The organism is Candidatus Vagococcus giribetii (assembly GCF_017316185.1).
Taxonomy (GTDB): Bacteria; Bacillota; Bacilli; order Lactobacillales; family Vagococcaceae; genus Vagococcus; species Vagococcus giribetii.
The window spans coordinates 1-56,765 of sequence record NZ_JAFLVX010000015.1 but is presented as its reverse complement, the minus strand read 5'-3'; the positions used below and the strand labels follow the sequence as shown (position 1 = coordinate 56,765).

Genomic DNA, 56,765 nt, shown 5'->3' with positions numbered 1-56,765 from the left:
TTAGCCTCTTTTCTTTAATTTCTCCAGTTGCTTAGAGTAAAACGACTTTTGACCTCCCTTTTTTAGTGGAAAGGATTGCCAAATCGTTCAACGTATTCGTAAAACCCGATACGTTGCAACTCGATTTCTCTATGTCTAATTTCAGGTGTTTCAAAATCAAGCTTTTCTAAAATAGCTTGGGTAAAATCAATAGCAGCAGTTCCATTTGCTGTGACTAAATTACGGTCAGAAACACACTGAACTTCGTGGAAGTTCTCAGGTGTTGTGTAGCGTTCAAAATCATTCCAGAAGAATTGAGCATTTCCTGTGTGCTGATACGGTGTTAATAATCCATGTCTAGCTAGGTAATCCACAGCACCACAGACAGCACCGACAAGAAGTCCCTCATCTAAAAAAGAAGTAATTTGTTTGAGTAAAGTATCATTTGTGATTTGCCAGTCGTTACCACCAATTAATACAAATAAATCAATATCTTGAGGTAAGTCTTCAATTAAATAATCAACAGTTGTTTTAAACCCACCAATCGAAGTTGTTTCTTTAGTGATTCCAACGGTTTTGACTTGCCACTCTGGATTTGTATTTAAAATACTAGAAAGATAAGCACCTTCCCAATCGGCATAATCATTAGGTAAAAATAATGCAGCTATTTTCATAACATCACTCCTTGATTTTTATTAGTTAATGTTAGTGTAACATGCCTAGAACAAGGGACCTATCAAAAAAGTCTCAACTAATTCATTTTAATTAGTTGAGACTTTTTTTGATTAGAATGAACGCACAATATAAGTAATACCAGCCACTAAAAAGTAAGTTCCTACTAACCAGGATAATGTAAAGGCTGCTACTAAAGGTTTAAATAGTAAGAAAATACCTAGCACAATATTAATGATACAAGCAATTAAGACTAACCAAAAATGACTGTTAGAAACTTTTTTGATACTAGGCAGAAGGGAGGCTTCTCCAATGGATTCAAGAATGAACCAAAAAGCAAAAACAAAAGGTAAAGCGATAATACTTGCTGACATATTAACAAGGAGAATAAAGCCAACAAGAAGATTAATAACGCCTAAAAAAATCAATCTACTGGAGCTATAATCAATGTATTTTTTTATGCGATTTCGCCAAATTAATTGCAAAATTCCTTTAGTAATAGCAGAAAAAGCGAAGACAAGTACAATGGCTGTTAGGTTGGTGATGGGGGATTTAAAGGAGTAAAGAGCAACAAAAAATAATAAAACACCAATGATAAATGAACCCCAGTCGAAACCACGTTGTTGATAGTCGTTCATATAAATCAAATCCTTTCATTGTAGTTACTTTAAGTTTAACATTCATTTTTTGAAAATACTAATGGTTTATCAAAAAAAACGTCCTAAATAAGACTAAATGTTATTTTATGTAAAGAAAGAACGAAGAAGTTTACTCATTCATTAAAAGGCTAACTAGTGATATTGTTTATAAATTCACTTGAAAGATTAAAAATATATGATAGAATGATTAGAAAATGAAGAAAGAGGAGGAGTATCATGAAACGTAAAAAAATGATTGGGTTATTGTTAGTTGGTAGTTTACTTCTTGTGGGTTGTTCTTCTAAAAAGCCAGAAGACAAGACATCTGGTAAGAAAGAGGATAAGCAAACGATTAGTGTTGCGAGTGCTTCAGAATTATCCACAGGAGATGTTTCTTTGGCAATGGATAATACGGCTGTGCAAGCAGTGAGTCAGTTTGGAGAAGGGTTATACGCTTTTGATGGAAACGGAAAAGCAGTGCCAGCATTAGCAAAAGAGGTTGTTGAGCCGACTAATAATGGTTTGACCTACGAGTTTGAGTTAAGAGAGGCTAATTGGAGTAATGGCAAGAAAATCACAGCACAAGATTTTGAGTATTCTTGGAAAAGAACTGTGGATAAAAAGACCGCTTCTCCACAAGCTTATTATTTTTCAGGAATTAAAAATTATCAAAAAATCGCTGATGGTGATTTAGAAGCTGATAAGTTAGGAATTAAGGCAGTGGATGACAAAACGATCGAGGTAACATTAGAGTACCCCATGTCATACTTCTTAGAGCTTTTAGCTGTACCCGCATTCTATCCTCTTAATCAAGAGTATGTAGAGGAAAAAGGAGCCAAATTCGGGACTGACTCAGAAAATATTTTATACAACGGACCCTATACTATGGTTGGTTGGTCAGGAACGAATAATGAGTGGAGTTATGAAAAGAACAAAGAGTATTGGGATAAAGAACAGGTGAATTTTGATAAGATTAATGTAACCGTTATTAAAGAAGGTAGTACGGCTCAAAATATGTTTGATAGTGGTCAATTAGATGAAGTGAGTATCAGTGGTGATTTAGTAGCTCAGTATAAAGACAGTCCAAACTTAGCTATTAGAAGTGTGCCAGGAACTTACTATATCGAATTAAACACAAAAAATGGTCTGTTTGATAATGTAAAAGCAAGACAGGCAGTGGCTCTTTCTTTAGATTCAAAAACTTTAGCTGAGGATGTCTTAAGAGATGGCTCATTAGAGTCACCTGGTTTTGTACCAAAAGGCTTTATCAGCAACACCACTAAAAAAGACTTTGCTGAAGAAGTTGGACAAATCGCCAAGAGTGATAAGAAACAAGGGCAATCTTTATGGGCAGAAGCCAAAAAAGAACTTGGAAAAGATAAGCTAACTATTTCTATTTTGTGTTCAGACACAGACAACGCTAAAAAAATTAGTGAGTATGTCCAAGGAGCTTTAAATGATAACTTAGATGGCTTAACAGTAGACGTTAAAGCTGTGCCATTTAATAACCGATTAGAAATGAGTCGCCAAGGTGAATTTGATATTGTGCTAGGTGGTTGGACACCAGTTTTTGCGGATCCAGTGGATTTCTTAAATCTCTTAACAGCCAAAAATTCAAATAACTTTGGGCAATGGGATCACCCTAAGTTTAACCAATTAATTGATCAAGTTAACGGAGAATTTGCGAATGATTATGACAAACGTTGGGAGCTGATGATGGAAGCAGATAAAATTGTTTCAGAAGAAGCACCTTTAGTACCTTTGTTCCAAATATCTGAATCTTACCTCATTAGTGACAAAATTTCTAACTTTAAACCAGGTCCATTAGGTCCAGTTTATTACAAAGATTTGAAATAAAAGGAGGCTTGATGTGATGAAAAAAATTTATATTTCCTGTGACATTGAAGGGTTAGCAGGAATAGCTGATTTTGATATGGAATCAGATGATACAGCTGACTTTAGAGAACTGTATCATTGGCATCTGAAGTGGGTATTACAAGGGATTAAAGAGAGTCAATACAATGAAAGTATTGAAGAAATAACCATTTCAGATTCTCATAGTAAAGGAGTTAATCTTTCTTATTTAAGATTGTCAGAGATGGACGACCGAGTAGCCTTGATAAATGGTTTCCCTCGTTATAATTATATGATGACAGGTTTAACTAAAGAGCATGATCTAGTTATTTTCTTAGGGTATCATGGTGGGATTGGGACGATTCACAGTAGTATGGATCATGGCTACAGTGCTAGAGTTGCTTATGACTTGAAAATAAATGGTGAGTACGTTAATGAAACTACCATTAACGCTTCATATGCTTCAGAAGTCGGTGTCCCGGTAGGATTGATTATTGGTGATGAAGCTTTGAAAAAACAATTACACGAAGATGGGTTATTTTCAAGTGTTCCTGTTGTGACGACTAAAGAAGCTTATGGTAGATACAGCATTAAAAGTAAACCCATGAATGTACTAAAACAAGAAATCATAGCAGGTGTTAAACAGGCAATTGAAAGGCCTCAACCCGTAGAGCAAATCAACTTTAGTTTACCAGCAACAGTAGATTTGCAATGCACCACAACAGCTCAAGCAGATCGAATAGAGATGTTAAGTCATGTCAAACGACTAGACGGACGTATGGTGTCATTTACAGGAGACTCCATGGAGCAAATTATGAATGATATTGTTGGGATTGTTGGCCTGGGAGGTACAACTTATTAATATAAAAGCACCCTTTCTTAAGAGTTTTATTCTTAAATAAGGGTGCTTTGTTTATTTAGTATCTAGTATAATATTATTAAAAAGAAGAAGCCGTTTTAGAAATTATGATGCACGAAATAGTTTAAAGTTATCAGTACAATTGAGAAGATGAATCGAATAAAAACATGTGAAAAAGTAATTCCTTTTAAGATGAAACGGCCATTTAATAGGGCGGATATAAACAATAACACAATGCCAAGGTATAAAAAGCGATAGTCAATTAAATAAAGAAAAACAAGTAACGCACCGAACAGATTACATAAAAAAATGATTGGATATGTTGAAAGTGAGATAGATTTAATTGATGCTAGTACCATTAAACTAGCATATAGAAAAGCTAAAGTTATTAATATGATTGTCATAATGAGAACACTCCTTCTTGATATATTCTCATTAAACAATGTGTGGTACACCACACGTCAAGCTTTTTGGAGGTGAAACATGCAGATAGGTCAATTTATTACTGAAATGAAAACGACTAAAGAAACTGTTAGATATTACATAGATGAACAGTTACTAGCACCAGAGAAGATGAATGGTAGATATGAATTTACAAAAATCGAACAAAATGAGTTTGAAAATATTAGAGAATTGAGAGACATGGGATTGCCTATTAGGATTATTAAACAAATTAAAACGAATAAAGATTTCTGTGGGACTAAAAGACAGTGGGAGTCTAATTTAACGATTATTGATACTGAATTATCAAGAGTTGAATTAGAGTTAGAAAAGTTGAATAATGAGAAGTTAGCTTTAATCTTTGTTAGAGAGGCGTTAAAAAGTAGACTTTAGTTTAGTAAGGTGAAAAAATAAGAGGTGTAGCAAATTGATAGAGGTATTCCAATTGAACTATTTAGATGAGTTGATAGTATTAGTTCGAACTATTTATGATACTAGTAGTTATAGTGTGATTTGTATGACAATTAATGTAATAAATAAAAACCACTTGAAAATCAATCAAGTGGTTTATTTGTTATCTTCTTGTTGTAGTGGTGGACAAGGTATTGTTCCGTATGAACAAAAGACACAACAATCTCCTTCAAGAGATTTTAGTCGTGTTTGACAATGTGGGCATTCGTAAAAATACATACAAGAATCAGTTGGCATCGTCTCAGTTGTTTGTTTATGACAAACAGGACAAGTAATAGTTGATTCTAGGATTATCATAATAGTCACCTCTTTCAGACGTTACTATTGTATCATACAAAGAATATATAAATGTTTAATTGATAGATTTATCAGGGGCTACTTTTGAAGAAACGAGAGATTTCAAATAAATAGACAAATCATCGATGGAAGAAGAAATGCTATTTACTAGTAGTTATTATTATGATGAGCAAATTGTAGGATTGCTTATAAAAATAAATGACAAGAAACCCCACATGAGGAATTTAATCTCATGTGGGGTTGTTTTATATCGATGTAAATTTAAAACTAAAAATTACATCATACCGCCCATCATTGATGGGTCCATACCTGGCATCATAGGAGCATCTTGACTTGGTTTGTCAGCGATAACACCTTCAGTTGTTAATAATAAAGCAGAGACGCTTGCTGCGTTTTGTAAAGCAGAGCGAGTTACTTTAGTTGGATCAACAATACCAGCATCAATCATGTTTACCCATTCATCTGTTTTAGCATTGTAGCCAATACCTGGTTCTGCTTGTTTTAGTTTATCCACAATAACAGAGCCTTCTAATCCAGCATTTTCAGCGATTTGACGAACTGGTTCTTCTAAAGCACGTAATACAATTTTAACACCAGTTGCTTCGTCGCCAGTTGCTTCAATTTCAGCTAATTTAGGTAAGACGTTAACAAAGGCAGTACCACCACCAGAGACGATACCTTCTTCAACAGCGGCACGAGTTGCGTTTAAAGCATCTTCAATGCGTAGTTTTAATTCTTTTAATTCTGTTTCAGTTGCAGCTCCAACTTTAACAACAGCTACACCACCAGCTAATTTAGCTAGACGTTCTTGTAGTTTTTCACGGTCAAAATCAGAAGTTGTTTCAGCGATTTGAGCACGGATAAGACCAATACGGTTGTCGATAGCGTCTTTATTACCGCCACCTTCAACAATAACAGTGTTGTCTTTATCGATAACAACTTTGCTTGCTGTTCCTAAAGCTTCGATAGTTGTGTCTTTAAGATCTAAACCAAGGTCTTCAGTAATCACTGTAGCCCCTGTTAAAATAGCGATATCTTGTAACATTTCTTTACGACGGTCACCAAAGCCAGGAGCTTTAACAGCCGCTACGTTGAATGTTCCACGGATTTTGTTTAAGACAAGTGTTGGTAAAGCTTCTCCGTCAACATCATCAGCAATAATCACTAATGGTTTACCTTCTTGTAAGATTTGTTCTAGTAAAGGTAAGATGTCTTGGATGTTTGAGATTTTTTTATCTGTGATTAATAGATAAGGGTTATCTAAAACAGCTTCCATTTTATCGTTATCAGTTACCATGTATTGTGATAAGTAGCCACGGTCAAATTGCATACCTTCAACTACGTCTAATTCAGTTTCGATTCCTTTTGATTCTTCAATGGTAATAACACCGTCATTACCAACTTTAGCCATTGCTTCAGAAATTAACTCACCAATAGTGTCGCTTCCTGATGAAACAGCTGCTACTTGAGCAATTGCTTCTTTTGAATCAACTTGTTTTGATAAAGCATGTAATTCTTCAACAGCTTTTTTAGTTGCTAATTCAATCCCACGACGAATACCGATTGGGTTAGCACCAGCTGTTACGTTTTTAAGACCTTCACGAACGATTGCTTGTGTTAAAACAGTTGCAGTTGTTGTTCCGTCACCAGCGATGTCATTTGTTTTAGATGCTACTTCAGCAACTAATTGAGCACCCATATTTTCAAAACGATCTTCTAATTCAACTTCTTTAGCGATAGTGACACCGTCATTTGTAATCAGTGGAGAACCAAATGATTTGTCTAAAACAACATTACGTCCTTTAGGTCCTAATGTTACTTTTACAATATCAGCTAATGTATCCACACCACGCATCATAGAACTACGTGCGTCTTCAGAAAATTTAATATCTTTTGCCATGTCATTTCACCTCATAATTTTTTTATTCAACGATTGCAATAATGTCTTTTTCATGAACGATTAGTAATTCTTTACCATCGTACTTCACTTCTTGACCTGCATATTTTTCAAACATAACTGTTTGGTTAACGGCTACTTCAACAGGTAATTTTGTGCCGTTTTCTAAGACACGTCCTTCGCCAACAGCGATGACAACGCCTGTTTGAGATTTTTCCTTAGAAGCTGACGTTAGTAGGAAACTTCCTGCTGTTTGCTCAACTTCCTCTTTGATTTCAATAATAACGCGATCTCCTAATGGTTTTAACAATTGATATCCCTCCATAAAATAAAGAATAATGTTAATTGTTAGCACTCGTTAATATTGAGTGCTAACTTACTTAATCATCATACCTATTTTTTTGTTGTTTTGCAAGAATTATGCTAATGAATTCTGCTATGTGTGTTATCATAAATAAAGACAAATGCTTAGGAGGTTTACTATGTCTATTAATAAGAATACAATCTGGACTATTTTCGGTTTTTTGTGTGCCTTACAAAGTCCATTGCTATTTAGTATCTTGCCCTTTATTCCAAAAACAGCTATCCCGAATTTAACTGCAATCATGTATGTGTTAGGGGCTGTTGTTTTATCTATGATTAATTTAAAAACAAACAAAGAAGCCACTTTATCTAGAGAAAAAGATGACTATGGACTGATTATTAGTTTGGGTCTTGTTTTGATTATTGGTAGTTTTTTCTTGCAAAGCATACTTGCTATGATTGAAATTGTTGTCTTTAATCAACCTATGGGTTCACAAAATACAGCTGATATTACAGCGATTATCAAAAGTTCACCTTTCTTTATTATCGCAGTAACGATTGCTGGACCTATTATGGAAGAATTTGTTTTCCGTTTTAGTTTGATTAATTGGTTAAATCAAAAGTTAAATATCTGGTTATCAGCAATTATTAGCTCTGCTTTGTTTGCAGTGATGCATGTCGATGGTCATTACTTAGTTTATGGTGGGTTAGGCTTCTTGTTTTTCTTAATCTATAGAAAAACAGGTTCGATTTTAACTTCTATCATTGCCCATGCAGGTATGAATACCTTGGTCATTGTGCTGCAACTACTCTTTGTTAAGTAAAATAAGAGGCCGACTCAAATGTCGGCCTCTTATTTTTTATTCGTTATCGTCTTCTTTGTAATGAGATAAGAAGTAGATTAGTGTTTGCATTTCATTTGTTAAATCCACATTTTGGATTTGAACATGTTCTGGTACATTTAATCTAACAGGGGTAAAGTTCATAATCCCCTTCACACCTGCTTCAACTAATAAATCAGCATTTTCTTGAGCGTAGTCAGTTGGTACGGTTAAGATAGCTACTTCAATATGTTGTTCTTTGATTTGTTGAACCATTTCATCTGATGCGTAGACAGGCACACCATCAATAATACGACCAACAATATCTTCTTTCACATCAAAAGCAGCGCTAATGCGAATGCTATCACTTTGATGGAAACGGTAGTTAACAAGGGCACGTCCCATGTTACCAACACCGATTAGTGCAACGTTTGTTAATTCATCTTCGTTTAATGTTTTGGCAAAGAAATTCATTAAACTTTCCACATCATAGCCATAACCACGTTTACCAAGCTCACCAAAGTAAGAAAAGTCACGACGGATAGTAGCACTATCCACTTTCACAGCTTCGCTTAGTTCAGTAGAAGATACTTTTTTCTTTCCTGAATCAAATAAAAATTTTAGGTATCGATAGTATAAAGGTAAACGTTTAGCCGTTGCCTTTGGAATAGTTGTTTCTCTCATTATTTTTCCCTCACTTAATTATAAAAACTGTCTCATTGTTATAAACTTCACTTACCTAGAATACAGTTAGAAGAAGCTAAAAGCAATTTATTAGCTTGAGAATGACGGGCTTTATCACAAATGAACTTTATAAATAACTGCTAACTGTGATAAACTATGCTCAGTATATTAAAGGTGGAGAAGGTTATGATTTTATTACAAGCCAATCAAGTGGCACGTCTCTTTGGTGATGATGTGTTATTTCAAAACATGCATATGGAAATTCAAGATCGAAGTCGTATTGCCTTAGTTGGACGCAATGGGACAGGAAAATCAACGTTCTTGAAGATACTAGCAAGAATCGAAGAACCTGATTTAGGTACGATTTCAACAACTAAAGAACTTACAATCGGTTATTTAGATCAGCATACAGGATTAGAGTCAACTAAAACTATTTGGGAAGAAATGCTTAGTGTGTTCGATCCTGTTCGAAAGATGGAAGAACGATTAAGATTTTTAGAAATTGAGATGTCAGAAAAGGCAACGGACAGTGATAGTCAGTCTTATGAGCAACTTTTAAAAGACTATGACCGTCTGCAACATGAATTTAATGAGTTAAACGGTTATGGTTACGAATCAGAAATCAAATCTGTCTTACATGGGTTTAGATTTGATGAAAGTTATTATGATCACTTGATTAGTAATTTATCTGGGGGACAAAAAACCAGATTAGCCTTAGCTAAATTACTGTTGGAAAAGCCAAACCTACTTATTTTAGATGAGCCAACGAACCATTTGGACATTGAGACGTTAAGTTGGTTAGAAAACTATTTACAAAATTACCGTGGAGCTCTTTTGATGGTTTCCCATGACCGTTACTTTTTAGATAAGATTGTCCAAGAAGTGTATGAGATTAGTCGTCAAAAAATGAGTCACTATAAAGGCAACTACACACGTTATTTGGCTCAAAAAGCAGAGCGTTTAGAACGTGAATGGAAAGAGTACGAGAAGCAACAAGTTGAAATTAATAAGTTAGAAGATTTTGTGGCACGTAATTTAGTTCGTGCTTCAACTACTAAGCGTGCTCAAAGTCGTCGTAAACAATTAGAAAAAATGGACCGTATGGATCGCCCTCAAGGAGACGAAAAATCGGCTAACTTCTTATTTGGCATTGAAAGAGAATCTGGTCGAGAAGTATTAGAAATCACTCAAGGAGCGATTGGTTACGGAGAAAAAGTTCTTTGTGAGCCTATTGATTTTCAACTGCGTAAGCAAGAAGCGATTGCCTTAATTGGACCAAATGGTGTTGGGAAATCAACATTATTGAAGTCAATTATTGAGGTGATTCCTTTTATTCGAGGAACACAAAAAATAGGTCATCACGTTACTATTGGGTATTACGACCAAGAACAAGCCAACTTAAGTTCTCGTCAGACAATTTTAGAAGAACTATGGTCTGAACACCCAACGATTCCTGAAAAAGAAATCAGAACAGTTTTAGGTAGTTTCCTTTTCTCAGGAGAAGATGTGAAGAAGACTATACCATTATTAAGTGGGGGAGAAAAAGCAAGAGTAGCCCTAGCGAAGTTATCGATGAATAAGGACAACTTTTTAATTCTTGATGAGCCAACGAACCATTTGGATATTGATAGTAAAGAAGTATTAGAAAACGCGTTGATTGATTACGAGGGGACATTGCTATTTGTTTCCCATGACCGTTACTTCATCAACCGAATTGCTACAAGTATTTTAGAATTATCTGAGACAGGTAGTAAGCTATATCATGGTAACTATGATTACTATTTGGAGAAGAAATTAGAAGAAGAGCAATTAAAAGAATTATTAGATGAAGAAACGCAAGAAGTAGTCTCTGAAGTAAAGACAGAAACAAAGAAAAATTTTGAGTTAGACAAGCAAAAACAAAGAGAACAACGCACCTTAACGAGACAAGTTGAGGCACTTGAAAAAGAAATGCATGAATTAGAAGAATCTATTGAAGCCTTACAAGAAGAGATGGGCTTACCTGAAAACTTAGAAGATCATGCTGTTTTACAACAACTCAATGATTCGTTGAATCAAAAGTTTGCTAAGCAAGAAGAGTTGTTAGAAGCATGGGAAGAAGCATCGATTGCTCTAGAAGAGTTTTAGTTAATAGTGAAAAAAGAATCCTTTTTGGGGATTCTTTTTTTGTTTTGTAGATTATCTATTCGATTGAATTATAAAAACGAGAGATATTTTCTTTGTCATAATCTAGTATCCAAGAATAATAGTGGTTAAACAGTTCTTTTTGTCTTTTCAAATTATCTGACCAAACATCGCACCCTCGATCATCGTATATATTAAGAATAATATTGTCTTTGGCATTGTAAAAAACAAAGGGGTTTCTAATTCTTAATTTGCCATGTCTATAAAAATCTTCATAACAAATGCCATCGATTACCTTTGTTATTCTGATATTACTTTTGGCTGTTTCTGTTACCAAAACAGTTGTTAGACCTTCATAGTAGTCCTCCCAAGAATTAGTGACAAAACTATCAATTACCTTGAACTCGTTTTTGTACAAATATTTTTTTATGTTACTTTTAGATGAATTATGAGAAATAAAAAAAATCATCTGAATGGTTTCCGAATACTTGAAAATGTCGTGAAATAAAGTAAGAGCTCTTTTTTTACCGTTTTCAACTGCATCAATCTGCTTATTATGAGCTACTTGACCATAATAAGTGGCATTATATCCATGCGCTAGCTCGAAGCGAATGTTTTCTTTTAATGGATAAGTATGATGGTGTGTTGAATAAATAGTTCTTAAAGATTGGTTCATGTCATCCCTCCTAAGATCAATTGTATCATTTTTTTATCAACCTAATTTGCTAGGGAAGGATTTGTGTGTTTAACATTATCTTTTAAGACTAGTTTTATTAATACACTACTTAGAAATCTAAATAAAGATGGTATAATGAATGAAACAAGTGAAGGAGTGAGTGATTTGAGTCTATATGAATTAGTGGCAACTACTTTAGATGAGTTAACTATCCCTTTTGAAATAGTCGAACATCCTCCAGCGTTAACCACAGAAGAGGCAGATGGTTATATTGAGGGAATTGAAGGTGTCCGCACAAAATCAATGTTTTTAACCAACAAGAAAAAGACGACGTACTATTTGGTGATTATGGATGACCAAAAACGTTTGGACATGGAAGTGTTAAAAGAGATAACTGAGGAAAAACGAATTAAGATGGCGTCCACCGATAGCTTGATGGAAAAAATGAAGTTACCAACAGGAGTTGTTTCTATATTTGGTTTGTTGAATAACGAAGAAAAAGATATCAAAGTCTACATTGATAAAGAAATTACAGAAGAAAAACGTATGAGTTTTCATCCGAATGTGAATACCAAAACGATATTCCTTAACACAGAGGATGTGTTTAAGTTTTTAGATAGTTTTGGTTATGATTATTCAATTGTCGAGCTTTAGCAAGGGGTTAGCTTATGAGAAAAGACTATTGGCAAATTGTCGTATTAACTTTAGTGTATGATATTGTTTATTTTTTATCTTTAGTTTTTGCGACAGGTTATGGTATAGGGATAAAATGTGATGACAATCAATTAATCGGCTATGTCTTAGTTATTGTGACGTTATTAATATGTTTAGTATCTTTTAAAGTTAAAGATACTATGTATCAAAAGAATGTGATTAAAGTAATGGGAGTTCTAATAGCTTTATTTTTGATACTATTCTTTTCTGGCATAGTAGGTTCAAATGAAGCTATGTTTTTATTTACTATTCCTATAATAGTGATACCAATATTTATTTACATGTGTATGTTTCATTATTTATGTTTTTACTAAAAGTTTTTTGGAAAATAAACATTATGTTAGTATCTAAATTTTAGGTGGTTACTATTTCTTACAACTAAATTCATAAAAAAGAAATAACTTAAGAGTTAATTGTTCATAGTTGAATTGTATTCTTTATACATACCAACAAAACAACCCTAACAAACTTTTTCATTTTATTTACTCCTCCAAAGTAAATAAACAACTCCTTTTAGTACCTAGTCTTGTAACGGCTAGGTACTTTTTTTATGGACTTAAACATATCAATAAAAAACGCTGATTAACCTACTAGGGGATTAATCAGCGCTTTTTAGATTAGCTATTGCTTTGTTTAATTCAGCAAGTGCTTCTTCATCTTGTTCTTTTTCGACTTTCTCTTGTAGGAATAAAAGGACTTCCTCGTTTCCTTTACCAAGTATGCCTAGTGACCAGGCAGCTGTTCCACGAATCACGGGACGTGGATCTTCTTCTAAACATCTCAAAATATTAGGAATAGCTGTTTTATCTCTTGCATTAGTTAAAGCGATAATAGCATTTCGTTGAATTGGTTTTTTACCGCGCCAAGAGCCTGCGAGATAACCGAATTTTTCTTTGAATTCTTTATTAGAAATTGTCAAAAGTGGTTTTAATAAGGGTTGAACGACTTCAGGATCAGGCTCCATCTCATCATGAAAATGAGAATTTTTTCCTTTGTTAAAAGGACAGACTTCCTGACAGATGTCACAACCATAAATAATGGTTCGAATCTTTGGTCGAAACTCTTCTGGCATCATGCCTTTGGTTTGGGTTTGATAAGACAAACAACGTTGCCCATTCATTCGGCCGTCCCCTAAAAGGGCAGAAGTGGGGCATTGGTCGATACATTTCGTGCAAGAGCCGCATTGGTTTTCTTTTGGTGTATCAGGTGCAAAAGGAATGTTAGTAATGATTTCCCCTAAGTAAACATAAGAACCGAATTCTTCAGTAATCAGTAAACCATTTTTCCCAATAAAGCCAAGACCAGCTCGTTGGGCGACAACAACATCAATCAATTCACCAGTATCTACCATGGGTTTAAAAGTTAACTCAGGATTGTTATCCCCAAGCTCTTTTATCTTATCAATTAACTTCTCCATACGGTCTTTCAAAATATTATGGTAGTCTGTTCCCCATGAAGCTCGGGCAAATTTACCTCGTTTTTCTCCGCGAATTTTTTCAGGTCGTGAATTCATACGAGAAGGATACGCAAGAGCAATTGAGATAATGGATTTTGGTTGATCAAAAATCAACTCAGGATAGAGGCGCTCATCAATATTTTGGTGTTCAAAACCAGTTGTATGCTTATTTTCTTTCTGTTCTAGGAGGCTTGCCTTCAAGTGGTCGAAGGGCTCAGCTGAGGTAAAGCCAATTTTATCGATGCCAATTTCTTTACTAACATTAATAATGTCTTGTTTTAATGTATCGTACATACGAGTGTCCCTCCTTATCTTATCTATCAGTATCAAGGACTAGGTGATAAATTTCAAGTAACTTTTCATATCTGACGAATATTTTAGGTGAAGCGAGGTGACTGAATGTGCTAGTAGCAGAAAATCATTTGAAAGAACGAGTGAATCTTTCGCGTCTCACACAAGAAGAAATAAATGACTATAAGAAAGAGCAGTGGTTTTGTTCGGCTTGTCACAGTGAAGTGATTATAAAAAATGGACAAGTTATCAGGCCTCATTTTGCCCACAAAGCTAGACAAATGTGTGAGGCATTTTCGGAAAATGAATCCGAAGAACATCTAAAAGGGAAAACACTCATTGCGACTAATTGTGAGACTTACGGGATTCCTTATGAGGTAGAGGCTTATTTGCCAGAGTTACAACAACGACCAGATGTATTAATCAATGGAAAGATTGCCATTGAATTTCAGTGTAGCTCTCTTTCTATTGAACGATTTAAAGAGCGAAGTGAAGCTTATTTAGCTCATGATTACCAAGTCGTTTGGTTATTAGGTAACAACTTTCATCTCAAGAAGCACTTATCTACTCTTCAAAAACAGTTTATCTATTTTTCAGTGAGCAGTGGTTTTTATATGTGGGAGCTTGATGTGACAAAAGAAACAATTTATCTGGATTATTTTTTGACAAAGCTACCACTAGAGTTAGTTTATAAGCGGCGTTACTTTTCTTTACATCACACGTCTTTAATAGATATATTGGCTTTTCCTAATAAGCAGCTGATGAAAGAAAATTGGCGGACGTTATCGAGTAAGAATTACAACGAGCAACAGAAAAAATGGAATCAACAACTTAATTTAAAGCAACCAAAAATCATGTTGCTTCAGTCATTTTTTTATGAAAAAGGGCATAACTTAAGAGAGATAAGTGATCTGTATTTTTTTCCAAGTTTTTTAACACCTTTATTAATGGAAGAAGAGTTAATTTTGCGTTTTCTACTTCATACCTATTTGTTAGACAAAGGAAAAGGCAATTTAGAAGAAATACTATTATTTATTAAAGAAGAGTATTCATTTCCTGTGTTTGTTTTAGTAGGAGAGGACAAATTATTGAGCTACTGTTTATCTTTGTATTTAACTTATTTAAGAAATCAAGGACTGGTACGAGTGGAGGGGAAAACTTATTTTTTGGTAAAAAAAGTTAATTCAACTACTACTTTTAAGTATGAAATTCTGTGGCTTCCTTTAAAATATGGTATGATTAGTAAGTAAATTATGAGAGGAGAGTTATGAAATAATGAGTGAAGCAAAACAATTACCAAATCGTTCAGATTTATCAGTTGAAGAAACATGGGATTTAACGCCTATTTTTAAAGATGATGCGGCATTTGATGCGGCGTATGATGCCTTAAGCAAACAATTAGAAGAAGCTCCAACTTACCAAGGAACTTTAAAAAATGGGGCAGATAGCTTTTTAAAAGCCATTGAGTATTTACTTAGTGTGTACCGTGAAGTGGAAAAAATTTATGTGTACTCTCACTTGAAAAATGATCAAGATACAAGTAACACGACTTACCAAGGATTATATGCTAGAGCAAGTAGTTTGGCAGCTCAATCAGGAGCAGCACTAGCTTGGTTCCAACCAGAAGTATTAACGTTATCAGATGAAGAAATTGATGGTTATTTTGCAGAAAATAAAGAGTTAGAAGTCTATCGTTATTTTGTTAAACAAATGACAGATGAAAGAGCTCACGTGTTATCAGCAAAAGAAGAAGAATTATTAGCAAACGCTAGTGAAGTGTTATCAGCATCAAGTGATACTTTCTCCGTTTTAAACAATGCTGACTTAAAATTCCCAATTGTGAAAGACGAAGCAGGAAACGATGTGGAATTATCACATGGTTTATACGGCCAATTAATGGAAAGCACTAATCGTGAAGTTAGAGAAGCAGCTTTTAAAGGTATGTACAGTGTGTACGAACAATTTAGAAATACTTTTGCTAGCACGTTAACAGCTAATGTGAAGAAACATAACTTTAACGCTAAAGTAAGAAACTTCTCTTCAGCTCGTGAAGCAGCTTTAAGTGCTAACCATATTCCAGAATCTGTTTATGATACTTTACTTGATGTGGTTGATAAAAACTTACCATTACTACATCGTTACGTTGCCTTACGTAAAAAATTATTAAATGTCGATACGTTACATATGTATGATATGTACACACCAGTTTTAGGGGACGCGCCAATTAAGCATTCTTATGAAGAAGCAAAAGAGATTTCTCTTAAAGGGTTAGCACCACTTGGTGAAGAGTATATCGACATTGTCAAAGAAGCTTATGCCGATCGTTGGATTGATGTAGTAGAAAACAAAGGAAAACGCAGCGGGGCCTATTCTTCAGGAAGTTACGACACAAAACCTTACATTCTTTTAAACTGGCATGATAGTTTAAATCATTTATACACATTAGTTCATGAGATGGGACATAGTGTTCATAGTTATTACACACGTAAAACACAACCTTACGTGTACGGTGATTACTCAATTTTCTTAGCAGAAATCGCTTCAACAACTAATGAAAACTTATTAACTGAGTACTTATTAAAAACAGAAACAGACCCTAAAGTAAGAGCCTTTGTATTAAATCATTACTTAGATGGATTTAAAGGGACAATCTTTAGACAAACTCAATTTGCTGAGTTTGAGCACTTTATTCACACAGAAGACGCAAAAGGAACTCCTTTAACAAGTGAATTCTTAAGCGACTATTATGCTGACTTAAATGCTAAATATTACGGTCCTTCTGTTGAGAAAGACCCAGAAATTGCTTATGAGTGGAGTCGTATCCCTCATTTCTATTACAATTACTATGTATTCCAATATTCAACAGGATTCTCTGCAGCCGCCGCATTAGCAGATAAAATTCTTAAGGGTGAGGAAAATGCTTTAGAGAATTACTTAGGTTTCTTAAAAGCTGGAAGTAGTGATTACCCAATCGAAGTGATGAAAAAAGCTGGTGTTGATATGACACAAGCAGCTTATATTGAAGATGCGATGAAAGTCTTTGAAGCAAGATTAAATGAATTAGAAGCGTTAGTAGAAACATTTTAAAACTAAAACAGCGAGGCTGACTCAAAATTGAGTTAGTCTCGCTGTTTGTTTCGTTTTTAAAGTTAATATAAGTGTAAACGATCGTCATCTGTAGAAAATTGACTGGTGTCACAGTGGGTTTTGAATAATTCTTCAATAATGGCATCAGGTGTATCTGCTTCAACTAACACCCCGAAATCTCGGTCACAGTTATAGTTGAAAATAACTGCATCAGAAAATGATTCGATACCCATCTCGTTGGCTACTTGCTGATCTAGTTTAAAGAAATCAACAATTAAATTAGACTCTCGGTCATGCTTAAACAACGTGAGATCTGCATTTATCTGCGTTAAAATCTGATGAACTAATTGAGTTGAATAGTTTTCCTTGTGACGTCCAACTTTTTTTTGTAATTCAAATAGAAATTGTCGACTTAATTTTTTTCCTTGAAGTTGTAAGGCTTTGTAGTCCAAACAAGCAGAATAAATTGAGTTACATAATTTATTTCTATTGTCTAAGTCTCCTAAGGGTAGGTCATGACTTTTTATATACTGTTGAATTACGCGAGGATTTACCAGTGGAATTAATCTAAAATGAACCTTTTCGGTTTCTTTATGGATGATCCGTAAAAACTTTTCTTCTACTTTTAAACTGGATTCATCTAAAGGATTTATAAAAAGGTATATCTCAATCATCTCAATGCCTCCTAACCACTAATGTCTTCCTTTTCAATCACATATAATCTACCAAAAAAATAAAGAAAGGAAAAGGAATAAGCTTGTGAAGATATTACGATGTTAAGCTATTTTTTCTTTCAAACATGCGCGCAATCTTTTTTGGTGCTGGTCGATAATCTAATTGATGTTGATTTAAAAAGTCATGGAAGAATTGGCGACCTTCCTCGCCGTTAGTTACTTCCATTTCAATTTCAAAATCTACCACACCGTAATAAGAGCTTTTATCAAGTACAAGTAGGGTATCTGGATTGAGATGAGATTCGCCTCGAATCGTACTTAAACGTCCTGTTTCCTTTAATGATTCAATAGGAATGTTTTCTTTTACGAGGTAATTTAGAACCTCGCTTGTTGATTGATTTAGTTGCTCAAGAAGGGGTTGTGTGTGATCAAAAGTGACTAAGTTGTCAGTTATTTCTAAATAGGTATAGTTATTATGTTGAGGGACTTTTAAGGTGAATTCGATAGTGTTAGGTAATAAGCGAATTCGTAGTCCTTGTTTTAGTTGTCTCAATAACCCATTAGGTGTATCAAAATAAATATTTGTTTGCATTTTTAATTCGTCTTGTGGAAGTTTGTAAAACTGAAGGAGTTGAAGGTATTCTTCCTCTGTTAACAAACTTTTGAATTCTATTTCCATTTCTTTTGACATGGAGAAATCACCTCTTAGCCCAAGTTTACTCTTATTTTGAGGCAAACTCAATTTTGAACCATTCTTTAATTAGTAGGAGAGACATGTAAAAGTACTGACTAACTTTTTAGTGGCTTTTGTGATAAAATAAGCGATGTATGTTTAAGAATAAGGGTGTGGAAAAGAAAATGATAGAAAATGAATGGAAATTATTTTTAGCCCCGTATGAACAAGCTGTTTCAGAGCTTAAGGTGAAACTGAAAAGTATTAGGCAACAATATAAAGAAAACAATCTTCATACACCGATTGAATTTGTTACAGGTCGTGTGAAGACTGAAGATAGTATTATGCTAAAAGCAAAACTTAGAAGCATTGAGCCTGAAAGAATTGATACTGATTTACAAGATATTGCAGGCATTAGAATTATGTGCCAATTTGTAGAGGATATCTACGAAGTGGTGGATTTATTAAGACGCAGAAAAGACTTTAAAGTCATTCACGAGAGAGATTACATTGAAAATAAAAAAGCCAGTGGTTATCGTTCTTACCATGTGGTTATCCAGTATCCTGTTCAACTTATTTCAGGAGAAAAAAATATATTAGTAGAAATCCAAATTAGAACTTTAGCAATGAATTTTTGGGCGACTATCGAACACTCTTTAAATTATAAATATCAAGGTGAATTTCCTGAAGAAATTAATACACGTCTCGAAAAAACAGCAGAAGCTGCCTTTTTACTAGATGAAGAGATGTCTAAAATTAGAGATGAGATTCAAGAAGCTCAACATATGTTTTCTTATCGCCGACCAAAGAATTCATTAAGATCCAATAAATCAGAAGAAGGAGATCCGCCATTATGAAAATAGCAGTTGTTGCCAATCAGGAACCTAAATCACAACAAGTAGCTAAAGAGTTACAAGACAAATTGCGTGTTGCTAACTTTGAAATCGATAAGGTGAAACCAGATGTGGTGATTACTGTAGGTGGAGATGGAACGCTCTTAGGTGCGTTTCATGCTTATTCTCATGAGTTAGACCGGATTAGATTCATTGGTGTACATACCGGTCATTTAGGTTTTTATACGGACTGGCGAGATTATGAGTTAGATTTACTTGTCAGTAGTTTATGTGAAGATACGTCAAAAAGCGTGTCTTATCCCTTACTTGACGTGACCTTAACGTATAATGACACGCGTCAAGATAAGCAGTTTTTAGCCTTGAATGAAGCAACTGTTAAAAATTTAAATCGCACTATGGTATCAGAAGTTTTTATTAAGGAAGAGCTGTTTGAAAAATTTAGAGGAGATGGTTTATCTGTCTCAACACCAACGGGATCAACAGCGTACAGCAAAAGTTTAGGTGGTGCTGTAATTCATCCACGAGTGAATGCGATTCAACTAAACGAAGTAGCTTCGATTAATAACCGAGTGTATCGTTCATTAGGTTCACCACTGATTATTGCTAAAGACGAGTGGATTACGCTTAATTTAGCAGAAGATGAGAGTTACCAGCTTCATATTGATCATTTGGTGATGACAGAAGATAATCTAGACACAGTGACAGTGAAATTATCCGAACAACGGATTCACTTTGCATCATATCGACACACGCATTTTTGGCGCCGAGTCAATGATGCGTTTATTGGGGAATAAGGGGAATTAGCAAGGCATGGAATTTGTTTGGCAAGTGACGGAAGAGTCCGTTAAGTTAAAAACGTTTTTAAAAAGCAAAGGTGTTTCAAAAAAATTATTAGCAAAAATTAAATTTCATGGCGGAGAAATGTCAGTGAATGATCAGATTCAAAATGCACTGTACATGGTTGTCCCTGGGGATGAAGTGAAAATTGTGATACCTGATGAGGGTGAGCATGAAACATTAATTCCTTATGAGGCACCCATTGATATTGTATTTGAAGATGACCATTTTTTAGTGGTGAATAAACCCAAACAAGTCGCTTCGATTCCTGCTCAGTATCACCCAGTAGGGACGATGGCTCACCGAGTCAAACATTATTACAATTCGCAAAACTATGTTAATCGAGTGGTTCATGTCGTCACTAGATTAGACAGAGATACAACAGGGTTGATGTTATTTGCTAAGCATGGATTTGCTCATGCCATGTTAGATAAACAATTGCAAAGTAAAGAATTAAAAAAATATTACACAGCATTAGTGAGTGGCCAGATTGATGAGTTATCTGAAAAGGGGCAGATAACTCTACGTATTGGACGAGATGAAACGTCATTAATTAAAAGACAAGTAAGAGAAGACGGTCAGGAAGCTATCACAGACTATTGGTTAGAAGAAGTAACTGATACCGTAGCACAAGTCGGTATTCAATTAAAGACAGGGCGGACCCATCAGATAAGAGTACACTTTTCAGGTGTGGGTTGTCCCTTACTTGGAGATAGCCTATACGATGGAGATATGGGATTAGGGATAGATAGACAAGCGCTACATTGTGCCAGATTAGAATTTAAACACCCCTTTACCCAAGAGCTTATTGTCTTAGAAGCTGAATTGCCAGAAGACATGAAGGCAGTTATGGGACACTAAAAAGGGGGAGCCACTTAATGAACGAAAACTTAGATATGGAGATGCAATTTGAGTCATTAAGACAATTGCTTCATGCAGATCGAATCAACGAATTTAGAGAAACTTTTTTAGAGTGGCATCTCTATGAACAAGGACAATTTTATTTTTCTTTGGATCAAAGTGAGCGACTTCGTTTATACACATACTTATCGCCAAAAGAAACGGCAGATATGTTTGACGTGATTGAGGAAGACCATGAGGATATGAAAGATTATTTGACTGAGATGGCACCTCGATATGTGGCAGATATGTTAAGTGAAATGTACGCAGATAATGCTGCCGATATTTTACATCAATTAGATAAAGAAGATGCATTGAAATACTTAAGCTTAATGCCTTCAGAGCATGTAAACCGCATTAAAGTCTTATTAGGTTATGAAGATAAGACTGCTGGAGCGATTATGACGACGGAATATATCTCCATTGTCGCTAACCAAACTATTCGCTCTGCTTTGACTTTACTTAGAAAAAAAGCAAGCGAAGCCGAAGTGATTTATTATGTGTACGTGGTAGATAAAGACAATCATTTGGCAGGGGTATTATCTTTAAGAGAGTTAATCATTAATGATGATGACACGTTGATTTCAGATATGATGGAAGAGCGTGTGATTTCTGTTGATGTAACAGAAGACCAAGAAGATGTTGCTAAAACCATTCGAGATTATGACTTTTTAGCGATTCCAGTAGTGAACTCAAGAAAAGAACTGCTAGGAATTATTACAGTAGATGATATTATTGACGTTATTGATGATGAGGCAACTAGTGACTATTCTGGTTTAGCCGGGGTTGACGTAGAAGCTACAGCAGAAACACCTTTGAAGGCTTCCATTAAACGTTTGCCGTGGTTAATTACGTTACTGTTCTTAGGTATGTCGACAGCGACTTTAATCAGTCATTATGAGTTGTTGATTAATGAAGCGAGTATTTTAGCTGTTTTTATTTCTCTGATTACAGGGACAGCGGGAAATGCGGGGACTCAATCCTTAGCCGTAGCCGTTAGAAAACTAGCCATCTCAGATGATAAAGACAATAATTTCTTTAAGTTAGTGATTAATGAAGTCCTAACGGGTTTAATCACTGGTTTAGTGACAGGTGTCGTGATTTTTGTTGTGGTTGGTTTTTGGAAGCATAACTTTGTTCTAGGCTTTGTGATTGGGATTGCTATGCTTTGCGCTATTACGGTGGCTAACTTAGCAGGTAGCTTTATTCCTATTTTAATGGAAAAAATCGGCTTTGACCCAGCTGTAGCAAGTGGGCCCTTTATTACAACTTTAAGTGATTTAACCAGTGTGTTAATTTACTTTAATATTGCTAGACTCTTTATGGGATTTTTAATTGAAATGTGATACTTAAGAAAAGTTACTGGAAAAGAACCAATTGTTCTTTCCCAGTGGCTTTTTCTTTATGTTATGATTAAATTAGAAGAGATTAGATTGTCAGTAAGGGGAGATGAGCACATGTTACTAGAACATAAAGTCAATAAACACATGAAATGGGTTGAAACCAAACAACTAACAGAACACGAGAAAAACGTCTTACTAGGTGATTATGACGTCCCGTTAGAGATTTTGGATTATGTCACCGATATTTATGAACAAAGTAATTATATCCACGATCCTGTTGAAGGATTAGAGCTAATTATTATGCATATTCCGGCTAAAGTAGACGGACAAAGTCGCTATATTTCACGCCCAGTTAGTTTTTTAATCAAGCATGACACGTTGTTTACTTTCAATGAGGGAGACGCTATTGCAGGGGTTGCTGACTTGACTCAAAATATGAGTACGGACAATGAGTACACACCAACTTCTTTTATGCTAGAAGGGTTATACTATTTAGTTGATAGCTACATTCCTGTGTTGAGAGAGCTCACCAAAGAACGTCACGTATTAGATGATTTGTTAACTAAAAAACTAACTAATCGAGATTTAGTGAAATTATCTTATTTACAACAGACTTTAACCTTTTTTGAAAGTGCCACAGAGAGTAATGTGGACGTCCTTAATCTATTGCTAAAATCTAAATTGGGTCAAAGTTTATCACCGCAAGATAATGAGCGCTTAGAAGACGTACTAATCGAAGCTGAGCAGATTACACACATGGCAGATTTGGAAGCTAAAATTGTGAATAAAATTTCGAGTATTTTTGATAGTATTATGAATAATAATCTAAATGATACGATGAAATTTTTAACAGTTTGGTCCTTAGCTATTGCGATTCCAACCTTAATTACAGGGTTTTATGGGATGAATATTAATTTACCAAAAATAGATTCAGAATATGGTTGGTTCTACTTGATTATTTTATCTATTTTATTAATTATGTGGCTGATTTTCTCTCTAAAAAAAGACAAGAAAATGTGAGGTATCTAGATGAAATCACTTTTAGAAAAGCAATTTGAAATTGATTTTAGTGCAACAAATACTGAGTTACAAGAGAATGTTTTTACGACCAATCAAAGTGATAATCGCTTTAGGTATTGGGCACGAGAAGAGGGGAGTATTGTTTCTTATAACAACCGAATCTATGTGCGAACAACCAATGAACAACTAACAGCAGAATTAAAGAGTAAGTACGGATCAAGACAGAGTGCTTGGTTATTTGAAGTGCCTAATTTAAAAGATATTGAAGAAATACTTCAAAAGTATGATGTGGAAATCACTCGTATGGCGCCTTTCTTTATCCCTAAAAAGAAGCTATCCGAACCAGTCATAACAGATGAGCGATTTGTTTTTATTTCAAAAGAAGAGATACCATCGTTTAAGTATGACACTCGAATCAAAGAAGCTTTTTGTTATTCCAAGACAGACGAGGACATGCTAGGTTTGGGTTATTATGAACAAGGCGAGTTAAAAGCTGTATGTGGTGTTAATAACACGGGGCAGTATGTTTGGGAGATTGGGATTGAAATTTTAGACAATACTTTAGAGGGAAGAGGCTTAGCGACTCAGATGTTAAGTTTATTGACGAGGAAAATTCAACAAGAATTCCCTGATATTGTCCCTGTTTATGGCACATCATTTTCTCATACAAAATCAATGAATGTTGCTATAAATGCTGATTATAAACTAGCTTTTTCAGAGTTAATGCTAGGAAAGATAAAGCCTTCAAAACAATAAAACACCTATGAATCAACACTGATTCATAGGTGTTTATTTTATCTATTAGTGAGCTGTTTATTTAAATGGAAAGTCAACAATCTTAGTGCCGTGGACTTCTTTTACTTGTAAGAAAGAAGTAACAGCGTCAATGTTTTTATAAGAAACATTACCACCAGGAAGTAAGGTGATGCGGTTGTTGGCGTAAGACATTAAATCATTAATGTACTCTAGGTTTTGTTCAATAGGTGTGCCGCTCATGCCACCATGAGTTAAAATACGGTCAACAGAACGTTCTGCTAACCAATCAATAGCTTGAAATTGGTTGTCACGACTCATCACATCAAAAGCCATGTGGAAAGTCACTTGCATACCAGAAGCTGCATCTAATAAGATTTCCATAGCCTCTTCATCGATCCAGTTATTTTCGTTTAAACAACCAATGACCACGCCGTCTGCTCCTAGCTGTTTGGCTTCATAAATATCTGCTTCCATAATTTTAATTTCAGTATCTGTGTAGATAAAGTTGCCTCCACGAGGACGAATAATTGGAAAGACAGGAATATTTTTTTCGCTACAATAAGCAATAGTCTCAGTCATAACCCCTTTGCTAACAGTCGTGCCACCAACAGCTAAGTTATCGCATAATTCAATACGATTTGCCCCTGAGGCAATAGCGTTAGGAATGTTAGTAAAGTTTTCAGCGCAAAATTCTTTGATAATCACAACATAATCCTCCAATATAAAACAATAATTTATCCATAGTATAGCATAAGCATGAAGCAATTCGAGAGTTTTTTATGTTAGAATAAAGAGAATATTAATGAAGGAGTTCATTTAAGCATGTTAAAAAAGAAGATAGATAATGGCCGTGATTTTTTGACGGCTCATTTAGATTTGTTTCAATGCCCTAAATGCCAAGCTGAGTTTACGGCTATTAAGGGAAATACCATGGTGTGTCAGAATAATCATGGATTTGATTTATCTAAAAAAGGAACGATTCATTTTCCTAATCACCACTTAACGAGTGATTACGATAAAGAGATGTTACTTAGCCGAAGAAATATGATTCAACAAGGATTGTATGCGCCTTTAGAAACAAAGTTAACTCAGTTGATTGAAGCAAGTCGTCAAAGTGAGACGATTGTCGATATGGGGTGTGGTGAGGGTAGTTTTGTCGAACGTCTAAAAGCAAACTTGCTAGAAAAAAACTTTATTGGATTTGACTTATCTAAAGATGGTGTTCAACTAGCCAGTGATTTTTCAGATCAAGGCTTTTTCTTTATTGGAGATGTTACCCAAATGCCTTTTCAAGATCAAAGCATTGATGTGTTACTTAATATCTTTTCACCGAGTCATTATGAAGAAATGAAACGCGTTCTATCTGAAGAAGGTGTCATTATTAAAGTGATTCCTGAGTCAGGTTATTTAAAAGAAATGCGAGAGAGTTTTTACCATGACAATGAGGACAAACAACATTACTCAAATGAGCAAGTCTATGACAAATTTAAGAAGGATATCCAGTTAGTTAGTGAAGAGCGTTTAACGTACACATATCCAGTTTTTCACAAAGATTATGAAGACATCTTGAAAATGTCTCCAATCCACTGGGGAGCAAGCGAGGAAGCTAAAGAGTACGCAAGAAAACATCCTTTTAAAGAATTAACTATTGATGTGAAAATATTGGTTGGAAAAAAAGCGTAATTTTCAGTTTCACTAGTTGTATATCTTGTGATTAGGTGATATACTGTTGTAAAGTCATTTTCAAAGGTTTTTATCAGATTCCTGTTCTGATAAAAGTTGTTGAGGGATGGCTCTCATCAACGTAACGACTCGCAGTGAACTGACACCGAGGCGATACGTTTTTTTTTATGTTAAAATTAAGCCATTCAAGATAAATTTTATAAAAGAAAGAAGTTAAATAAATGAATCATATTGTCCTATTTGAACCTCAAATTCCAGCAAATACTGGAAATATTGCGAGAACATGTGCAGCAACTAACACACCTCTTCATCTGATTGAACCACTTGGTTTTTCTGTAGATGATAAACATTTAAAACGTGCCGGACTTGATTATTGGCATGATGTTAATATTACATATCATCCTAATTTAGAGAGCTTTTTAGCTTCTATTGAAGGAGAAGAACTACACTTAGTTAGTAAATTTGCTCGCAAAACATACAGTGATGTGAACTACAATGATGGCAAGAACCATTACTTTATTTTTGGTAAAGAAACAACAGGTTTACCCGAGACGTTTATGCGTGAATACGAAGACGGTTGTATTAGAATTCCGATGAACGATGAGCATGTGCGTTCTTTAAATCTATCTAATACAGCAGCCTTAATTATCTACGAAGCACTTAAACAACAAGATTTTCCTAATTTAGAAAAGACCCACATTTATGAGAATGATAAGTTAAGCTAAGGAGGATTATGGGTGAAACTATATTTTACAAGACATGGCAAAACAGAGTGGAATCAAGCAAGACGTTTCCAGGGGATGACAGGAGATTCGCCGCTACTACCTGAAAGTTATGAGGAAATTAGGCAGTTAGGTGAGTACCTAAAAGAGGTGTCATTTGAAACAATTTATTGCAGTCCAATGTCACGAACTGTTAAAACGGTAGAGGGTATTGTGAGTGAGTTACAAATAAAACCTGAGATTGTCTTAAGTGACGAACTAAAAGAGTTAGGTTTAGGCGATTTAGAAGGCCAAAAAATAGCTTTAGGCAAAGAGTTATACCCGAAACAAATGCAAGCAATGAGAAGTAATCCAGCTGATTATGACCCAACTCCCTTTAAAGGAGAAACCTTTGAGGAGATGCTTGAGCGAAGCGTGCCTTATGTCAAAGAAAAAATAGCAGAAGCTTCAACGGGTCCTTTGTTATTTGTCAGTCATGGTATGACGCTAGGTGGTATCATTCAAACCCTAGTGGGAACACCCTTACCAGAGATTAGAAAACAAGGTGGATTAAACAACAATAGCTTAAGTATAGTGGACGTGACAGATGGCGTGTACACTTTAGAGCTATGGAATGATGATAGTTTTTTGACTAAATAAGATATCTCAAGAAAGGAGTGTCACCTATTGATGACTGAAAACGATGAAAAAAATTATATTGTTGGACAAGTCGTGACGACTTTTTTTGAGAATACAACTAATTTCTATAAAGTGTTGTTAGTCAATGTCAAAGACACAAACACGCCTTATATGGCGCAAGAAATCGTTGTGACCGGTACATTTGGTCAGATTCAGGAAGATGAAGTCTATCGTTTTTATGGTGACATCGTGAATCATCCAAGATACGGAGAACAGCTTAAAGTAGAAAGTTATCAGCAGGATAAACCGACCTCACAAGCTGGGATGATTCAATTTCTTTCCAGTGATAAATTTCCAGGGATTGGGAAAAAAATCGCAGAAAATATTGTTATGACACTAGGAAATGATGCCATTGATAAAATTATTGAAAATCCTGATTGTTTAACAGGTATTAAAGGCTTAACTGATAAAAAAATTGCGACTTTAGTAGAAACGGTAAAAGATAACTACGGTATGGAGCAAATTATTATTGGTCTAAATCAATATGGATTTGGGAATCAACTAGCCTTTAGCATTTATCAGTTTTATAAAGAAGAGACCTTAGCAATTGTTAATGAAAATCCTTATAAATTAGTCGAGGATATTGAGGGTGTGGGCTTTAAAAAGGCTGATGCTTTAGCTGAAAGAATCGGCATTGCAGCAGATTCATCTCAACGAATTCGAGCAGCTCTTGTCCATGAATTGTTTCAAAGTTGTTTAAATACAGGGGATACTTACATGGAGGCTCGTCAACTACTAGAAGCGACCTTAAGAACGTTAGAATCGAGTCGTCCAGTTGAAATCAATCCAACGGCTGTTGCTGATGAGGTGATCAATCTATCAGAAGAAGGTGTCGTGATCCAAGAAGGTACGAAGCTTTATGAGAAATCACTCTATTTTTCAGAAGTCGGTATAACCACATCTATTAAACGATTATTAAAGCGTAAGAAACAAATCCATTACCCAGAAGAGGAAGTAACTAAAGGGATTAAGTCAATAGAAAAACTATTTGATATTTCTTATGGGCCTTCTCAAATCAAAGCGATTAAAGAAGCGATTATGTCACCTTTCTTTATTTTGACAGGTGGACCAGGTACAGGGAAAACCACTGTGGTAAATGGGATTGTGACCTTGTTTGCTGAATTAAACGGGTTATCATTAGATTTAGAGGACTACACTCAAGATATTTTTCCTATTCTTTTAGCAGCACCAACAGGTCGAGCAGCTAAGAGAATGAATGAAATGACAGGCTTACCAGCTAGCACGATTCATCGTTTGTTAGGACTGACGGGTCGTGAAAAAGAAGTCTTAGAAGAATCGAAAGAACTTGAAGGTGGCTTACTTATTGTAGACGAAATGTCCATGGTAGACACATGGTTAGCCAATACCTTATTAAAAGCCATTCCTAATAACATGCAAGTTATTTTTGTGGGAGATAAAGATCAGCTCCCTTCAGTTGGACCTGGTCAAGTATTGACTGATTTGTTAGGGGTTCAAGAGATACCTAAGCGAGAGTTAACAGATATTTACCGCCAAGAAGATGGTTCAACGATTATTTCTTTAGCTCATAGCATTAAGAATGGGGTTCTACCTGAGGATTTAATGGTCAATCAAAAAGATCGTTCCTTTATTCCTTGTTCAGTGAACCAGATTGAGTCTGTTGTCGAACAAGTTGTTTTAAGAGCACAGGACAAAGGCTTCTCTTCTCAAGACGTTCAAGTGTTAGCTCCTATGTACCGAGGTAAAGCAGGGATTGACCAATTAAACCAAATGATGCAGTCTATTTTAAATGGCAATGAGTCTGGGACTAGAAAAGAAGTTAAGTGGCTTGATAAAGTTTACCGTATAGGGGACAAGGTCCTACACTTAGTTAATAGCCCAGAGTACAACGTGTTTAATGGAGACATGGGAGAAATTACAGGAATTACATACGGCAAAGAAACAGAAGATAAAATTGATGAATTAACCCTTTTATTTGATGAAACAGAAGTTGTTTACAAACGTCCAGAGTGGAATAAATTTACTTTGGCTTATGCGTGTTCGATTCATAAATCTCAAGGTAGTGAATTCCAAATGGTGATTTTACCTTTAGTCAAACAATACGGGCGAATGCTTCAGAGAAAATTAATTTATACAGCCGTTACAAGAAGTAAAGATTTTTTGATTTTATTAGGGGAAAAAGAGGCTTTTCGTTTAGCCATTGAAAGCGAAATGATACCAAGACAAACGACGTTAAGGTATCGATTAGTGGAAGACGAAGAGGCACTAAAAAACCAAGAGAGTCAGATGGCTCTTTACGAAGCGGAAAAAACAGAAGCAGTCAAAGAAGAATTAGAAGCACCTAAAGAAGTCGAAGGCGCATCTTCTAAAGAGTCCGACAAGGTGATTACGCTCTTTGATGACATCGCACCTGAAGCGCCAGATACGTATGAGTTATTGCCTGAGTTAGTTCTTAAAGGGAGTATCGATCCTATGATTGGTATGGAAGGTATCACTCCTTATGATTTTTTAGCCAATTAATGAAAAAGAAGCCTTTTCTGTAAATAGAAAGAGGCTTCTTTTTTAGATCCAAAAGAGACGACTGGTCATGGTGCACTGAATCACTTGTGCTTCTTTACCAACTATCTCACCATCTGTTTGACAGAATTCAGGATGAGTCGAGGTGACAGCTAATTGATCCGTCACAAAATGATGAATGTATTTAGAGCTTAGATGATTTTTCATCAGTAAACGAATCACCAGATAAATTAAGACAGCTAAATTAACTTTCTCAAGTAAGACAACACTCATTTTAGCTTGCTTGATATTTGCGGTTGGATCAATCGCCACACCACCACCAAAGTAAGGATGGTTGGTGATTGAACATAAATAAGCTTTTTTAAAATGTTTTTTCTCACCTAAAGTATCAAATGTTACAGGAAAGGCATGTTGTTCTTTTAAAACATGGAAGATAGAAGCTAAATAAGCCAAAGAACCTAGATGAATCTTATTTAGAAAATCTTTTGTTTTTGAATTATTTGCTGTTGAGACAATATTGGCATCTAATCCAATACCTATGTTATTCAAAACTAATTGAGGCGCATCTTTTTGCTCAAACTGAGTTGCAATTAAAGGAATCGGTGTTGGCTTAGTCACTTTAATTAAACGTGCTAAATCTTTTTTTGTTTTTCTCGTTAAACCTAAACCTCGAGCAAAGTCATTGCCTGAACCGGCAGGTAAATAAGCCACTGGGATAAGAGGCTGAGAGGCTAGAGTATTAATGACTTCATGTAAGGTTCCGTCGCCGCCTATCACGACTAATAAGGTTTTTAAGACTTTGTCATCATGCCATGGTTCAAGAACTGTCTCCATTAGTTCTTTAGCAATGATTTTTTCGTGACCAGGATATTCAGTCAGATAAAGGTGATAGGGAACTTCTTCTTTAGTTATAAATGCGCGTGTGATATCTAACGTCTTTTTAGCATTGCCAGAGCCAGCTTGGGGATTAACAATAATATGTAAAGTTGGATTTTTCATGTTTCTCTCCTTTTAAACCAATACAAGTAATATAACAAAAATTGGAAGAAAAGTCTTTTTTTAGAAATGTGTTTTTTTTAAGTAGTCTTATTTGAATGATTTCTTTAGTTGTACTATACTAAAGTAAGTAGTGAAGAAAAGAAAGGATTTGATTGATTTGACAAAACGCATTGGTTTTATTTTAGGTAGTTTAAGAAAAAAAGCTTTCACTCGAGTAGTAGCTAATCAGTTGGCAGAGCTTTTCCCTGAAGAGTTTGAAATCGTATTTCCTGAGATCGGTCACTTAGAGATGTATAACCAAGATTTAGACACGGAAGAAAACACACCGGAATCTTGGAAGACTTTCCGTGAAGAGGTTAAAGCACTTGATGGTGTTGTGTTTGTCACACCTGAGTATAACCGTTCAGTACCTCCAGTCTTGAAAAACGCCTTAGATATTGCTTCAAGACCATACGGGGCTAACGCATGGAATGACAAACCAGGAGCGATTGTTAGTGTGTCACCAGGAGCTGTTAGTGGGTTTGGTGCTAATCACCACTTGCGACAAATTTTAACCTTTTTAAATATTCATGCCATGGCGCAACCAGAAGCCTATATTGGTTCTGTTATGAATTTAATCAACGAAGATGGCACTATGAAAGAAGAAACAGTTGGCTTTTTACAACTTATTGTGGATTCTTATGTGGCTTGGTTTAATCGCCTATCTAATTAATTATAATCAAAAGCTTTCAAAAGCACTCTGACTCAAGAGTTGCTTTTGAAAGCTTTTTTTGACAATTTTATCAGATGGGAGTAAGATAGGGACGTTGCTTTTTTTGTGACCGCAGTTCATTGATACCATCCTGCGATAAAAAAACTAGGAAGGAGAAATAGGAAATGGAAAAAAGAGAGGTTCAAACCAATACGCAAGCTCTAATTTTTAATGGTTTATTAGCAGGACTATATTTAGTTTTAACACTAGTAGTGGCTCCAGTGGCCCAAGGTCCCATTCAATTTAGAGTATCAGAAAGTCTTAACCATATTGTTGTCTTTAATAAAAAGCTTATGTGGGGCGTTTTTCTAGGTGTTGTGATGTTTAATTTATTCTTTTCTACAGGTGGTTTACTTGATGTTTTATTTGGTGGTGGACAAACCTTACTAGCTTTATCCATTACAGCAGCATCTGAGAGATGGATAAAAGATGTGAAAAAACGTATGGTACTTAATACATTGGTCTTTTCACTTAGCATGGTTTTAATTGCCATAATGATTTGTATGTTAAGTAATCAAGCCATTGGTTCAGCGTTCTTTTGGGGAACTTACGGCTCATTATTTTTAAGTGAGTTAGTGATTATGAGTGTTTCAGCCCCAATCATTTATTACGTGAACAAATTTGTGAAATTTGAAAAATTTAAATAAAAATAAAAAGACTGTCCCTAACAAGGGATAGTCTTTTTTAGTCAGGGGATAAAAAGTCTGCTCTTTCAACAACTTCACAACTAAGGATCAATCGAAAAAACCGATTGTTCCTTAGTTCCTCCAGTTGCTCAGAGAAAAGCGACTTTTGACCCACCCAGTTTTAATTTTTACTTAAATCCTCAATTTCTGCTACAAAGAAATCTTTTCTCTCTAATGCTTTGACAATAATGTCGCATGTTTCTTGTGTTGTGTCAGAAGGTAAGGTAATAATGGTTCTTCTAATATACTCGTCTTTACCCACATCAAGAGTGATACAGCTAGCAATATCAGAATGTTTAGAAATAATTTTAGTCATATTAGCTAAATCACCTTGTTTACCTGTTGAGGCAATCGTTAATGCGAAGCGTCCTTCTTTAACGTTCCAAGATTGTGAAAGAATGGTTAGTAAACTACTATGAGTTAAAATGCCATAAAACATGTTGTCATTATCTAAAACGGCAATATAAGGAAGTTCCTTAATTGTAAAGAAGATTTTAAAGAATGAAGATGTTAAATGGATAAACTTAGTTGAATTTTTGATTAAATGTGTTACTGGTAATGTCATATCCCCACCGTTTGCTTTGTGACGGTAAATATGCATTTTATAAATATTTCCTCTAAAAATTCGACCTGATTCATCTAAGACAGGAATACATCTAAATCCTGATTTTTCAAGAATAGTTATAGCATCTTCTAACGTACAAGATTCGTTAACTGTCGTTAGTTGTCTTTTTGGAATACATACTGATTCGATAAGCATAAAAAGCGCTCCCTTCATTTTTGTTCTTACTATAGTGTAATAATAACATAACTATTTTGAGAAACAAAACAAGTTCTTTAAATTTTCAGAATTTTGTTAATAGGATTTTATTTGACACAACTTAGAATGGATGATAAATTAACTTGACGATTAAAAGAGCAGGAGGGATTCCTTATGGCAATTAGAAAATCAGCATTGGCTTGCTCAGTGTGTGGTTCTAGAAACTACTCAAAAGCAGTCAACGATGCCAATCGCAGAGAACGTTTAGAAGTAAAAAAATTCTGTAAATATTGTAAAAAACACACACTACATAGTGAAACAAAATAAAACAACATTCTCCTTGTGATAATGTTGTTTTTTTATTATAAACTTGAAAAATTGTCTAATAAAAGATATAATAGTGAGGTATATATTAGAGGTTTTAAAGAATCAGTAGATGAATAAAGACTTAATAAGGAGAAACTACATGAAATTTTTAAAAGGCGTTGCCGAAGAAATGAAAATCGTTACTTGGCCAGCAAAACCAAAATTAAGAAAAGATGTTATCACTGTTTTACAGTCAACATTACTATTTGCAGCTTTCTTTTTTGTTGCGGATCAAGTGATTAACTTTATTATGCAATCATTCGTTTAAGGTGAAAATTACTAGTAAAAAGCCTGTATGAATGCTATACTGTAGACAAAGAAAAGAACTTCGGATAATCCTGAGGTTTTTTTATTTTATCAAGAAAAGGCGGGAAGACCGAAATGGAATCATTTGAAAAACATTGGTATGTATTACATACTTATTCAGGATATGAAAACAAAGTTAAAACAAACATTGAATCACGTGCACAAAGTATGGGTATGGAAGACTTTATTTTTAGAGTCGTTGTACCAGAACAAGAAGAACGTGAAATCAAAAATGGTAAAGAAAAAGTGTCAGCTAGAAAAACATTTCCTGGTTATGTATTAGTTGAAATGACAATGACTGACGACTCATGGTATGTTGTACGTAATACGCCTGGTGTTACTGGATTTGTCGGTTCTCACGGTGCAGGTAGTAAACCAGCTCCTTTACTAGATGAAGAAATTAACCATATCTTAGGTGAATTAGGTATTAGTAAACGTGACGTTGATTTTGACGTTGAAGTTGGCGAAATTGTTACTATTGTTGAAGGTGCTTTCTCTGGTTTAACAGGAGAAATTACTGAAGTAGATAACGAAAAACAAAAATTAAAAGTTAACATCGATATGTTTGGTCGTGAAACAAGTACAGAACTTGATTTCAACCAAATCGATAAATTATAAAATAACAAAAAGATTGACGTTTTAATAGTCAGTCTTTTTTTTATACGAAAGGAGTTTGTATGAAGAAATTAAAACAACTTATGTTGATAGGTATATGTCTGTTAGTTTATACGGGGTGTTCAACGCCTGAAAAATCATCACAAAAAATAGAATCTAAGAAGGAAGAGTCAGTTTCTAAGTCGGTTATACCAACGATTTTTATTCATGGATATAGTGGTAATCATCGAACGATGAACACGATGATGAAGCAGTTAGAAAAGGATGACTTAATGACTCAAGAGATGGTGATGGAAGTTTCTGAATCAGGTGAGTTACATGTAGAAACGGATTTGAAAGGATCATTTAATAACAATAATCCAGGGGTTCGATTGGTTTATAGCAATAGTAAAAGTGATCAGTGGCATCAAGCAGATTGGCTAAAGATTGCTCTTACGTATTTAAAAACTAATTACCAAGTAGAGGCTGTCAATGTGGTTGGGTATTCCATGGGAGGCACCAGTAGTTTATTAAACATGGAAACTTATTCTCAAGAGGAAAGTCAGCCTGTGATAAAAAAACTAGTGGCAATTGGCTCTCCCTTTAACGAATTTATCGACAACAATAATCAAACAGAGGCTACTATTTTAGAACAAGGTCCTCAAGTCGTGAGTGAACAATTAGCTAATTACACTGATTTAGTTACTGGTTTACCAAAGGAAAGTTCTTTTCTACTCATTGGTGGAAATGTATCAGAAGAAGAGCAAGGAGATGGAACTGTGCCCCTAAATAGCTCATTAGGAATCTATCATTTACTAAAAAATCAAGGGCATGAAGTCAGTCGTTACGTTGTCTCAGGAAACCAAGCTAGTCATGGGCGTTTAAAGAATAATTCAGAAGTCATTGAACAAGTTGGGAAATTTTTGTGGAAATAAAAGGCTTGACTTCTTTAGTGAATGTGTTTAGGATATAGAATCAAGAAGTACTTTTTTATCCAGTAGACAATAAGATTTGAGCCTAAGAAAGTCGATGGTTGCTGAAAATCGACCCAACTTATTTGTTGAATTACACTAAAAAAGAAACAATTAAATACGTTGAATGAGATGAAACAAGTCATTGTTTTAAATAAGGTGGTACCGTGATGTCAAAGTCGCCCTTATAGATTAGTCTATAAGAGCGACTTTTTTTATATTTTTAAGGAGGAGAATCAAGTGAAAGAAAGTTGTGGGGGAATTATTCGTTATCGTCTGTCTAGTAGTTAAAGCATTTTAATTATTAGAGGAGAGAGAAAGAATGAATAAAAAAATAAGTTTAGTCGAAGCAAGTATTGTTTTAAGTTTAATTATATTAAGTATTTCCATTGGAGTGATTGGCCTTAAGTTATCGCCTAATATCACCATATTGTTTGCTATTAGTGTTAGTATTTTTTACATGGTTATTAAAAAAATGCCTTTAGGAATGGTGAACAACGGAATTGTGTCAGGGTTAAAACCAGGAATTATTCCCATTTTTATCTTTTTATTAGTTGGAGCTTTAATTGCTGTTTGGATTCAAGCAGGGATTATTCCCACTTTGATGGTTGTTGGCTTTAACATTATTAGTGTGAAGTGGTTTGTCCCATCAGTATTTCTTGTGTGTGCGATTGTGGGAAGTGCTGTAGGTAGTGCCTTCACAGTTATGTCAACTATCGGGATAGCTTTCTTTGGAATAGGGACTACACTCGGGTTAAATGAAGCCTTGATTGTCGGAGCAATTGTGTCTGGTTCAGTATTTGGTGATAAAATGTCTCCATTATCAGAATCAACTAATTTAGCCTCAGCCATTGTTGGAGCTGATTTATTTAAACATATTAAACATTTAATGTGGTCAACAATACCAGCCTTTATCGTTTCATTAATCTTATTTGCCGTATTAGGCATGAACAATACCACAGCTGATTTAAGCGAAATTGATACAGTAGTTAATGTGTTAGAAGCTAACTTTTCAATTTCAATGTGGGCGATGATCCCAATTGCTTTAATGCTCATTTGTGCTTGGAAAAAAATACCAGCCATTATCACGATTTTACTTAATGTGATTGTCGGAATTATCATGATTTTGATTCAATCACCATCAACATCCATTAATAGCATTGCTAAAGTGGTTGAATCTGGATTTGTTGCGAACACAGGGAATGCGTCAATTGATGCCTTGTTGTCACGTGGAGGAATCGAAAGTATGATGCCAACAGTAGCACTGATTATCCTAACTCTTTCATTAGGGGGTATCTTAATGGAAATGGGACTAATCACTTTAGTTATTAATGCCTTAGTTAAAAAGTTGACTGCAACTTGGCAATTAATTGTTGTAACTTTACTCTCAAGTATTGGTGTTAACCTATTTATCGGAGAACAATTTTTATCAGTTATCTTGCCAGGGAATGCCTTTAAAGAGGCTTTTAAAGAAAAAAACATTGATCCAGTTGTATTAAGTCGAACTTTAGAAGACGGCGGAACAGTAATTAACTACTTAATTCCATGGGGAATTGCAGGAAGTTTTGTTGCAAGTACTTTTGGTGTTCCAACATTGACTTACTTACCATTTGCTTTCTTTAGTTTATTATCACCAGTCTTTTCTATCATCAGTGCGATAACAGGAATTGGAGTTATGTACACAACAGATGAAAAAGAAGAATCTATGGTATAATGATAGACACCAAAAGGAGTGATTGTTTATGAAAAAAAAGAATTGTTGAAATCTGAAAAAATTAGACAGAAAAATGATGAACTTCGAGCAAAAGGAAAAGACCCTTTAAAAGGATGGGGAAAAATGGTTAACACAGGGCTTGGCGGTATTAATAAAGGTCAAGCTGGTTTAGTAAATGATTTTGATAACAAAGGATTTATTGCCTCACAACAACAAGAAATTGCACGAGAAAATGAGGCTAAAAGAGAGCGTTAAGATAAAAATAGAGGTTATGACTTCAATCAGTCATAACCTCTATTTTTTATTCTTTAGGGAAAATACGGTTAGAAATAGCTCTGCCTGTTTTGGTAGCAGCTAACCCGCCTTCACCTGTTTCTTTAAAAATCTTAGGCATCTGCATGCCGACTACATGCATCGCTTCAACAACTTCATCAGGCGGAATGACACTTGTAATGCCTGCTAAAGCCATATCTGCTGATACAAAAGCTTGTGTGGCTCCAAGAGCATTACGTTTCACGCAAGGGACTTCCACAAGGCCCGCAACAGGATCACAGATAAGTCCCATCATATTTTTAATGGTAATGGCAACAGCTTGAGCTGATTGCTCAGGCGTCCCGCCACAAACTTCAACAAGAGCAGCGCTTGCCATAGCGCTAGCTGAACCAATTTCTGCTTGACAACCACCAGCAGCTCCACTAATTGAAGCATTATTAGCAATCACTAAGCCGAACGCACCAGCAGTGAATAAGAAATTAATTTGCTCTTCACGGGTTAACTGTCTATCTTCTACTAGAGCAGATAAAACGCCTGCTGCTACACCAGCGCTACCAGCAGTTGGTGTGGCACAGATAACACCCATTTCAGCATTAACTTCATTAACAGCAATCGCATTTTGAGCAGCTGTTAAGGCTGTTTTTCCGGTTAAATAATTACCAGAAGCGATATAGGCATTCAGTTTAGGCGCATCACCACCAGTTAAGCCAGTAACAGAAGTAACGCCACCAATACCTTTTTTAATGGAAGCCATCATAACATCTAAATTTTTTCCCATATGCTCTAAAATAAACTCACGTGAATACTGAGATTGTTCCATTTCAGTGACAATCATTGCTTCGTGAACAGAGCCATGTTGATTAGCTAATTCAACTAATTCTTCTATTGTTCCAAACATTTATTTTCCTCCTTAACCAAAGAAACTCACTTCGTCTACACCGTCAATTTCTTTAAGTAGACAAGTTAATCCTTCGATGCGGTCGTCTACTTCAATAATCATAATGGCTTTTTCACCTTTTGATTCACGGGTAACTGTCATTGTACTGATATTAATTTCGTGATCAGATAAAATAGCTGTTACTTTAGCCACGATACCTGGTTTATCTTGATGAACGGTTAAATAAGTAGGTGTCGACATGTCTAAATTAATCTTAAAGCCGTTTAATTCAGAAATTTGAATAGCACCTCCACCAATAGAAATACCCGTACAAGTCATTGTTCGTTCGCCTTTTTTGACAAAGATTTTGACTAAGTTTGGATGGTCTGAAGCTTCTGATTTTGGGACAAAAGCAACACTCATACCTAATTCATGGGCAATTCTTAATGAGTCCGATAGACGCTCGTCATCGGGCTCCATATCAAGAAGACCTCCAACAAGAGCAATGTCAGTCCCGTGCCCTCGATAGGTTTTTGCAAATGACTCGTAAAGATACAAATCAACTGTATCAGGTTGTTCGCCAAAAATTTGACGAACGATTTTTCCAATTCGAGCCGCTCCAGCAGTGTGAGAACTGCTTGGACCGATCATGATTGGTCCAATAATATCAAAGACGCTTTTATAAAGTCCCATAGTTTCTCTCCTTAACACAATGTGATAGTCACATTTTACCACGAAGGTTCGTCTTTAGCACTTTTGAAGGCAATTATTTTTTTGAGAGAGATAAAAAGGGAATTCTACGGAAGTATGATAAAATAAAAGGTGAAAACAAACGTATGTTGAATGTGAGGTAACAAGATGAAAGCAGAGATTATTGCAGTAGGTACTGAAATTTTACTAGGTCAAATTGTTAATACCAATGCGACTTATTTGTCTGAATTTTTGAGTCACTTAGGTTTTGATTTATACCATCAACAAGTAGTTGGAGATAATGAAGGAAGATTACTAGTTTCATTAGAAGAGGCCAGTAAACGTGCGGATTTAGTTGTTGTGTGTGGGGGACTTGGACCAACAGAAGATGATTTAACCAAACAAACGACAGCTAAATTTTTAGGCAAAGAGTTGATGTATGACGACGAAGCTATGGAACGTTTAGAAGTATTTTTTCAACACTCTAAACGAGGTGTGACGGAAAATAACAAACGACAAGCACTAACAATAGAAGGAAGTACAACTTTACAAAATCCTGCTGGACTAGCTTGTGGCCTTTTAGCTGAGCATAAAGGTGTTTATTATTTGTTATTACCTGGTCCGCCAAGAGAGATGAAAGCAGTGGCAAAAGAAGGTTTACCTCTATTAAAAGAGTTGTTACCAAATGACACAAGACTGGATTCAACTTATTTAAGATTCATGGGAATTGGGGAGTCTTTTTTAGCCGAAAAATTAGATGACCTTATTCGTCATCAAACCAACCCTACTTTAGCGACTTATGCTAAATCAAATGAAGTTATGCTAAGAATCACTGCTAAAAGTACGACTGAAAAAGAAGCGCAACTTGCATTAGATAGCATGGAGCAACTGGTTATGGACGAAGTAGGAGAGTTCTTTTACGGTTACGGTGAAGAACTGACCATTGAAGAAGTTGTGGTTGATTTACTGAAACAAGAAAAAGCAACCCTATCTGTTGTAGAAGGTGTTTCAGGTGGTTTATGTCAAGGAAGACTAACAGATATTAAGGGAAGTTCTCAAGTTTTTAAAGGTGGCGTAGTGGCTTATTCATTAGAAACAAAACGCCAGTTGTTAGAGTTTGCCAAAGAAGATCAACAAGCAGCAGAGGTTCTTAATCAAGTTCAAGTGGAGTCACTAGCTAAGGCTATTAGACAAGTCATGAAAACAGATTACGGACTAGCTATGATTGGAGTTGGTGGTCCAGATAAAGTAGATAATAAAGAAGTTGGCTCTGTTTTATTAAGTGTATCTTCTAAAGAAAGAACTATTAGTCATGAGTTGGTGATAAAAAGGGAGCGAGATTACATCAAGGACGGTGCAGTAAAGCACGGTCTAAATCTCCTTAGAAAAGAAATAATGAAATAAGGCGAATATTTGTTCGCTTTTATCTTGATTTTTGCTATAAAAGAAAGTATTATGTTAATGAAGAGAGAAATTGAAGGAGGCACATTGATGTCAGATAATCGTAAAGCAGCATTAGATGCAGCGTTAAAGAAAATAGAAAAAGATTATGGTAAAGGTTCTGTCATGAAGTTAGGAGAAAAGGTAGATACACAAATTTCTACAGTTTCAAGTGGATCACTAGCATTAGACTCAGCTTTAGGTGTAGGTGGATACCCTCGTGGCCGTATTATTGAAGTTTACGGACCAGAGAGTTCTGGTAAAACAACTGTTGCTTTACATGCAATTGCTGCTGTTCAAAAAGAAGGTGGAACAGCTGCCTTTATCGATGCAGAGCATGCCCTAGATCCTAAGTACGCACAAGCTTTAGGTGTAAATATCGATGAGTTATTATTATCTCAACCTGATACAGGAGAGCAAGGATTAAACATCGCTGAAGCTCTTGTTTCAAGTGGTGCGATTGATATTGTAGTAGTCGACTCTGTAGCAGCTCTTGTACCTCGTGCTGAAATCGATGGCGAAATGGGAGACTCTCACGTAGGCCTACAAGCCCGTTTGATGTCTCAAGCTTTAAGAAAACTCTCAGGAACGATTAATAAAACAAAAACAATTGCTATTTTCATTAACCAAATTCGAGAAAAAGTAGGAGTTATGTTTGGTAACCCTGAAGTAACACCAGGGGGACGTGCCCTTAAGTTTTACGCAACTGTTCGTCTTGAAGTTCGACGTGCAGAGCAATTAAAACAAGGAACAGATATCATTGGTAACAGAACAAAAATCAAAGTTGTTAAAAATAAAGTAGCACCACCATTCAGAATTGCTGAAGTGGATATTATGTACGGAGAAGGTATTTCTCAAGAAGGAGAACTTCTTGATATGGCTTCTGACAAAGATATCGTGAATAAAAGTGGTGCTTGGTATTCTTATAATGATGAGAAAATTGGCCAAGGGCGAGAAAATGCTAAAAAATTCCTTGCAGAAAACCAAGACATCATGCAAGAGATTTACGAAAAAGTCCGTATTGCTTACAACATGGACGGAGTTGTTCCTGTTGAAGAAACAGAAGAAGAGTTATCATTAGATTCAGAAGATTAAAAAATAAGAAAACTGCTAAATAGATATAGAAGTCTGTTTAGCAGTTTTTTTATACTTAATGTAGCTATTATTTAAGTTGACACTCCATTTAACAAAGCTTAAAATGAGAGATGTATAGTTTTAATTTATACAGTCATGCCTGTAGAGTATGATTTAGAAATATTTTACTTTTAATCTACACATAAAAACAAATTAAGATAGTATGGAGGTGTTGTTATGAATTTGATACTCCTCACTATCATCGGATTAATTGTGGGTTTGGCAGTCGGTTACTTTTTTTCAAAAAGTCAACATGAGAAATCTATTGACGGAGCAAATAATACAGCAGACAGTATTATAGAGCAAGCGAAAAAAGAAGCTGAAACTCTTCAAAAAGAGTATTTGTTGGAAGCTAAGGAACAGAATCAAAATTACCGATCTGAAATCGAAAGTGAGCTGAAAGAAGAAAGAGCAGAATTAAAAAATCAAGAGAATCGCCTATTACAAAAAGAGAATAATCTTGATCGCAAAGATGACGCTATTGAAAAACGCGAACGTTCACTCGAGGAAAAAGAGGAAAAAATTGATTCTAAGAGACAATTGATTGATGAGCGAGAACAAAAAGTATCGGAATTGATTGAACGACAAAAAGAGGAACTAGAAAAAGTCGCATCTTTGACCAAAGAAGAAGCCAAAGGCATTATTATGGCTGAAACTGAAGAAGAATTAACACATGAAAGAGCAATGTTAGTTAAAGATAGTGAGCAACGAGCAAAAGAAGAAGCTGAGAGAAAAGCGAAAAACATGTTATCTCTAGCCATTCAACGTTGTGCAGCTGATCAAGTCTCAGAATTAACCGTTACAGTGGTTAATTTACCAAATGACGACATGAAAGGTCGTATCATTGGTCGAGAAGGTCGAAATATTCGAACACTTGAAACACTAACAGGGATTGATTTAATTATTGATGACACACCAGAAGCAGTAGTTCTTTCTGGTTTTGATCCAATAAGACGAGAAATCGCTCGAATGACATTAGAAAAATTAATTCAAGATGGTAGAATTCACCCAGCTCGTATTGAAGAGATGGTTGAGAAATCTCGTAAAGAGATGGATGAAAGAATTCGTGAGTATGGTGAAAATGCAGCCTTTGAGGTTGGTGTTCACTCACTTCACCCAGATTTAATTAAGACACTAGGTCGCATGAGATTCAGAACAAGCTATGGTCAAAATGTATTAAACCATTCAATCGAAGTAGCTAAATTAGCAGGAGTTTTAGCTGAAGAGCTAGGAGAAGATGCTACATTAGCTAGACGAGCTGGTTTACTCCATGACATTGGTAAAGCCCTTGATCATGAAGTAGATGGTTCCCATGTAGAAATTGGAACAGAGCTTGTAAGTAAATATAAAGAACATCCAGTTGTTATTAACGCAGTTGCTTCTCACCACGGAGATGTTGAAGCTACATCAGTTATTTCAGTATTAGTTGCCGCAGCAGATGCTTTATCAGCTGCAAGACCTGGTGCTAGAAGTGAGTCATTAGAAAACTACATTAAACGTTTAGAGCGTTTAGAAGGTATTGCTAATGATTTCCCTGGTGTTGACACAAGTTTTGCTATTCAAGCAGGTCGTGAGATTCGCGTGATGGTAAAACCAGATGAAGTAACAGATGACGAAGCAACACTTCTTGTAAGAGAAGTTAGAAAACGCATCGAAAACGAGTTAGAATATCCTGGACATATTAAAGTAACTGTTGTAAGAGAAGTTCGAGCAGTAGATTACGCTAAATAGTCTAAAAGAGATGAAGCCAACACTCATCTCTTTTTTATTTATCCTATTTCCTATAATTTGCTATACTTAGATTCAACTAGTATGAAAGGAAGTCTTCTAATGAGTCTATACTTAGAAATACCCAAATGGTCAGAGGTGTTTCCTTTGATTATTTTTGAAAATGAAGGAGAAATCATTGTGCCTCCTCATTGGCATAAAGAAATTGAAATCATTTACGTGACCAAGGGCTCAGTGAATATTGGGTACAATGATCAGATTGTTCAAGTTCATGAAGGTGAGCTATTTGTATTTGGTAGTGGGGAAGCCCACTATTTTATGGCATCCCCTGGAAGCAATCGACTGGTCTATCAGTTTGACTTAAACCTCTTTAGAGACAAAACGTTTAAGGAGAAAAGTCACTTAGAGATTATTAAATTGTTTGAAAAAGCTGAAAATCATAGTGTCTATTGGCCTCTTGAAACAAAAGAAAAGGTCATCGCTTACTTGAAAGAATCCTTCACAGAAATGGCGGAACAACAGCCAGGATATGAGCATGTTGTAATAGGCAATTTATTAAAATTAATGGCTCTTTACTATAGAGAAATTCCTCAAAAACCTGAGATGTATCAACAAGTCACTTTTTCAGAAGCCGTTAATAATCAAGAAACCCTAGAGCGGCTAAATGATGTTTTTATGTATATTGAAACCCATTATAATGAAGTGGTTACCCTAGAAGAAGTTGCTGCGGTGATTGGTTTTAGTCCCTTTTATTTTTCACGATTCTTTAAAAAGAATACTGGACAAACCCTTATGCAGTTTTTAACGGATTATCGTATCAACCAAGCTAAGTATATTTTATCTCACGAAAAAATTCCTATGATAGAAGTAGCAGAAAAGTCAGGTTTTAATAGTGTTAAAACCTTTCATCATGTATTTAAAGAACAAGTGGGCATGTCACCACTAAAGTATCAAAAGGCAATATTCGGGAATATTTAAGCGAGAAACAAGGAAGAAACCCCTACCAAAGTTTTGTAGAATGAAGTCACAAACAAAACTTTAGTGGAGGTTTTTTATTATGACGTTAAAAATTGGGATTATCGGCTGTGGTGGTATTGCAAATGGAAAGCACATGCCTGCTTTAAAACAAGTTAAAGAAGTTGAAATGGTGGCTTTTTGTGATATTGATTTAGAAAAAGCAGAAAAGGCCAAAGAAGAATTTGGAGTAGCGGAAGCTCGTGCTTACACAAACTATGAAGATTTATTAAAAGACACAAGCATTGATGTGATTCATGTGTGTACACCAAATAATTCTCATGCAGAGATTTCTATTGCAGGACTTCATTCAGGAAAACACGTTATGTGTGAAAAACCAATGGCTAAAACCAGTGAAGAAGGTAGACGAATGGTTGAAGCTGCTAAAGAAACAGGAAAAAAATTAACGATTGGCTATCAAAATCGTTTTAGAACAGATTCTCAATATTTGCACCAAGTATGTGCTGATGGTGAGTTAGGCGATATTTATGTAGGAAAAGCTCATGCTATTCGTCGTCGAGCTGTTCCAACTTGGGGTGTTTTCTTAGATGAAGAAGCTCAAGGTGGAGGTCCATTAATCGATATCGGGACACATGCTTTAGACTTAACCCTATGGATGATGAATAACTATAAACCAAAATACGTAGTAGGAAATGCTTATCACAAATTATCTCAAACAAAAAATGCAGCTAATGCTTGGGGACCTTGGAATCCAGAGAAATTTACAGTTGAAGATTCAGCTTTTGGGTTTGTGACTATGGAAAATGGTGCATCTATTTTCTTAGAAGCTAGTTGGGCCTTAAATAGTTTAGAAGTTGATGAAGCTAAAACAACTCTTGCTGGGACAAAAGCAGGAGCTGATATGAGAAATGGCTTAACGATTAACGGGGAAGATCGTGGTTTATTATATGAACGTCAAGTGGAGTTAGAAACAGGTGGCGTTGCCTTTTATGATGGCGAAGGCTCAGATCCTGCGGTTTTAGAAGCAGTTTCTTGGATCCAAGCAATTATAGAGGATAAAGATCCTGTAGTTAAACCAGAAGAAGCTTTAGTCGTAACAGAAATTTTAGAAGCTATTTATGAGTCCTCTAAAACAGGAGAACCTGTTTTTTTAAACAACTAACTTAAGTGGAAAAGGTGATTAGAAAATGATACATGTCACAGTATGGAATGAATACCGTCATGAACTGACAGACGAAAAAGTAAGAGAAGTGTACCCAAATGGGATTCATGAACAACTAAAAAGTTTTTTACAAGAAGAGTTTGTGGTAAAAACAGCGACTTTAGATGAGGCTGAACATGGGTTAACAGAGGAAGTTTTAGATGAGACAGATGTCCTAATTTGGTGGGGGCACATGGCTCATGATGAAGTAGCAGATGAGATTGTCAATCGTGTCCATGAACGTATCCTACAAGGCATGGGACTAATTGTTCTTCATTCAGGTCATATGTCAAAAATTTTCATGAAATTAATGGGAACTAGTTGTGATTTAAAATGGCGTGAGGCAGATGAAACGTGTCGTATTTGGAATGTGAATCCAAGTCATCCGATTACTGATGGGATTGGTGAATACATTGAACTTGAAAAAGAAGAAATGTACGGAGAACACTTTGATATTCCCGCACCAGACGAGTTGATTTTTATCAACTGGTACCAAGGCGGAGAGGTCTTTAGAGGTGGTTGTACCTATAAAAGAGGAAACGGTAAAATCTTTTATTTCCAACCAGGACACGAAACGTATCCCTCTTACTACCACAAAAAAGTCCAACGTGTGATAAAAAACGCAGTTCAGTGGGCCACACCTAGTCAGAGTACTTATCCAAGCTACGGGCATCATCAACCACTTGAAACCTTAGAGAATTGGAAGGGATAAACAATGAAACCATTAATTAGTTTACAACTTTGGAGTGTTCAAGAAGCTTGTGCTGAGGACTTTGAGTCAGTCTTGGAGCAAGTTAAAGCCTTTGGTTACGACGGTGTGGAATTTGCTGGTTACTATAATAGAAAAGCCGAAGCAATTAAAGTTAAATTAGCAGAGCTGTCTTTACATGTATCAGGTGCTCATGTTGGTTTTGAACAGTTAAGAGATGAGTTTGATGAAACAGTCGCTTTTGAAAAAGCATTAGGAAACGAAGTGCTTATTGTGCCTTACATGGATGCCCCTTCAGAAAAAGAATGGGAAGAACAAATTCTGATATTAAAAGAGATTAGCGACAAGCTAAATAAAGAAGGGTTAACTCTAGGTTATCATAATCACGCTCATGAACTAATGGCAATTCCTCAAGTGAATATCTTAGAAAAAATGATTGAGTTAATTCCCACTATTCAATTAGAAGTGGATACGTATTGGCTTGCTTATGCAGGGGTAGACGTGATTCCTTGGTTAACAAAACATCAACAAAATATAAAGTGGCTGCACTTAAAAGACATGCGTGTGACAGGTGAGGAAAAAGAAAGCACAGAGATTGGTAAAGGTATATTACCTATTGATCGTTATCTAGATTGGGCTAAAGAAGCAGAGTTAGACTGGGTTGTCATCGAGCAAGAGGCATTTCAAGAGTTAACACCAATGGAAAGTGCCAAAATAAATGTGAAGACTTTAAAAGAATGGAAAGAGAAAGGGAGATAATCAATGAAATTAGGCGTATTTACACCTTTGTTCAATCAACTAAGTTTTGATGAGATGATTGAAGCAGTGGCTAAAAGAGGACTTCAAACAGTGGAAATCGGCACAGGTGGTTCACCTGGAAATGCTCATTGTGATATTGATAAACTATTAGTTTCTAGTGATGAGAGAAAAGAATACTTAAGTAAACTACAAGCAAATGGTCTTGAAATCAGTGCGTTTAGTTGCCACAATAACCCTGTTTCACCTAATAAAAATGAAGCGAAGGAAGCAGATGAGCTATTAAGAAAAACCATTCAATTAGCTTCATTGATGAATGTCCCTGTAGTTAACGGCTTCTCAGGAATCCCTGGAGGAAACGAGACAGACACAACTGTTAACTGGCCAGTTTTACCATGGCCAACAGAATACGCAGACATTTATAATTATCAATGGGAGAAAAAACTCATTCCCTATTGGAAAGATATAAATGATGTATGTAGTCAGTCAGGTGTGAAGATTGGAATTGAGCTACATGGTGGCTTTTCTGCTCACACGCCTTTTACCATGTTGAAATTAAGAGATGGTGCAGGGAGTCATATCGGTTGTAATTTAGATCCTTCACACTTGTGGTGGCAAGGGATTGATCCAGTTGGGACAATCAAAATTTTGGGTAAAGAAAAAGCGATTCATCATTTCCATGCTAAAGATACATATCTAGATCAAGATAATATTAACATGCATGGTCTAACAGACATGCAACCTTATGGAGATGTCCAAACGAGAGCATGGAGCTTTAGGTCAGTAGGCTGTGGACACGACATGAAAGAATGGTCAGATATTATTAGTGCTTTAAGATTGTATGGCTATGATTATGTATTGAGCATTGAGCATGAAGATCCATTGATGTCAATTGATGAAGGATTTGATAGAGCAGTAACGAATTTGAAATCAATCATGATTCATGAGCAACCAACAGATATGTGGTGGGCTTAAAGCTAGGAGGTAAAGAAATGGAAGCAATTAATTTTGTCGTCATTGGCTATGGTGGTATGGGAAGTTATCATGCCAAAGAACTTATTGCAGAAACAACAGGTCTCAATGTGGTAGGTGTTTATGATATTAAAGAAGAACGTCTGACTCAAGCTCAAGCAGATGGATTTAAGACTTATGACAGTCTTGAAAACGTGCTAGTAGCTGCGGAAGTCGAAGCTGTTTTAATAGCGACACCAAATGACTCGCACAAAGAATTAGCGATTCAAGCTATAAAAGCAGGTAAACATGTTGTTTGTGAGAAGCCAGTGATGATGAATACCCAAGAATTAGAAGAAGTCATGGCTCTTGCTCAATTAGAGAGAAGGACTTTCATGGTTCATCAAAACAGACGTTGGGACAATGATTTTTTAATTATTCGTGACTTGTATAACCAAAAACAAGTAGGGGATTTATTTCAAATTGAATCACGTGTTCAAGGAGCAAACGGAATTCCTGGAGACTGGCGTCATCTAAAAGAACATGGTGGCGGCATGTTACTTGATTGGGGCGTACATTTGTTAGACCAACTCTTATTTATGGTGGATAGTCCACTTAAGACAGTGGCTGCAGACTTAAGTTTTGTTTTAGGAGATGACGTTGATGACGGTTTTATTAGCTATCTGACCTTTGAAAATGGGGTTAAGGCTATTGTCGAAGTCGGAACAACTAATTTTGTGAAGCTACCAAGATGGTATGTCAGAGGGTTTGAAGGGGCTGCTGTGATTCAAGATTGGGACTTATCAGGTGAAATCGTGAAACAAACAGGAATCATTGACCACCATAATTTAGTGCCCATTCAAGCAGGTCAAGGTTTAACTAAAACCATGGCACCTCCTTCAGAAGAAGCTACAACCACATTACCGATTAAAGAGGTAGCACCAGAGTTTGATTCTTTCTATCGTAATTTTTACAACGTTGTTAGAAACGAGGCGGATCCAATTGTTAAAAACACTGAAGTGTATAGAGTGTTAAAACTAATTGAAACAATTTTTGAAGCCGCAGAAAAGCAACAAGTGTTACCGTTTGAATAGATTAAAAAATGTTTAAATAACAAAAAACTCTAACCGGTTATTAATCAGTTAGAGTTTTTTTATTAGTCTTTAATAGGTTTTAATAAACGTAAACCATTGAAGAGAACAATGAGGGTACTTCCTTCATGGGCTAAGATACCTAGTGGTAAATTCATTTTACCAACAATGTTGAGGATAACTAGTAGAGCTACAATAAACATTGAAAAGGCAATGTTTTGCATAACCACTTTATCAAGTCGTTTTGACACTTTATGAGCGTAGCTAAGTTTGGTTAAATCATTTTTCATTAGAACCACATCAGCCACATCGATGGCAATGTCTGTTCCTTCACCCATAGCAATACCGATGTCTGCTTTCACAAGAGCTGGAGCATCATTGACACCATCACCAACCATAGCAGTTGAACCGTATTTTTTCTCTAGTTCTTCAACAATTGCTGATTTGTTTTCAGGTAAGACGTTACCAACTACTTCATCCATACCTAATTGTTTAGCTACAGCTTGACCGGTTTTTTCAGCGTCTCCAGTAATCATTGTTGTGTGAATACCTTGTTCATGCAGGTAGGCAATGACTTTTTTAGCATTGTCATTTGGTAAGTCCATCATAGCGATTAGCCCAATGACATAGTCATCTTCTGAGAAGAAAACCACTGTTTTACCATCTTCTGCCAATTTATGATTTAGTTGAGCCAGTTCTTCAGGTACTTGGGTAAACTGACTAGGTTTTCCAATACGATAGTCTTTATTTTGGTAATTAGAAACGAGTCCTTTACCAATTTGATTGTCGATGTCTAAGTTGATTTCTTCAGTCACAGTCAGGTGATTAAGAATAGCATCAGCTAGAGGATGGTTTGCTTGTTTTTCCATCGCTGCAATAATATTTGAGTAATTTTGTGCTTTTTCTTGATGGCTTTCGATAAAGACAACATCTGTAACTTTAGGTTTACCTTCTGTTAAGGTTCCTGTTTTATCAAAAGCTATAGCTTTAATACCTTCTAAGTTAGATAGGTAAGAACCACCTTTAAATAGAACCCCGCGTTTAGCCAAATTTGAAATACCAGAAAGAGTAGCGGGAACGTCACTAGCAGCTAAAGCACAAGGAGAAGCGACAGTTAAGAAAACCATACCCTTATAAAAGCTATCGTACCAAGTAGCACCAAAGATTAGTGGCATTGCTACAATATAAAGAGCCACGATGATCATGACAGCAGTTACGTATTTAGGTTCTAATTTTTTAATTTTTGTCGCTTTTTTAGAAAGATTACTTTGAGATTGATTAACCAACTCAAGAATTTTGGCAAAAACTGTTTCTGAGCTATCTTTAGTTACCTCAATCGTGATAGCACCGTTGCCATTAATGGTACTACCATAAACATCATCACCAACAGTTTTTTCAGCCGGGATACTTTCTCCATTTATAGAAGATTCATCAATAGAAGTAAAACCAGCAATAATTTTTCCATCTGTTGGAATTTGATCCCCATTTAAGACTTGAAGTTTATCACCAACGACTAAAGAACTAACTTCAACAATTTTAGTTGAGCCATCAGGTTGAATAAGTCGGGCTTCGGTTGGGTTCATATTCATTAGATTTGTAATTTCACGCTTACTTTTACCTTCAGCGTATTCTTCTAAAAAGTGAGCACCAGCAAAGATTAAGATAAGTAGAGCACCTTCTCTGAAGTCACCGATGATCGCTGCACCAATAGCAGCCAGAGTCATCAGAATGTGGACATTTGGGGTGAATTTTTTGAATTCTTTTGTTTGGTTAATCGTATCCTCCACACCTTCAATAATGATATGGTAGCCAGATAGAAAAATAGTAAGTGTTCCGAGAATATTTTGCCATAATGTGGCAGAAACAAAGTAGCTAAGTATGAAAGTTGCTAGACCAAGAAAGAAAAGAACAACAGGCAGATTACCGTGATTGTGTTCATGAGTGTGTTCACTTTGACTGTGGTCATGCTCTTGAGCGTGTGTATGCTGAGCCATAATAAATCCCTCCTAAAATAATATATGTTTTTATTTTCATATGAACGATTGTTCATATATAGTATAGAACATTTTAGGTGAATTAGCAAGGGATATCCGTATTAAAAAGAAAAAAAGAAACATTAAAAGAAAAGTGTCTTTCTTTTAATGTTTCTTACTATTATATGTTAATTAGCCTACATTTATATGTTAATTAGCCTACATTTTTTTGTAGATGATCGTAACGATGATTGGCAATATCAATTTCACCAACTTTTGAAAAGCCGTTATTTAAATAAATACGTCTAGCACTTTCATTAACTTTATCCACGTTTAATCCAATTGCAGGACATTCTTTTTCTTTAGCAATTGTAGAAAGTGAATCTAATAACTCTCTAGCAACACCTTGGCCTCGGAAATTAGGAGAGGTAACTAGAGTATCTAAGTACCATTCATTTTTGAAGGTTTCTAATTCGTGGAAAAATTTATGTTCTTCAGTTAAGCCGTTTTCTAATAATAGTTGAATGAAGTCGTCATCAATTGATGTTTCAATATGATCAGGGTAGCCAAAAGCCACACCTGCAACTTGATTATCAATTTCTTTAACAAGCGCATTTTTAAACCCATAACGGTAATTAGGTTTATCAACAAAGGCAGTTACTAGTAGTTCTTTAACTTGCTCTTCAGAAATTTTGTTAAATACCTCAAGTTCCATATCTCTTAATACAATCATCACTAAATCCATTGCTTCACTAGCATCTTTTGGTTGGGCTAGTCTTATCATAAAACACATTCCTTCCTTATTTATAAGCTTACTTTACACTCTATCACGGCAAAATTTTAACTGCAAGGAATAGGCTGATTCCATTAATATATCTAAAAAAGTCATAAATAGGGTTGCTTTTTTTTTGCATATTTTATATAATGTCAAGGTACGTGTTTTACACACGTGCTTCTTTTTTGATAAAGAAGCGTGGGAGGAGAAATTTTCATCTCCATTAAACCACATCACGGACTTAAGGAGGTATGTCTCGTGGCAAAGAAAGTAGAAAAATTAGTTAAGTTACAAATCCCAGCAGGGAAAGCAACTCCAGCACCACCAGTTGGACCAGCATTAGGACAAGCGGGTATTAACATTATGGGATTCACAAAAGAATTCAACGCTCGTACGGCTGATCAAGCAGGATTAATCATTCCTGTAGTAATTTCTGTATATGAAGACCGTTCATTTACATTTATTACAAAAACACCACCAGCTGCAGTATTACTTAAAAAAGCTGCTAAAATCGAAAAAGGTTCTGGTGAGCCAAATTCTAAAAAAGTTGCAACTGTAACTAAAGATCAAGTAAAAGAAATTGCTGAAACTAAAATGCAAGACCTAAACGCAGCTGACGTTGAAGCAGCAATGCGCATGGTAGAAGGTACTGCACGAAGCATGGGTATCACTGTAGAATAATTTTTTATTCTATTGATACTAGAAGTAGCTTCTCAGTCGGTTTATATTGAAAAGTATAAATTCCGTGGGAGGTTCGACCGTTATAACCACAATCAAGGAGGAAACACAAAATGGCTAAAAAGAGTAAAAAAATGCAAGATGCATTAAAAAAAGTAGACGTATTAAAACATTATTCTGCAGCAGAAGCAGTTGCTTTAGCTAAAGAAACAAACATTGCAAAATTTGACGCAACTGTAGAAGTTGCTTACAACTTAAATGTAGATCCTAAAAAAGCGGATCAACAAATCCGTGGAGCTATGGTTTTACCTAATGGTACTGGTAAAACTCAATCAGTTTTAGTTTTTGCTAAAGGCGAAAAAGCTAAAGAAGCTGAAGCTGCTGGAGCAGACTTTGTTGGCGATGCTGACATGGTTGAAAAAATTAAAGGTGGATGGTTTGGTTTTGACGTTGTTGTTGCAACACCAGACATGATGGCGCAAGTTGGTCAATTAGGTCGTGTGTTAGGACCTAAAGGATTAATGCCTAACCCTAAAACAGGAACTGTTACTATGGACGTAACTAAAGCTGTTGAAGAAGTTAAAGCTGGTAAAGTAACTTACCGCGTTGACAAACAAGGTAACATCCATGTACCAATCGGTAAAGTATCATTTGACGATGCTAAATTAATCGAAAACTTAAAAGCAATCCATGAAGTGATTGTTAAAGCTAAACCTGCAGCAACTAAAGGTCAATACATCAAAAACTTAACAGTGACTACAACATTTGGTCCTGGAGTTAAAGTAGACGCCTTATCTCTATAATTTTTAGAAAAAAACTTGTCCTAGGCAACTATCTGTGTTATAGTTGTCTAGGTTAATAATAACTGTACCGAAGACAGTAGGTGACGTAAGTCTTAATTTCCTACCGAGGACGATATTGAATGAAATCAATGGTCCCTCTATGTCAACGGTGGCATGGGGTTTTTTTATGTTAAAAAAACTCCACCATCTAATATTTACGGAGGTGAAACAAATGAGTGAAGCATCAATCGCTAAAAAAGCTCAAGAAGTTGAAGTTGTTACTGCTAAATTAAAAGAAGCTGCATCAGTAGTCGTTGTTGATTACCGTGGTTTAACAGTTGAACAAGTAACAGATTTACGTAAACAATTACGTGATGCAAACGTTGAGATGAAAGTTATCAAAAATGGTATCTTACGTCGTGCTGCTGAAGCTGCTGGATTAGAAGGTATGGGAGACGTATTCGTTGGACCTACTGCCGTAGCATTTAGTAACGAAGACGTAGTTGCTCCAGCTAAAATCATGAATGATTTTGCTAAAACTGCTGATAAATTAGAAATTAAAGGTGGTATTATCGAAGGTAACGTATCTTCTATCGAAGAAATCATTGCTCTTGCTAAATTACCAAACCGCGAAGGTTTACTTTCTATGTTACTTTCAGTATTACAAGCTCCTGTCAGAAACGTTGCATACGCAGTTAAAGCTGTATCAGAAGCAAAAGAAGAAGAAGTTGCTTAATTGTAATTTCGCTTTAAACTAAAAAACTAAAAATTAATCTTATAAAAGATTACAATGGAGGAAAATATAATGGCATTAAACGTTGAACAAATTATTGCTGATTTAAAAGTATCAACTATCTTAGAATTAAATGACTTAGTAAAAGCTATCGAAGAAGAATTTGGTGTATCTGCTGCTGCTCCTGTAGCTGCTGCTGGTGCTGGTGAAGCTTCTGCTGCTGCAGAACAAACTGAATTCACTGTAGAATTAACTTCTGCTGGAGATTCAAAAGTTAAAGTTATCAAAGCAGTTCGTGAAGCAACTGGTTTAGGTCTTAAAGAAGCTAAAGCTTTAGTTGATGGCGCTCCTGCACCAATCAAAGAAGGCGTTTCTAAAGAAGACGCTGAAGCATTAAAAGCTTCATTAGAAGAAGTTGGAGCTTCAGTAACTGTAAAATAATTTTTATAGTTGAAGTAATCAAAGAGGTTGAGACATTTGTCTCAACCTCTTTTTTTAGTTTGTTAATAAAAAAGTGATAATAGCAATACAAGAGGTCGCTATTAAGTTAACACCATCATTTGATAGCCAAGTCACACCGTGGACAAGTTTGTTACCTGTTGCTTGTTCTGTTAATTCATTGTTAGTTGTTTGATATGTTCTTTGGAACAAACTGCCTAGTAAGCTGTCCAGTAGAGAGGTGAAGAAGCCTAAAACTACTATCGAAAATAAGTGTTGCGTGGTTGTCTCTTGGTAGAAGAGTTTACTAAAAATAAAAAAGATTAAAACGGCAAACAAACTACCGAAAAATGAAGCGATTAAACCTAATAAACTCACGCCACCAGAAAGTCCAGTAGGTAAAGGTTTGAATGTGGTGATATCAATTGGTTTTCTTTTACTCAACATACCAATTTCAGAAGCCCAAGTATCGGCTGTTGCTCCTGCTAATGAGGCGAGGCTTCCTAATAGAAAACTGTTATTTGAAGTGAATGTGTAAAGTAAGATGAAAATAGTAGCAGGTAGAGTATTTGCTAGAATTTGGAAATAATCTCTAGGTCCGTTCTTTTCATGGATAACAGTTTCTTTAGATAGACTATCAGGGAAGAGAACTTGTTTGATCAAGTTAATGACTAAAGAAGAACCAAATAAAAAAATAACCGTTGCCCAAATAGGTATGTTGCCTGTTAATGCTAAGCTAGTTCCAATAAAAATCGTTGCAAAAATGCCTGAAAAAGAAATGGCATGAAGAAAATAACCGCTTATAGCGATGAATGTACTACCGATAAGTCCGAGTATTAGTAAAAAAATAAGCATAAGGACCTCCTTTATTTGTCTGACACAATATATCATGTAAATGGACTGAAAAGAAAGGGAAAAAGGTTGAGAAAGTTTTTTATAAGACGTAAAATATAGAGTGAGACTTTAAGTCAGAACAGAATTGGAGAAGACAGATAAATGTACAAAGATGATAGTTTAACCCTTCACACGGATTTATACCAACTTAATATGATGAAAACTTATTGGGAGTTAGACCGTGCAGACTTACATGCAGTTTTTGAGTGTTACTTTAGAGACATGCCTTTTAAACATGGTTATGCCATTTTTGCTGGTCTAGAAAGAGTTGTTAATTATCTAGATCATTTAACTTTCACAGAAAGTGATATTGCTTATTTAAGAGAAGTAACGGAATACCCGGAAGAATTTTTAACTTATTTAAAAGAGTTTAAATTTACTTGTACCGTGCGTTCAGTTGTTGAAGGCGAGATGGTTTTTAATGATGAGCCTTTATTCCAAGTAGAAGGTCCTTTAGCTCAATGCCAGTTAGTGGAAACAGCTATTTTAAATATTATTAACTACCAAACGTTGATTGCTACAAAAGCGGCTCGTGTTAGAGCAGTTTGTGAAGATGATTTGGTTATGGAATTTGGTACAAGACGCGCGCAAGAAATGGACGCTGCTATTTGGGGGACTCGCGCTGCTTATATTGGCGGATGTGACGCAACAAGTAATGTTCGTGCTGCTAAGATTTTTGGTATGCCGGCATCAGGAACTCATGCTCATAGTTTAGTGCAATCTTATTTAGATGATTATGAAGGATTTAAAGCTTATGCTAGCACTCATAAAGATTGTGTGTTCTTAGTAGATACATTTGACACTCTAAAATCAGGTGTGCCAAATGCGATTCGAGTGGCAAATGAAATGGGTGACAAAATCAACTTCTTAGGTGTACGTATTGATAGTGGAGATATGGCTTATATTTCTAAAAAAGTACGTCATCAGCTAGATGAAGCTGGTTATACAGATGCTAAAATTTATGCGTCAAATGATTTAGATGAATCCACTATTTTAAACTTAAAAATGCAAAAAGCTAAAATTGATGTATGGGGAATCGGAACTAAACTTATTACAGCTTACGATCAACCTGCCTTAGGTGCTGTATACAAGCTTGTATCAATTGAAAATACCCGTGGTGAAATGATTGATACGATTAAATTATCAAGTAATGTTGAAAAAGTATCAACGCCAGGGAAAAAACAAGTGTGGCGAATTACTGGTAAAAAAGATGGTAAGTCTGAAGGGGATTATGTGACCTTGTGGCATGAAGACCCAAGAGATCAAAAGGAGCTTTATATGTTCCATCCTGTTCACACGTTTATTAATAAAACAGTGACGGATTTTGAAGCTCGTCCAATTCTTCGCGATATTTATATTGAAGGTGAGCGTGTGTATGATTTGCCGAAACTTCAAGATATTAAAGAATATGCGAAAAGTAATTTAGATTCCTTATGGGAAGAGTATAAACGTAATTTAAATCCACAAAAATACCCAGTAGACTTATCAATGGAATGTTGGCAACATAAATTAAATACCATTGAAAAAGTTAAAAAAATGGTTAGATAATAATCTCTTTAAGATAAAAAGTGAGACATAGAGGACACCTCTTATGTCTCACTTCAGATTGAAGACAAACTA

Annotated in this window: 61 protein-coding genes and 1 other annotated feature; of the genes, 42 read left to right on the top strand and 19 right to left on the bottom strand. The window is 35.5% G+C overall.

Annotated features, from left to right (window positions below; translation table 11 throughout):
- Window positions 1-62: 62 nt before the first annotated feature.
- A complete protein-coding gene (locus tag DOK76_RS05205) occupies window positions 63-653 on the bottom strand; it encodes a type 1 glutamine amidotransferase family protein (RefSeq protein WP_206965474.1) in 591 nt (196 codons plus the stop codon).
- Window positions 654-764: 111 nt separating this feature from the next.
- A complete protein-coding gene (locus DOK76_RS05200; RefSeq protein WP_206965473.1) occupies window positions 765-1,289 on the bottom strand; it encodes an HdeD family acid-resistance protein in 525 nt (174 codons plus the stop codon).
- 237 nt (window positions 1,290-1,526) lie between these two features.
- On the opposite strand from DOK76_RS05200, the gene DOK76_RS05195 reads away from it, so the two are divergent.
- Window positions 1,527-3,146, top strand: a complete 1,620-nt coding sequence (locus DOK76_RS05195; protein ID WP_206965472.1) for a peptide ABC transporter substrate-binding protein — start codon at window positions 1,527-1,529, stop codon at window positions 3,144-3,146.
- Window positions 3,147-3,162: 16 nt separating this feature from the next.
- On the top strand, window positions 3,163-4,005 hold the full coding sequence (locus tag DOK76_RS05190) for a M55 family metallopeptidase (protein ID WP_206965471.1): 843 nt from the start codon (window positions 3,163-3,165) through the stop codon (window positions 4,003-4,005).
- A gap of 95 nt (window positions 4,006-4,100) precedes the next feature.
- On the opposite strand, the gene DOK76_RS05185 is transcribed toward DOK76_RS05190, so the two are convergent.
- A complete protein-coding gene (locus DOK76_RS05185; protein WP_206965469.1) occupies window positions 4,101-4,406 on the bottom strand; it encodes a hypothetical protein in 306 nt (101 codons plus the stop codon).
- Window positions 4,407-4,485: 79 nt separating this feature from the next.
- Between DOK76_RS05185 and DOK76_RS05180 the strand changes: the two genes are divergently transcribed.
- Complete coding sequence (locus tag DOK76_RS05180) at window positions 4,486-4,836, top strand: MerR family transcriptional regulator (protein ID WP_206965467.1); 351 nt, start codon at window positions 4,486-4,488, stop codon at window positions 4,834-4,836.
- 34 nt (window positions 4,837-4,870) lie between these two features.
- Window positions 4,871-5,107 carry a hypothetical protein gene (locus DOK76_RS05175; protein WP_206965465.1) on the top strand — a complete coding sequence of 79 codons (237 nt, stop codon included), beginning with the start codon at window positions 4,871-4,873 and terminating at the stop codon, window positions 5,105-5,107.
- Here DOK76_RS05175 and DOK76_RS13350 read toward each other — a convergent pair.
- The 3 genes from DOK76_RS13350 to groES form a co-directional block, all read right to left on the bottom strand.
- Window positions 5,011-5,211, bottom strand: coding sequence for a GDCCVxC domain-containing (seleno)protein (locus tag DOK76_RS13350; protein ID WP_370590094.1), 201 nt, complete (start codon window positions 5,209-5,211; stop codon window positions 5,011-5,013). The genes DOK76_RS05175 and DOK76_RS13350 overlap by 97 nt on opposite strands.
- Window positions 5,212-5,485: 274 nt before the next feature.
- Window positions 5,486-7,111 (bottom strand): chaperonin GroEL, encoded by a 1,626-nt coding sequence (gene groL, locus DOK76_RS05170; protein WP_206965464.1) that lies wholly within the window; start codon window positions 7,109-7,111, stop codon window positions 5,486-5,488.
- A 22-nt stretch (window positions 7,112-7,133) separates the two neighbouring features.
- The gene (gene groES / locus DOK76_RS05165; protein ID WP_206965463.1) at window positions 7,134-7,418 is read right to left on the bottom strand and encodes a co-chaperone GroES; all 285 of its coding nucleotides are present in this window, start codon (window positions 7,416-7,418) and stop codon (window positions 7,134-7,136) included.
- Between the two features lie 172 nt (window positions 7,419-7,590).
- On the opposite strand from groES, the gene DOK76_RS05160 reads away from it, so the two are divergent.
- On the top strand, window positions 7,591-8,235 hold the full coding sequence (locus DOK76_RS05160) for a CPBP family intramembrane glutamic endopeptidase (RefSeq protein ID WP_206965462.1): 645 nt from the start codon (window positions 7,591-7,593) through the stop codon (window positions 8,233-8,235).
- 36 nt (window positions 8,236-8,271) lie between these two features.
- On the opposite strand, the gene DOK76_RS05155 is transcribed toward DOK76_RS05160, so the two are convergent.
- The gene (locus tag DOK76_RS05155) at window positions 8,272-8,916 is read right to left on the bottom strand and encodes a redox-sensing transcriptional repressor Rex (RefSeq protein WP_206965461.1); all 645 of its coding nucleotides are present in this window, start codon (window positions 8,914-8,916) and stop codon (window positions 8,272-8,274) included.
- A 186-nt stretch (window positions 8,917-9,102) separates the two neighbouring features.
- On the opposite strand from DOK76_RS05155, the gene DOK76_RS05150 reads away from it, so the two are divergent.
- Window positions 9,103-11,043: an ABC-F family ATP-binding cassette domain-containing protein gene (locus DOK76_RS05150; protein ID WP_206965460.1), complete on the top strand. Its 1,941-nt coding sequence runs from the start codon at window positions 9,103-9,105 to the stop codon at window positions 11,041-11,043.
- Between the two features lie 55 nt (window positions 11,044-11,098).
- On the opposite strand, the gene DOK76_RS05145 is transcribed toward DOK76_RS05150, so the two are convergent.
- Entirely contained in the window at window positions 11,099-11,716 is a 618-nt protein-coding gene (locus tag DOK76_RS05145) for a DUF3885 domain-containing protein (RefSeq protein ID WP_206965459.1), read from the bottom strand.
- Between the two features lie 165 nt (window positions 11,717-11,881).
- Between DOK76_RS05145 and DOK76_RS05140 the strand changes: the two genes are divergently transcribed.
- Together DOK76_RS05140 and DOK76_RS05135 are read left to right on the top strand one after the other, a co-directional pair.
- Window positions 11,882-12,370: a prolyl-tRNA synthetase associated domain-containing protein gene (locus DOK76_RS05140; RefSeq protein WP_370590097.1), complete on the top strand. Its 489-nt coding sequence runs from the start codon at window positions 11,882-11,884 to the stop codon at window positions 12,368-12,370.
- A 14-nt stretch (window positions 12,371-12,384) separates the two neighbouring features.
- Entirely contained in the window at window positions 12,385-12,744 is a 360-nt protein-coding gene (locus DOK76_RS05135; protein ID WP_206965455.1) for a hypothetical protein, read from the top strand.
- Between the two features lie 284 nt (window positions 12,745-13,028).
- Here the strand turns inward: DOK76_RS05135 and queG are convergent, their stop codons facing one another.
- Window positions 13,029-14,180: a tRNA epoxyqueuosine(34) reductase QueG gene (gene queG, locus DOK76_RS05130; RefSeq protein ID WP_206965453.1), complete on the bottom strand. Its 1,152-nt coding sequence runs from the start codon at window positions 14,178-14,180 to the stop codon at window positions 13,029-13,031.
- 107 nt (window positions 14,181-14,287) lie between these two features.
- Between queG and DOK76_RS05125 the strand changes: the two genes are divergently transcribed.
- Complete coding sequence (locus tag DOK76_RS05125; protein WP_206965451.1) at window positions 14,288-15,427, top strand: competence protein CoiA; 1,140 nt, start codon at window positions 14,288-14,290, stop codon at window positions 15,425-15,427.
- 25 nt (window positions 15,428-15,452) lie between these two features.
- A complete protein-coding gene (pepF, locus tag DOK76_RS05120) occupies window positions 15,453-17,264 on the top strand; it encodes an oligoendopeptidase F (RefSeq protein WP_206965449.1) in 1,812 nt (603 codons plus the stop codon).
- A gap of 62 nt (window positions 17,265-17,326) precedes the next feature.
- On the opposite strand, the gene DOK76_RS05115 is transcribed toward pepF, so the two are convergent.
- On the bottom strand, window positions 17,327-17,938 hold the full coding sequence (locus DOK76_RS05115; RefSeq protein ID WP_206965447.1) for a DsbA family protein: 612 nt from the start codon (window positions 17,936-17,938) through the stop codon (window positions 17,327-17,329).
- 94 nt (window positions 17,939-18,032) lie between these two features.
- Complete coding sequence (locus DOK76_RS05110; protein ID WP_206965445.1) at window positions 18,033-18,629, bottom strand: CYTH domain-containing protein; 597 nt, start codon at window positions 18,627-18,629, stop codon at window positions 18,033-18,035.
- 167 nt (window positions 18,630-18,796) lie between these two features.
- Between DOK76_RS05110 and yjbM the strand changes: the two genes are divergently transcribed.
- The 6 genes from yjbM (at window position 18,797) to DOK76_RS05080 (ending at window position 24,321) form a co-directional block, all read left to right on the top strand.
- Window positions 18,797-19,468: a GTP diphosphokinase gene (gene yjbM / locus DOK76_RS05105; protein ID WP_206965443.1), complete on the top strand. Its 672-nt coding sequence runs from the start codon at window positions 18,797-18,799 to the stop codon at window positions 19,466-19,468.
- The gene (locus DOK76_RS05100; protein ID WP_206965441.1) at window positions 19,465-20,259 is read left to right on the top strand and encodes an NAD kinase; all 795 of its coding nucleotides are present in this window, start codon (window positions 19,465-19,467) and stop codon (window positions 20,257-20,259) included. Before yjbM ends, DOK76_RS05100 begins: the two co-directional genes overlap by 4 nt.
- A 16-nt stretch (window positions 20,260-20,275) precedes the next feature.
- The gene (locus DOK76_RS05095; protein WP_206965439.1) at window positions 20,276-21,163 is read left to right on the top strand and encodes an RluA family pseudouridine synthase; all 888 of its coding nucleotides are present in this window, start codon (window positions 20,276-20,278) and stop codon (window positions 21,161-21,163) included.
- A gap of 17 nt (window positions 21,164-21,180) precedes the next feature.
- Window positions 21,181-22,548: a magnesium transporter gene (mgtE, locus tag DOK76_RS05090; protein ID WP_206965438.1), complete on the top strand. Its 1,368-nt coding sequence runs from the start codon at window positions 21,181-21,183 to the stop codon at window positions 22,546-22,548.
- Between the two features lie 111 nt (window positions 22,549-22,659).
- Window positions 22,660-23,565 carry a magnesium transporter CorA family protein gene (locus DOK76_RS05085; protein WP_206965437.1) on the top strand — a complete coding sequence of 302 codons (906 nt, stop codon included), beginning with the start codon at window positions 22,660-22,662 and terminating at the stop codon, window positions 23,563-23,565.
- Window positions 23,566-23,574: 9 nt separating this feature from the next.
- Entirely contained in the window at window positions 23,575-24,321 is a 747-nt protein-coding gene (locus DOK76_RS05080; protein ID WP_206965436.1) for a GNAT family N-acetyltransferase, read from the top strand.
- Window positions 24,322-24,378: 57 nt separating this feature from the next.
- On the opposite strand, the gene DOK76_RS05075 is transcribed toward DOK76_RS05080, so the two are convergent.
- Window positions 24,379-25,023, bottom strand: a complete 645-nt coding sequence (locus DOK76_RS05075) for a copper homeostasis protein CutC (protein ID WP_206965745.1) — start codon at window positions 25,021-25,023, stop codon at window positions 24,379-24,381.
- Window positions 25,024-25,143: 120 nt separating this feature from the next.
- On the opposite strand from DOK76_RS05075, the gene DOK76_RS05070 reads away from it, so the two are divergent.
- From DOK76_RS05070 to recD2, 4 genes are all read left to right on the top strand, one after another.
- Complete coding sequence (locus tag DOK76_RS05070; protein ID WP_206965435.1) at window positions 25,144-26,004, top strand: methyltransferase domain-containing protein; 861 nt, start codon at window positions 25,144-25,146, stop codon at window positions 26,002-26,004.
- 221 nt (window positions 26,005-26,225) lie between these two features.
- Window positions 26,226-26,729, top strand: coding sequence for a tRNA (uridine(34)/cytosine(34)/5-carboxymethylaminomethyluridine(34)-2'-O)-methyltransferase TrmL (gene trmL / locus DOK76_RS05065; protein ID WP_206965434.1), 504 nt, complete (start codon window positions 26,226-26,228; stop codon window positions 26,727-26,729).
- A 12-nt stretch (window positions 26,730-26,741) separates the two neighbouring features.
- Window positions 26,742-27,365 (top strand): histidine phosphatase family protein, encoded by a 624-nt coding sequence (locus DOK76_RS05060; RefSeq protein WP_206965433.1) that lies wholly within the window; start codon window positions 26,742-26,744, stop codon window positions 27,363-27,365.
- Window positions 27,366-27,395: 30 nt separating this feature from the next.
- Window positions 27,396-29,903 (top strand): SF1B family DNA helicase RecD2, encoded by a 2,508-nt coding sequence (gene recD2, locus DOK76_RS05055; RefSeq protein WP_206965432.1) that lies wholly within the window; start codon window positions 27,396-27,398, stop codon window positions 29,901-29,903.
- 42 nt (window positions 29,904-29,945) lie between these two features.
- Here recD2 and DOK76_RS05050 read toward each other — a convergent pair whose 3' ends face one another.
- Entirely contained in the window at window positions 29,946-30,899 is a 954-nt protein-coding gene (locus DOK76_RS05050; RefSeq protein ID WP_206965431.1) for a diacylglycerol/lipid kinase family protein, read from the bottom strand.
- 157 nt (window positions 30,900-31,056) lie between these two features.
- Between DOK76_RS05050 and DOK76_RS05045 the strand changes: the two genes are divergently transcribed.
- Entirely contained in the window at window positions 31,057-31,611 is a 555-nt protein-coding gene (locus DOK76_RS05045; RefSeq protein ID WP_206965429.1) for an NADPH-dependent FMN reductase, read from the top strand.
- Window positions 31,612-31,775: 164 nt separating this feature from the next.
- Complete coding sequence (locus tag DOK76_RS05040) at window positions 31,776-32,297, top strand: QueT transporter family protein (RefSeq protein ID WP_206965428.1); 522 nt, start codon at window positions 31,776-31,778, stop codon at window positions 32,295-32,297.
- 160 nt (window positions 32,298-32,457) lie between these two features.
- Here DOK76_RS05040 and cbpA read toward each other — a convergent pair whose 3' ends face one another.
- Complete coding sequence (cbpA, locus tag DOK76_RS05035; protein WP_206965427.1) at window positions 32,458-33,096, bottom strand: cyclic di-AMP binding protein CbpA; 639 nt, start codon at window positions 33,094-33,096, stop codon at window positions 32,458-32,460.
- A gap of 174 nt (window positions 33,097-33,270) precedes the next feature.
- On the opposite strand from cbpA, the gene rpmG reads away from it, so the two are divergent.
- The 6 genes from rpmG to DOK76_RS05005 all read left to right on the top strand — a co-directional run bounded on the left by rpmG (window position 33,271) and on the right by DOK76_RS05005 (window position 37,302).
- Window positions 33,271-33,423, top strand: a complete 153-nt coding sequence (rpmG, locus tag DOK76_RS05030) for a 50S ribosomal protein L33 (protein WP_086341202.1) — start codon at window positions 33,271-33,273, stop codon at window positions 33,421-33,423.
- Window positions 33,424-33,562: 139 nt separating this feature from the next.
- Window positions 33,563-33,730, top strand: a complete 168-nt coding sequence (gene secE, locus DOK76_RS05025; RefSeq protein WP_206965426.1) for a preprotein translocase subunit SecE — start codon at window positions 33,563-33,565, stop codon at window positions 33,728-33,730.
- Window positions 33,731-33,843: 113 nt separating this feature from the next.
- On the top strand, window positions 33,844-34,386 hold the full coding sequence (gene nusG, locus DOK76_RS05020) for a transcription termination/antitermination protein NusG (RefSeq protein WP_206965425.1): 543 nt from the start codon (window positions 33,844-33,846) through the stop codon (window positions 34,384-34,386).
- 59 nt (window positions 34,387-34,445) lie between these two features.
- Entirely contained in the window at window positions 34,446-35,297 is an 852-nt protein-coding gene (locus DOK76_RS05015; RefSeq protein WP_206965424.1) for an alpha/beta hydrolase, read from the top strand.
- Between the two features lie 358 nt (window positions 35,298-35,655).
- Entirely contained in the window at window positions 35,656-37,047 is a 1,392-nt protein-coding gene (gene nhaC, locus DOK76_RS05010) for a Na+/H+ antiporter NhaC (RefSeq protein ID WP_206965423.1), read from the top strand.
- 18 nt (window positions 37,048-37,065) lie between these two features.
- On the top strand, window positions 37,066-37,302 hold the full coding sequence (locus tag DOK76_RS05005; RefSeq protein WP_206965422.1) for a hypothetical protein: 237 nt from the start codon (window positions 37,066-37,068) through the stop codon (window positions 37,300-37,302).
- Window positions 37,303-37,348: 46 nt separating this feature from the next.
- Here the strand turns inward: DOK76_RS05005 and sdaAA are convergent, their stop codons facing one another.
- Window positions 37,349-38,218 carry an L-serine ammonia-lyase, iron-sulfur-dependent, subunit alpha gene (gene sdaAA / locus DOK76_RS05000; RefSeq protein WP_206965420.1) on the bottom strand — a complete coding sequence of 290 codons (870 nt, stop codon included), beginning with the start codon at window positions 38,216-38,218 and terminating at the stop codon, window positions 37,349-37,351.
- Window positions 38,219-38,230: 12 nt separating this feature from the next.
- Entirely contained in the window at window positions 38,231-38,890 is a 660-nt protein-coding gene (gene sdaAB / locus DOK76_RS04995; RefSeq protein ID WP_206965418.1) for an L-serine ammonia-lyase, iron-sulfur-dependent subunit beta, read from the bottom strand.
- 165 nt (window positions 38,891-39,055) lie between these two features.
- Here sdaAB and DOK76_RS04990 point away from each other — a divergent pair, with 165 nt between their 5' ends.
- From DOK76_RS04990 to DOK76_RS04950, 9 genes are all read left to right on the top strand, one after another.
- On the top strand, window positions 39,056-40,291 hold the full coding sequence (locus tag DOK76_RS04990; RefSeq protein ID WP_206965416.1) for a competence/damage-inducible protein A: 1,236 nt from the start codon (window positions 39,056-39,058) through the stop codon (window positions 40,289-40,291).
- Window positions 40,292-40,378: 87 nt separating this feature from the next.
- On the top strand, window positions 40,379-41,422 hold the full coding sequence (recA, locus tag DOK76_RS04985; RefSeq protein ID WP_206965414.1) for a recombinase RecA: 1,044 nt from the start codon (window positions 40,379-40,381) through the stop codon (window positions 41,420-41,422).
- Between the two features lie 216 nt (window positions 41,423-41,638).
- Complete coding sequence (gene rny / locus DOK76_RS04980) at window positions 41,639-43,192, top strand: ribonuclease Y (protein WP_206965413.1); 1,554 nt, start codon at window positions 41,639-41,641, stop codon at window positions 43,190-43,192.
- A 99-nt stretch (window positions 43,193-43,291) separates the two neighbouring features.
- Window positions 43,292-44,167, top strand: coding sequence for an AraC family transcriptional regulator (locus DOK76_RS04975; protein WP_206965412.1), 876 nt, complete (start codon window positions 43,292-43,294; stop codon window positions 44,165-44,167).
- Window positions 44,168-44,246: 79 nt separating this feature from the next.
- Window positions 44,247-45,326: a Gfo/Idh/MocA family protein gene (locus tag DOK76_RS04970; protein ID WP_206965411.1), complete on the top strand. Its 1,080-nt coding sequence runs from the start codon at window positions 44,247-44,249 to the stop codon at window positions 45,324-45,326.
- 25 nt (window positions 45,327-45,351) lie between these two features.
- On the top strand, window positions 45,352-46,077 hold the full coding sequence (locus tag DOK76_RS04965; RefSeq protein ID WP_206965410.1) for a ThuA domain-containing protein: 726 nt from the start codon (window positions 45,352-45,354) through the stop codon (window positions 46,075-46,077).
- A gap of 3 nt (window positions 46,078-46,080) precedes the next feature.
- Window positions 46,081-46,833: a sugar phosphate isomerase/epimerase family protein gene (locus DOK76_RS04960; RefSeq protein WP_206965409.1), complete on the top strand. Its 753-nt coding sequence runs from the start codon at window positions 46,081-46,083 to the stop codon at window positions 46,831-46,833.
- Window positions 46,834-46,836: 3 nt separating this feature from the next.
- Window positions 46,837-47,805, top strand: a complete 969-nt coding sequence (locus DOK76_RS04955) for a sugar phosphate isomerase/epimerase family protein (RefSeq protein ID WP_206965408.1) — start codon at window positions 46,837-46,839, stop codon at window positions 47,803-47,805.
- 17 nt (window positions 47,806-47,822) lie between these two features.
- On the top strand, window positions 47,823-48,875 hold the full coding sequence (locus DOK76_RS04950) for a Gfo/Idh/MocA family protein (protein WP_206965406.1): 1,053 nt from the start codon (window positions 47,823-47,825) through the stop codon (window positions 48,873-48,875).
- Between the two features lie 62 nt (window positions 48,876-48,937).
- Here DOK76_RS04950 and DOK76_RS04945 read toward each other — a convergent pair whose 3' ends face one another.
- Window positions 48,938-50,866: a heavy metal translocating P-type ATPase gene (locus DOK76_RS04945; protein WP_206965404.1), complete on the bottom strand. Its 1,929-nt coding sequence runs from the start codon at window positions 50,864-50,866 to the stop codon at window positions 48,938-48,940.
- 193 nt (window positions 50,867-51,059) lie between these two features.
- Window positions 51,060-51,629, bottom strand: coding sequence for a GNAT family N-acetyltransferase (locus tag DOK76_RS04940; RefSeq protein ID WP_206965402.1), 570 nt, complete (start codon window positions 51,627-51,629; stop codon window positions 51,060-51,062).
- 249 nt (window positions 51,630-51,878) lie between these two features.
- Here DOK76_RS04940 and rplK point away from each other — a divergent pair, with 249 nt between their 5' ends.
- From rplK to rplL, 4 genes are all read left to right on the top strand, one after another.
- On the top strand, window positions 51,879-52,301 hold the full coding sequence (gene rplK / locus DOK76_RS04935) for a 50S ribosomal protein L11 (protein ID WP_206965401.1): 423 nt from the start codon (window positions 51,879-51,881) through the stop codon (window positions 52,299-52,301).
- A gap of 110 nt (window positions 52,302-52,411) precedes the next feature.
- Window positions 52,412-53,101 (top strand): 50S ribosomal protein L1, encoded by a 690-nt coding sequence (gene rplA, locus DOK76_RS04930; protein ID WP_206965399.1) that lies wholly within the window; start codon window positions 52,412-52,414, stop codon window positions 53,099-53,101.
- 49 nt (window positions 53,102-53,150) lie between these two features.
- Window positions 53,151-53,276: a sequence feature (ribosomal protein L10 leader region), on the top strand.
- A gap of 36 nt (window positions 53,277-53,312) precedes the next feature.
- Complete coding sequence (rplJ, locus tag DOK76_RS04925; protein ID WP_206965397.1) at window positions 53,313-53,816, top strand: 50S ribosomal protein L10; 504 nt, start codon at window positions 53,313-53,315, stop codon at window positions 53,814-53,816.
- A 69-nt stretch (window positions 53,817-53,885) separates the two neighbouring features.
- The gene (rplL, locus tag DOK76_RS04920; RefSeq protein ID WP_206965395.1) at window positions 53,886-54,254 is read left to right on the top strand and encodes a 50S ribosomal protein L7/L12; all 369 of its coding nucleotides are present in this window, start codon (window positions 53,886-53,888) and stop codon (window positions 54,252-54,254) included.
- A 54-nt stretch (window positions 54,255-54,308) separates the two neighbouring features.
- Here the strand turns inward: rplL and DOK76_RS04915 are convergent, their stop codons facing one another.
- Complete coding sequence (locus DOK76_RS04915) at window positions 54,309-55,106, bottom strand: DUF92 domain-containing protein (protein ID WP_206965393.1); 798 nt, start codon at window positions 55,104-55,106, stop codon at window positions 54,309-54,311.
- Window positions 55,107-55,247: 141 nt separating this feature from the next.
- Here DOK76_RS04915 and DOK76_RS04910 point away from each other — a divergent pair, with 141 nt between their 5' ends.
- Complete coding sequence (locus DOK76_RS04910; RefSeq protein ID WP_206965392.1) at window positions 55,248-56,693, top strand: nicotinate phosphoribosyltransferase; 1,446 nt, start codon at window positions 55,248-55,250, stop codon at window positions 56,691-56,693.
- The last annotated feature ends 72 nt before the right edge of the window (window positions 56,694-56,765 follow it).

What these genes read in the sequence shown, in the direction of transcription:
- DOK76_RS05205 (WP_206965474.1), bottom strand. Translation starts at nt 653, where the DNA reads ATGAAAATAGCTGCATTATTTTTACCTAATGATTATGCCGATTGGGAA.
- DOK76_RS05200 (WP_206965473.1), bottom strand. Translation starts at nt 1,289, where the DNA reads ATGAACGACTATCAACAACGTGGTTTCGACTGGGGTTCATTTATCATT.
- DOK76_RS05195 (WP_206965472.1), top strand. Translation starts at nt 1,527, where the DNA reads ATGAAACGTAAAAAAATGATTGGGTTATTGTTAGTTGGTAGTTTACTT.
- DOK76_RS05190 (WP_206965471.1), top strand. Translation starts at nt 3,163, where the DNA reads ATGAAAAAAATTTATATTTCCTGTGACATTGAAGGGTTAGCAGGAATA.
- DOK76_RS05185 (WP_206965469.1), bottom strand. Translation starts at nt 4,406, where the DNA reads ATGACAATCATATTAATAACTTTAGCTTTTCTATATGCTAGTTTAATG.
- DOK76_RS05180 (WP_206965467.1), top strand. Translation starts at nt 4,486, where the DNA reads ATGCAGATAGGTCAATTTATTACTGAAATGAAAACGACTAAAGAAACT.
- DOK76_RS13350 (WP_370590094.1), bottom strand. Translation starts at nt 5,211, where the DNA reads ATGATAATCCTAGAATCAACTATTACTTGTCCTGTTTGTCATAAACAA.
- groL (WP_206965464.1), bottom strand. Translation starts at nt 7,111, where the DNA reads ATGGCAAAAGATATTAAATTTTCTGAAGACGCACGTAGTTCTATGATG.
- DOK76_RS05160 (WP_206965462.1), top strand. Translation starts at nt 7,591, where the DNA reads ATGTCTATTAATAAGAATACAATCTGGACTATTTTCGGTTTTTTGTGT.
- DOK76_RS05155 (WP_206965461.1), bottom strand. Translation starts at nt 8,916, where the DNA reads ATGAGAGAAACAACTATTCCAAAGGCAACGGCTAAACGTTTACCTTTA.
- DOK76_RS05150 (WP_206965460.1), top strand. Translation starts at nt 9,103, where the DNA reads ATGATTTTATTACAAGCCAATCAAGTGGCACGTCTCTTTGGTGATGAT.
- DOK76_RS05145 (WP_206965459.1), bottom strand. Translation starts at nt 11,716, where the DNA reads ATGAACCAATCTTTAAGAACTATTTATTCAACACACCATCATACTTAT.
- DOK76_RS05135 (WP_206965455.1), top strand. Translation starts at nt 12,385, where the DNA reads ATGAGAAAAGACTATTGGCAAATTGTCGTATTAACTTTAGTGTATGAT.
- queG (WP_206965453.1), bottom strand. Translation starts at nt 14,180, where the DNA reads ATGTACGATACATTAAAACAAGACATTATTAATGTTAGTAAAGAAATT.
- pepF (WP_206965449.1), top strand. Translation starts at nt 15,453, where the DNA reads ATGAGTGAAGCAAAACAATTACCAAATCGTTCAGATTTATCAGTTGAA.
- DOK76_RS05115 (WP_206965447.1), bottom strand. Translation starts at nt 17,938, where the DNA reads ATGATTGAGATATACCTTTTTATAAATCCTTTAGATGAATCCAGTTTA.
- DOK76_RS05110 (WP_206965445.1), bottom strand. Translation starts at nt 18,629, where the DNA reads ATGTCAAAAGAAATGGAAATAGAATTCAAAAGTTTGTTAACAGAGGAA.
- yjbM (WP_206965443.1), top strand. Translation starts at nt 18,797, where the DNA reads ATGATAGAAAATGAATGGAAATTATTTTTAGCCCCGTATGAACAAGCT.
- DOK76_RS05100 (WP_206965441.1), top strand. Translation starts at nt 19,465, where the DNA reads ATGAAAATAGCAGTTGTTGCCAATCAGGAACCTAAATCACAACAAGTA.
- DOK76_RS05095 (WP_206965439.1), top strand. Translation starts at nt 20,276, where the DNA reads ATGGAATTTGTTTGGCAAGTGACGGAAGAGTCCGTTAAGTTAAAAACG.
- mgtE (WP_206965438.1), top strand. Translation starts at nt 21,181, where the DNA reads ATGAACGAAAACTTAGATATGGAGATGCAATTTGAGTCATTAAGACAA.
- DOK76_RS05085 (WP_206965437.1), top strand. Translation starts at nt 22,660, where the DNA reads ATGTTACTAGAACATAAAGTCAATAAACACATGAAATGGGTTGAAACC.
- DOK76_RS05080 (WP_206965436.1), top strand. Translation starts at nt 23,575, where the DNA reads ATGAAATCACTTTTAGAAAAGCAATTTGAAATTGATTTTAGTGCAACA.
- DOK76_RS05070 (WP_206965435.1), top strand. Translation starts at nt 25,144, where the DNA reads ATGTTAAAAAAGAAGATAGATAATGGCCGTGATTTTTTGACGGCTCAT.
- trmL (WP_206965434.1), top strand. Translation starts at nt 26,226, where the DNA reads ATGAATCATATTGTCCTATTTGAACCTCAAATTCCAGCAAATACTGGA.
- recD2 (WP_206965432.1), top strand. Translation starts at nt 27,396, where the DNA reads ATGACTGAAAACGATGAAAAAAATTATATTGTTGGACAAGTCGTGACG.
- DOK76_RS05050 (WP_206965431.1), bottom strand. Translation starts at nt 30,899, where the DNA reads ATGAAAAATCCAACTTTACATATTATTGTTAATCCCCAAGCTGGCTCT.
- DOK76_RS05040 (WP_206965428.1), top strand. Translation starts at nt 31,776, where the DNA reads ATGGAAAAAAGAGAGGTTCAAACCAATACGCAAGCTCTAATTTTTAAT.
- cbpA (WP_206965427.1), bottom strand. Translation starts at nt 33,096, where the DNA reads ATGCTTATCGAATCAGTATGTATTCCAAAAAGACAACTAACGACAGTT.
- rpmG (WP_086341202.1), top strand. Translation starts at nt 33,271, where the DNA reads ATGGCAATTAGAAAATCAGCATTGGCTTGCTCAGTGTGTGGTTCTAGA.
- secE (WP_206965426.1), top strand. Translation starts at nt 33,563, where the DNA reads ATGAAATTTTTAAAAGGCGTTGCCGAAGAAATGAAAATCGTTACTTGG.
- nusG (WP_206965425.1), top strand. Translation starts at nt 33,844, where the DNA reads ATGGAATCATTTGAAAAACATTGGTATGTATTACATACTTATTCAGGA.
- DOK76_RS05015 (WP_206965424.1), top strand. Translation starts at nt 34,446, where the DNA reads ATGAAGAAATTAAAACAACTTATGTTGATAGGTATATGTCTGTTAGTT.
- nhaC (WP_206965423.1), top strand. Translation starts at nt 35,656, where the DNA reads ATGAATAAAAAAATAAGTTTAGTCGAAGCAAGTATTGTTTTAAGTTTA.
- sdaAA (WP_206965420.1), bottom strand. Translation starts at nt 38,218, where the DNA reads ATGTTTGGAACAATAGAAGAATTAGTTGAATTAGCTAATCAACATGGC.
- sdaAB (WP_206965418.1), bottom strand. Translation starts at nt 38,890, where the DNA reads ATGGGACTTTATAAAAGCGTCTTTGATATTATTGGACCAATCATGATC.
- DOK76_RS04990 (WP_206965416.1), top strand. Translation starts at nt 39,056, where the DNA reads ATGAAAGCAGAGATTATTGCAGTAGGTACTGAAATTTTACTAGGTCAA.
- recA (WP_206965414.1), top strand. Translation starts at nt 40,379, where the DNA reads ATGTCAGATAATCGTAAAGCAGCATTAGATGCAGCGTTAAAGAAAATA.
- rny (WP_206965413.1), top strand. Translation starts at nt 41,639, where the DNA reads ATGAATTTGATACTCCTCACTATCATCGGATTAATTGTGGGTTTGGCA.
- DOK76_RS04975 (WP_206965412.1), top strand. Translation starts at nt 43,292, where the DNA reads ATGAGTCTATACTTAGAAATACCCAAATGGTCAGAGGTGTTTCCTTTG.
- DOK76_RS04970 (WP_206965411.1), top strand. Translation starts at nt 44,247, where the DNA reads ATGACGTTAAAAATTGGGATTATCGGCTGTGGTGGTATTGCAAATGGA.
- DOK76_RS04965 (WP_206965410.1), top strand. Translation starts at nt 45,352, where the DNA reads ATGATACATGTCACAGTATGGAATGAATACCGTCATGAACTGACAGAC.
- DOK76_RS04960 (WP_206965409.1), top strand. Translation starts at nt 46,081, where the DNA reads ATGAAACCATTAATTAGTTTACAACTTTGGAGTGTTCAAGAAGCTTGT.
- DOK76_RS04955 (WP_206965408.1), top strand. Translation starts at nt 46,837, where the DNA reads ATGAAATTAGGCGTATTTACACCTTTGTTCAATCAACTAAGTTTTGAT.
- DOK76_RS04950 (WP_206965406.1), top strand. Translation starts at nt 47,823, where the DNA reads ATGGAAGCAATTAATTTTGTCGTCATTGGCTATGGTGGTATGGGAAGT.
- DOK76_RS04945 (WP_206965404.1), bottom strand. Translation starts at nt 50,866, where the DNA reads ATGGCTCAGCATACACACGCTCAAGAGCATGACCACAGTCAAAGTGAA.
- DOK76_RS04940 (WP_206965402.1), bottom strand. Translation starts at nt 51,629, where the DNA reads ATGATAAGACTAGCCCAACCAAAAGATGCTAGTGAAGCAATGGATTTA.
- rplA (WP_206965399.1), top strand. Translation starts at nt 52,412, where the DNA reads ATGGCTAAAAAGAGTAAAAAAATGCAAGATGCATTAAAAAAAGTAGAC.
- rplJ (WP_206965397.1), top strand. Translation starts at nt 53,313, where the DNA reads ATGAGTGAAGCATCAATCGCTAAAAAAGCTCAAGAAGTTGAAGTTGTT.
- rplL (WP_206965395.1), top strand. Translation starts at nt 53,886, where the DNA reads ATGGCATTAAACGTTGAACAAATTATTGCTGATTTAAAAGTATCAACT.
- DOK76_RS04915 (WP_206965393.1), bottom strand. Translation starts at nt 55,106, where the DNA reads ATGCTTATTTTTTTACTAATACTCGGACTTATCGGTAGTACATTCATC.
- DOK76_RS04910 (WP_206965392.1), top strand. Translation starts at nt 55,248, where the DNA reads ATGTACAAAGATGATAGTTTAACCCTTCACACGGATTTATACCAACTT.